This window comes from Leisingera sp. UBA4491, from assembly GCF_002388965.1.
Classification (GTDB): Bacteria; Pseudomonadota; Alphaproteobacteria; order Rhodobacterales; family Rhodobacteraceae; genus Leisingera; species Leisingera aquaemixtae.
Window position 1 is genome coordinate 1 of sequence record NZ_DGNN01000022.1, and the last position, 55,791, is coordinate 55,791.

The 55,791-nt window shown below is 65.3% G+C and carries 51 protein-coding genes and 2 pseudogenes (1 of these 53 only partly in view); 18 read left to right on the forward strand and 35 right to left on the reverse strand.

Annotated elements, in window-relative coordinates:
* Positions 1–460: 460 nt before the first annotated feature.
* Positions 461–1,258 carry a helix-turn-helix transcriptional regulator gene (locus tag B2P87_RS11855; RefSeq protein WP_286852572.1) on the reverse strand — a complete coding sequence of 266 codons (798 nt, stop codon included), beginning with the start codon at positions 1,256–1,258 and terminating at the stop codon, positions 461–463.
* 96 nt (positions 1,259–1,354) lie between these two features.
* Between B2P87_RS11855 and speB the strand changes: the two genes are divergently transcribed.
* A complete protein-coding gene (gene speB, locus B2P87_RS11860; RefSeq protein WP_141889161.1) occupies positions 1,355–2,326 on the forward strand; it encodes an agmatinase in 972 nt (323 codons plus the stop codon).
* A gap of 25 nt (positions 2,327–2,351) precedes the next feature.
* Positions 2,352–3,437: an extracellular solute-binding protein gene (locus B2P87_RS11865; protein WP_141889162.1), complete on the forward strand. Its 1,086-nt coding sequence runs from the start codon at positions 2,352–2,354 to the stop codon at positions 3,435–3,437.
* A gap of 73 nt (positions 3,438–3,510) precedes the next feature.
* Here the strand turns inward: B2P87_RS11865 and B2P87_RS11870 are convergent, their stop codons facing one another.
* On the reverse strand, positions 3,511–4,719 hold the full coding sequence (locus B2P87_RS11870) for a mandelate racemase/muconate lactonizing enzyme family protein (protein WP_141889163.1): 1,209 nt from the start codon (positions 4,717–4,719) through the stop codon (positions 3,511–3,513).
* Between the two features lie 13 nt (positions 4,720–4,732).
* The gene (locus B2P87_RS11875; protein WP_141889164.1) at positions 4,733–6,391 is read right to left on the reverse strand and encodes a GMC family oxidoreductase; all 1,659 of its coding nucleotides are present in this window, start codon (positions 6,389–6,391) and stop codon (positions 4,733–4,735) included.
* 104 nt (positions 6,392–6,495) lie between these two features.
* Here B2P87_RS11875 and B2P87_RS11880 point away from each other — a divergent pair, with 104 nt between their 5' ends.
* The gene (locus tag B2P87_RS11880; RefSeq protein WP_141889165.1) at positions 6,496–7,386 is read left to right on the forward strand and encodes a LysR substrate-binding domain-containing protein; all 891 of its coding nucleotides are present in this window, start codon (positions 6,496–6,498) and stop codon (positions 7,384–7,386) included.
* Between the two features lie 56 nt (positions 7,387–7,442).
* On the opposite strand, the gene B2P87_RS11885 is transcribed toward B2P87_RS11880, so the two are convergent.
* The 3 genes from B2P87_RS11885 to B2P87_RS11895 form a co-directional block, all read right to left on the reverse strand.
* Entirely contained in the window at positions 7,443–8,558 is a 1,116-nt protein-coding gene (locus B2P87_RS11885) for a cystathionine gamma-lyase (protein ID WP_141889166.1), read from the reverse strand.
* A 204-nt stretch (positions 8,559–8,762) separates the two neighbouring features.
* Positions 8,763–10,454 carry a thiamine pyrophosphate-binding protein gene (locus B2P87_RS11890; RefSeq protein WP_141889167.1) on the reverse strand — a complete coding sequence of 564 codons (1,692 nt, stop codon included), beginning with the start codon at positions 10,452–10,454 and terminating at the stop codon, positions 8,763–8,765.
* A gap of 199 nt (positions 10,455–10,653) precedes the next feature.
* Entirely contained in the window at positions 10,654–11,577 is a 924-nt protein-coding gene (locus B2P87_RS11895; protein WP_141889168.1) for a LysR family transcriptional regulator, read from the reverse strand.
* Positions 11,578–11,730: 153 nt separating this feature from the next.
* On the opposite strand from B2P87_RS11895, the gene B2P87_RS11900 reads away from it, so the two are divergent.
* The 6 genes from B2P87_RS11900 to B2P87_RS11925 all read left to right on the forward strand — a co-directional run bounded on the left by B2P87_RS11900 (position 11,731) and on the right by B2P87_RS11925 (position 21,332).
* A complete protein-coding gene (locus B2P87_RS11900) occupies positions 11,731–12,741 on the forward strand; it encodes a TAXI family TRAP transporter solute-binding subunit (protein WP_141889169.1) in 1,011 nt (336 codons plus the stop codon).
* Between the two features lie 249 nt (positions 12,742–12,990).
* Complete coding sequence (locus B2P87_RS11905) at positions 12,991–15,216, forward strand: TRAP transporter permease (protein ID WP_141889170.1); 2,226 nt, start codon at positions 12,991–12,993, stop codon at positions 15,214–15,216.
* Positions 15,213–16,478: an NAD(P)/FAD-dependent oxidoreductase gene (locus B2P87_RS11910; RefSeq protein ID WP_141889171.1), complete on the forward strand. Its 1,266-nt coding sequence runs from the start codon at positions 15,213–15,215 to the stop codon at positions 16,476–16,478. Before B2P87_RS11905 ends, B2P87_RS11910 begins: the two co-directional genes overlap by 4 nt.
* Positions 16,475–17,203, forward strand: coding sequence for an aspartate/glutamate racemase family protein (locus B2P87_RS11915; protein ID WP_141889172.1), 729 nt, complete (start codon positions 16,475–16,477; stop codon positions 17,201–17,203). Before B2P87_RS11910 ends, B2P87_RS11915 begins: the two co-directional genes overlap by 4 nt.
* 161 nt (positions 17,204–17,364) lie before the next feature.
* On the forward strand, positions 17,365–18,618 hold the full coding sequence (locus tag B2P87_RS11920; protein ID WP_141889173.1) for an aminotransferase class V-fold PLP-dependent enzyme: 1,254 nt from the start codon (positions 17,365–17,367) through the stop codon (positions 18,616–18,618).
* Between the two features lie 296 nt (positions 18,619–18,914).
* Positions 18,915–21,332 (forward strand): GcvT family protein, encoded by a 2,418-nt coding sequence (locus B2P87_RS11925; RefSeq protein ID WP_286852577.1) that lies wholly within the window; start codon positions 18,915–18,917, stop codon positions 21,330–21,332.
* Between the two features lie 156 nt (positions 21,333–21,488).
* On the opposite strand, the gene B2P87_RS11930 is transcribed toward B2P87_RS11925, so the two are convergent.
* The 3 genes from B2P87_RS11930 to B2P87_RS11940 all read right to left on the reverse strand — a co-directional run bounded on the left by B2P87_RS11930 (position 21,489) and on the right by B2P87_RS11940 (position 23,065).
* Positions 21,489–21,875, reverse strand: coding sequence for a type II toxin-antitoxin system death-on-curing family toxin (locus tag B2P87_RS11930; RefSeq protein WP_141889051.1), 387 nt, complete (start codon positions 21,873–21,875; stop codon positions 21,489–21,491).
* Positions 21,872–22,096 (reverse strand): AbrB/MazE/SpoVT family DNA-binding domain-containing protein, encoded by a 225-nt coding sequence (locus B2P87_RS11935; RefSeq protein ID WP_008558191.1) that lies wholly within the window; start codon positions 22,094–22,096, stop codon positions 21,872–21,874. The genes B2P87_RS11930 and B2P87_RS11935 overlap by 4 nt, the downstream gene beginning before the upstream one ends.
* A gap of 81 nt (positions 22,097–22,177) precedes the next feature.
* On the reverse strand, positions 22,178–23,065 hold the full coding sequence (locus B2P87_RS11940; protein ID WP_141889052.1) for a LysR substrate-binding domain-containing protein: 888 nt from the start codon (positions 23,063–23,065) through the stop codon (positions 22,178–22,180).
* Positions 23,066–23,274: 209 nt separating this feature from the next.
* Between B2P87_RS11940 and B2P87_RS11945 the strand changes: the two genes are divergently transcribed.
* Positions 23,275–24,627 (forward strand): MmgE/PrpD family protein, encoded by a 1,353-nt coding sequence (locus B2P87_RS11945; protein WP_141889053.1) that lies wholly within the window; start codon positions 23,275–23,277, stop codon positions 24,625–24,627.
* A 116-nt stretch (positions 24,628–24,743) separates the two neighbouring features.
* Here B2P87_RS11945 and B2P87_RS11950 read toward each other — a convergent pair whose 3' ends face one another.
* Positions 24,744–26,165 carry an aldehyde dehydrogenase family protein gene (locus B2P87_RS11950; RefSeq protein WP_141889054.1) on the reverse strand — a complete coding sequence of 474 codons (1,422 nt, stop codon included), beginning with the start codon at positions 26,163–26,165 and terminating at the stop codon, positions 24,744–24,746.
* Between the two features lie 388 nt (positions 26,166–26,553).
* Between B2P87_RS11950 and B2P87_RS11955 the strand changes: the two genes are divergently transcribed.
* Positions 26,554–27,981 (forward strand): efflux transporter outer membrane subunit, encoded by a 1,428-nt coding sequence (locus B2P87_RS11955; protein WP_167510209.1) that lies wholly within the window; start codon positions 26,554–26,556, stop codon positions 27,979–27,981.
* 83 nt (positions 27,982–28,064) lie between these two features.
* Here the strand turns inward: B2P87_RS11955 and nqrM are convergent, their stop codons facing one another.
* From nqrM to B2P87_RS11970, 3 genes are all read right to left on the reverse strand, one after another.
* A complete protein-coding gene (gene nqrM, locus B2P87_RS11960; RefSeq protein WP_008558301.1) occupies positions 28,065–28,304 on the reverse strand; it encodes a (Na+)-NQR maturation NqrM in 240 nt (79 codons plus the stop codon).
* A gap of 33 nt (positions 28,305–28,337) precedes the next feature.
* Complete coding sequence (locus B2P87_RS11965) at positions 28,338–29,372, reverse strand: FAD:protein FMN transferase (RefSeq protein ID WP_141889055.1); 1,035 nt, start codon at positions 29,370–29,372, stop codon at positions 28,338–28,340.
* 67 nt (positions 29,373–29,439) lie between these two features.
* Positions 29,440–29,628 (reverse strand): hypothetical protein, encoded by a 189-nt coding sequence (locus B2P87_RS11970; RefSeq protein ID WP_058284765.1) that lies wholly within the window; start codon positions 29,626–29,628, stop codon positions 29,440–29,442.
* Positions 29,629–29,737: 109 nt separating this feature from the next.
* Between B2P87_RS11970 and B2P87_RS11975 the strand changes: the two genes are divergently transcribed.
* Positions 29,738–30,262, forward strand: coding sequence for a CBS domain-containing protein (locus B2P87_RS11975; protein WP_058284766.1), 525 nt, complete (start codon positions 29,738–29,740; stop codon positions 30,260–30,262).
* Between the two features lie 180 nt (positions 30,263–30,442).
* Here the strand turns inward: B2P87_RS11975 and B2P87_RS11980 are convergent.
* The 5 genes and pseudogenes from B2P87_RS11980 to gstA form a co-directional block, all read right to left on the reverse strand.
* Positions 30,443–30,556, reverse strand: a pseudogene (locus B2P87_RS11980) (IS5/IS1182 family transposase); the annotation flags it as partial.
* A gap of 158 nt (positions 30,557–30,714) precedes the next feature.
* Positions 30,715–31,701, reverse strand: a complete 987-nt coding sequence (locus tag B2P87_RS11985) for an NAD(P)H-dependent flavin oxidoreductase (RefSeq protein WP_141889056.1) — start codon at positions 31,699–31,701, stop codon at positions 30,715–30,717.
* Entirely contained in the window at positions 31,698–31,919 is a 222-nt protein-coding gene (locus B2P87_RS11990; protein WP_141889057.1) for a tautomerase family protein, read from the reverse strand. The genes B2P87_RS11985 and B2P87_RS11990 overlap by 4 nt, the downstream gene beginning before the upstream one ends.
* A 3-nt stretch (positions 31,920–31,922) precedes the next feature.
* Positions 31,923–32,303 carry a nuclear transport factor 2 family protein gene (locus B2P87_RS11995; protein ID WP_141889058.1) on the reverse strand — a complete coding sequence of 127 codons (381 nt, stop codon included), beginning with the start codon at positions 32,301–32,303 and terminating at the stop codon, positions 31,923–31,925.
* A complete protein-coding gene (gene gstA, locus B2P87_RS12000; protein ID WP_141889059.1) occupies positions 32,300–32,911 on the reverse strand; it encodes a glutathione transferase GstA in 612 nt (203 codons plus the stop codon). The genes B2P87_RS11995 and gstA overlap by 4 nt, the downstream gene beginning before the upstream one ends.
* A gap of 108 nt (positions 32,912–33,019) precedes the next feature.
* On the opposite strand from gstA, the gene B2P87_RS12005 reads away from it, so the two are divergent.
* Positions 33,020–33,904 carry a LysR family transcriptional regulator gene (locus B2P87_RS12005; RefSeq protein WP_141889060.1) on the forward strand — a complete coding sequence of 295 codons (885 nt, stop codon included), beginning with the start codon at positions 33,020–33,022 and terminating at the stop codon, positions 33,902–33,904.
* Between the two features lie 95 nt (positions 33,905–33,999).
* Here the strand turns inward: B2P87_RS12005 and nqrF are convergent, their stop codons facing one another.
* From nqrF to B2P87_RS12075, 14 genes and pseudogenes are all read right to left on the reverse strand, one after another.
* Complete coding sequence (gene nqrF / locus B2P87_RS12010; protein ID WP_141889061.1) at positions 34,000–35,220, reverse strand: NADH:ubiquinone reductase (Na(+)-transporting) subunit F; 1,221 nt, start codon at positions 35,218–35,220, stop codon at positions 34,000–34,002.
* A gap of 15 nt (positions 35,221–35,235) precedes the next feature.
* The gene (gene nqrE / locus B2P87_RS12015; protein ID WP_058284773.1) at positions 35,236–35,844 is read right to left on the reverse strand and encodes an NADH:ubiquinone reductase (Na(+)-transporting) subunit E; all 609 of its coding nucleotides are present in this window, start codon (positions 35,842–35,844) and stop codon (positions 35,236–35,238) included.
* Positions 35,844–36,497: an NADH:ubiquinone reductase (Na(+)-transporting) subunit D gene (locus tag B2P87_RS12020; protein ID WP_058284774.1), complete on the reverse strand. Its 654-nt coding sequence runs from the start codon at positions 36,495–36,497 to the stop codon at positions 35,844–35,846. Before B2P87_RS12020 ends, nqrE begins: the two co-directional genes overlap by 1 nt.
* A complete protein-coding gene (locus B2P87_RS12025; protein WP_141889062.1) occupies positions 36,497–37,300 on the reverse strand; it encodes a Na(+)-translocating NADH-quinone reductase subunit C in 804 nt (267 codons plus the stop codon). Before B2P87_RS12025 ends, B2P87_RS12020 begins: the two co-directional genes overlap by 1 nt.
* Positions 37,293–38,501, reverse strand: a complete 1,209-nt coding sequence (locus tag B2P87_RS12030; protein WP_141889063.1) for an NADH:ubiquinone reductase (Na(+)-transporting) subunit B — start codon at positions 38,499–38,501, stop codon at positions 37,293–37,295. The genes B2P87_RS12025 and B2P87_RS12030 overlap by 8 nt, the downstream gene beginning before the upstream one ends.
* Positions 38,502–38,506: 5 nt before the next feature.
* The gene (locus tag B2P87_RS12035) at positions 38,507–39,850 is read right to left on the reverse strand and encodes a Na(+)-translocating NADH-quinone reductase subunit A (RefSeq protein WP_141889064.1); all 1,344 of its coding nucleotides are present in this window, start codon (positions 39,848–39,850) and stop codon (positions 38,507–38,509) included.
* Positions 39,851–40,206: 356 nt separating this feature from the next.
* A complete protein-coding gene (locus tag B2P87_RS12040) occupies positions 40,207–41,331 on the reverse strand; it encodes a mandelate racemase/muconate lactonizing enzyme family protein (RefSeq protein ID WP_141889065.1) in 1,125 nt (374 codons plus the stop codon).
* Entirely contained in the window at positions 41,328–42,422 is a 1,095-nt protein-coding gene (locus B2P87_RS12045; protein WP_141889066.1) for an alcohol dehydrogenase family protein, read from the reverse strand. Before B2P87_RS12045 ends, B2P87_RS12040 begins: the two co-directional genes overlap by 4 nt.
* Before the next feature lie 96 nt (positions 42,423–42,518).
* Positions 42,519–42,758 carry a hypothetical protein gene (locus B2P87_RS12050; RefSeq protein ID WP_141889067.1) on the reverse strand — a complete coding sequence of 80 codons (240 nt, stop codon included), beginning with the start codon at positions 42,756–42,758 and terminating at the stop codon, positions 42,519–42,521.
* Positions 42,759–42,761: 3 nt separating this feature from the next.
* A pseudogene (locus tag B2P87_RS12055) lies at positions 42,762–43,067 on the reverse strand (aldehyde dehydrogenase family protein); the annotation flags it as partial.
* A gap of 259 nt (positions 43,068–43,326) precedes the next feature.
* Positions 43,327–44,679: an NAD(P)/FAD-dependent oxidoreductase gene (locus tag B2P87_RS12060; protein ID WP_141892173.1), complete on the reverse strand. Its 1,353-nt coding sequence runs from the start codon at positions 44,677–44,679 to the stop codon at positions 43,327–43,329.
* Between the two features lie 26 nt (positions 44,680–44,705).
* A complete protein-coding gene (locus tag B2P87_RS12065; RefSeq protein WP_286852589.1) occupies positions 44,706–46,145 on the reverse strand; it encodes an aldehyde dehydrogenase family protein in 1,440 nt (479 codons plus the stop codon).
* A complete protein-coding gene (locus B2P87_RS12070) occupies positions 46,142–47,296 on the reverse strand; it encodes an aromatic ring-hydroxylating oxygenase subunit alpha (protein ID WP_058284782.1) in 1,155 nt (384 codons plus the stop codon). The genes B2P87_RS12065 and B2P87_RS12070 overlap by 4 nt, the downstream gene beginning before the upstream one ends.
* A 95-nt stretch (positions 47,297–47,391) precedes the next feature.
* Positions 47,392–48,306, reverse strand: a complete 915-nt coding sequence (locus tag B2P87_RS12075) for a LysR substrate-binding domain-containing protein (protein WP_141889069.1) — start codon at positions 48,304–48,306, stop codon at positions 47,392–47,394.
* Positions 48,307–48,371: 65 nt separating this feature from the next.
* On the opposite strand from B2P87_RS12075, the gene B2P87_RS12080 reads away from it, so the two are divergent.
* Entirely contained in the window at positions 48,372–48,509 is a 138-nt protein-coding gene (locus tag B2P87_RS12080; protein WP_167510210.1) for a hypothetical protein, read from the forward strand.
* Positions 48,510–48,542: 33 nt separating this feature from the next.
* Here the strand turns inward: B2P87_RS12080 and B2P87_RS12085 are convergent, their stop codons facing one another.
* Both B2P87_RS12085 and B2P87_RS12090 read right to left on the reverse strand, forming a co-directional pair.
* Complete coding sequence (locus B2P87_RS12085) at positions 48,543–49,964, reverse strand: homospermidine synthase (protein ID WP_141889070.1); 1,422 nt, start codon at positions 49,962–49,964, stop codon at positions 48,543–48,545.
* A 147-nt stretch (positions 49,965–50,111) separates the two neighbouring features.
* Positions 50,112–50,447, reverse strand: a complete 336-nt coding sequence (locus B2P87_RS12090; RefSeq protein ID WP_141889071.1) for a hypothetical protein — start codon at positions 50,445–50,447, stop codon at positions 50,112–50,114.
* Between the two features lie 111 nt (positions 50,448–50,558).
* Here B2P87_RS12090 and B2P87_RS12095 point away from each other — a divergent pair, with 111 nt between their 5' ends.
* Entirely contained in the window at positions 50,559–51,296 is a 738-nt protein-coding gene (locus B2P87_RS12095) for a hypothetical protein (protein WP_141889072.1), read from the forward strand.
* Here the strand turns inward: B2P87_RS12095 and B2P87_RS12100 are convergent.
* Positions 51,234–51,902 (reverse strand): hypothetical protein, encoded by a 669-nt coding sequence (locus B2P87_RS12100; protein WP_141889073.1) that lies wholly within the window; start codon positions 51,900–51,902, stop codon positions 51,234–51,236. The genes B2P87_RS12095 and B2P87_RS12100 overlap by 63 nt on opposite strands.
* Before the next feature lie 522 nt (positions 51,903–52,424).
* On the opposite strand from B2P87_RS12100, the gene repA reads away from it, so the two are divergent.
* The 3 genes from repA to repC all read left to right on the forward strand — a co-directional run.
* A complete protein-coding gene (gene repA, locus B2P87_RS12105) occupies positions 52,425–53,600 on the forward strand; it encodes a plasmid partitioning protein RepA (protein ID WP_058284788.1) in 1,176 nt (391 codons plus the stop codon).
* Positions 53,600–54,574: a plasmid partitioning protein RepB gene (gene repB / locus B2P87_RS12110; protein ID WP_141889074.1), complete on the forward strand. Its 975-nt coding sequence runs from the start codon at positions 53,600–53,602 to the stop codon at positions 54,572–54,574. The genes repA and repB overlap by 1 nt, the downstream gene beginning before the upstream one ends.
* A gap of 180 nt (positions 54,575–54,754) precedes the next feature.
* On the forward strand, positions 54,755–55,791 hold the 5' portion of the coding sequence (gene repC, locus B2P87_RS12115; RefSeq protein WP_141889075.1) for a plasmid replication protein RepC. Its footprint extends 103 nt past the window's final position; only the first 1,037 of its 1,140 coding nucleotides appear in the window; the start codon lies at positions 54,755–54,757; its stop codon lies off the right edge, out of view.

The window sequence follows — 55,791 nt, forward strand, 5'->3', positions numbered from 1 at the left end:
TCAGAAAGGTCAGGATCGCCATTACGTTACTCTTTGACCTGCGCCAGCAGTGCGGGTGGCGTTTCCGGCGGCCCGCGGGCAGCGCTCAGTGTGGTACGGGGACATCGGCATCGTTTTTGGCGCCCTTCTTGTGTTTTTCTGCCCGGTGAACCGCAGGGGGGAGGGCTGGGCTGCCTGCGGCGGCAAGGGTACCGGAGGCGGTGCCTGCACCGGGTTAATCCGCCGCCAGACCGCAGCAGCCCCGCGGGCGCTGGCCCTTCCTGCTTATCGGGCAGATTTCGCGAATCTGTGGGTTTGGTCAACAGGAAAATTGGAAACTGACCGGATGTGTGCTGATGGTTCCGCTAACCCGCACAGATTCCCGTCAAAACGTCAGACGTCCTGACCGGCTTTGAATGCGCGTATTGAAGCGTGCAACGCACCGTCTGCGGCCGCCGGCACAGCACCCCTTCCAAGGGCACTACCCTGCCGCCAGATGCCGGGTCGCCATCGAAAACAGTTCAGCCTGCGAGGAGATCCCCAGCTTGGAGTAGGCATGATGGCGGTGGACCTTGACCGTGCCCTCGGCGATGCCCAAGTAGGCCGCAGCCGAAGGGGTCGAGTGCCCTTGCAGGATCAGCTGCACAACCTCCTGCTCGCGCGGGCTGAGGACGCCGGCGCCAAAGGTCTGCATCCGGTCTTCCCAGCCGTCCTGCGGCCCCCCCTGCACCGCGGTCTCCGCCTGCCCCCACTGCCGCCGGACCGCGGCGGTGATCACCTTGAACACCGCGTTCAGCCGGTCCGTGTCCGCGGGTTCGAACCGCTGCTGGCGGGCAAAACGGGCCAGCGAGACGATGAACCAGCGCTCCGGCCCGTCCTGCACGAGAACGCCGATTTCGTCGCTGATATTTATCTTGCGGTAAAAGGCGCGGTAGTATTCCGAGCGGTAAAAGGCCTCTGGCGCCAGATCCAACAGCCGGTAGGCGCCCGGCGCGCAGCCATTGCGGCAGGCCTGATACAGCGGATCCAGCAGGTAGGGGCCGCTGGCGTAGAATTCCACCGTGATCGCCGCCTGCAGCTCATCCAGATCCTGATACAGCGACACCGGCGGCCGCGCGCCGTCATACCGCGAGATGATCATCGAGTCGAAACTGCAGCATTGGCCAAGGATCTGCCGCAGCGCGCCGGGAAAACGCTCGGTGCCGGCCGTCCCGGCCAGGGCGGCCATCGCATCCGCCCATGAAGAAGGCAGCGGCGGGTATCTGGTTTCTGTGCTCATCTACACCTAAGGATATACATCTATTGCTGAGTTTACCGGCATAAGCGCACAATTCAAACTGGGCTCACTCAGATTTTCAATGTGACGGAGCCTTAGATGTCCAATACCTCCAGCGTGAACCCCGTGCAGGGCGACCTGGCCTTTACCCGCGAGAGCGACCGCGGGGTGGTTGCCGAGGCCAGCTATGCCGGTGCGCTCAGCTTCATGCGCCGCCGCTATACCCGCGACCTCAGCGGCGCGGATGTTGCGGTGATGGGCGTGCCGTTTGACCTGTCGGTGTCCAGCCGCTCCGGCACCCGGCTGGGACCGCGGGCGGTGCGCTCGGGGTCCAGCCATATCGCCTGGTCGAAACCCTGGCCGTGGGAGGCCGACCCCTATGAGGCGCTGCGGGTGGTCGATTACGGCGATTGCGAGTTCGACTATGGCTATCCGCACAAGGTGCCTGCGCAGATCGCCCAGGCGGCGCGGGATGTGCTGGCCACGGATACCGCGCTGCTGTCGATCGGCGGCGACCACTTCATCACCTATCCGCTGCTCAAGGCGCACGCGGAGAAGCACGGGCCGCTGAGCCTGATCCAGTTCGACGCCCATTCCGACACCTGGGCGGACGAGGAAGGCCGCATCGACCACGGCACCATGCTGTGGCACGCGATCCGCGAGGGGCTGGTGGATCCGGCCCGGTCTGTCCAGGTCGGCATCCGCACCCACAACCCCGATCCGATGGGGATGAACATCATCGACGCCATCGAGGTGCAGAAGACAGGGCCGGAAGCGGTGGCGCAGAAGATCCGCGGCATTGTTGGCGCTCACAAGACCTATGTCACCTTCGACATCGACGCGCTGGAACCGGCCTCTGCCCCCGGCACCGGCACGCCTGTTATCGGCGGCCTCAGCCCCTATCAGGCGCAGGAGATCCTCCGCGGCCTGGCGGGCATTGATGTGGCGGGCATGGACGTGGTGGAGGTCGCCCCGGCCTATGACATCTCCGAAATCACCGCCATCGCGGCGGCCACCATCGCCAACGACCTGCTCTGCCTCTACGCTGCCGGACCTTCCGGCCAGCGCTGAGGCAGCGCGCAACAGGGAGGAAACAATGATCAATAACACTATCATGACTGCAACCTTGCTGGCCGCCGCCCTGGCGGCGCCAGCCTCTGCCGGCGATCTGGCGATCTACAACTGGGCGGACTATTTCGGCGAAACCACCATTTCCGGGTATGAGGCCGCCACCGGCGCCAAGGTGACGCTGGATTACTTCGACAGCAACGAGGTGCTGGAGACCAAGATGCTGGCAGGCGGCTCAGGTTATGACGTGGTCTTCCCTGCCGCCTCCAACGCCGAACGGCAGCTGCAGGCGGGGGCGCTGCATCCGATTGACCCCTCGCGGCTGGCAAACTACGGCAACCTGCGACCGGAGATCCTGGCCTCGCTCGATCAGGTGCCGGGCGGGCGCGAACTGGGCGTGCCGTACACCTGGGGCACCATCGGCCTTGCCTACAACGCGGCGCAGGCCGCTGACCGGCTGGGGGAGTTGCCTGCCGCCAGCTGGGACCTGCTGTTCAACCCGGACTATGCCTCCAAGCTGAAGGACTGCGGCATCGCTGTGCTCGATTCGCCGGTTGAGATGCTGGCGGTCACCCTGAACTATCTTGGCGCCGACCCCTATACCGAGGACAAGGCAGAGATCGCCCGGGCGCAGGACCTGCTTGCCGCGGCGGCGCAGAACATCAGCTATTTCAGCAACCAGAAGCCCGCCACCGATCTGCCGGTCGGCAACCTGTGCCTGGCGGTGATGTATTCCGGCGACGCAGGGCTTGCCCAGGCCCGCGCGATGGAGGCCGGAAACGGCGTCGAAATCCGCTACGCGATCCCCAAGGAGGGCACGCTGATGTGGATCGACCTGATGGCGATCCCGAAAGATGCCGCCAATCCGGATGCGGCCTATGCGTTCATCGACTACATGCTGCGGCCCGAGGTGATAGCCGAGGTGTCCAACACCGTTTTCTTTGCCAATGCCAACTCCGCAGCGGACGCGCATGTGCTGCCGGAGATCCTGTCCGATCCGGGGATCTACCCCGACGCGGCCACCCTGGCCCGCCTGTTCCCGGACAAAAGCCTGGGCGGCAAGGCTCTGCGCCAGCGCACCCGCGCCTGGACCAAGGTGAAATCCGGGATCTGAACCAGGCGGGGGCCGCCCGGCGGCCCTCCCTGTCCCGGTCCGGGCGCCGCGTGCAGCGGGACATGCGCCGCGCTTACGGAACCACCGGCTCCTGCGCCAGCTCCAGATGCAGCTTGCTGCCGGTATAGGGGCTGGCGGCGATGGCCGCGTCGTCCAGCTCCACCCCCAGGCCCGGTTCGCGGGAGGGGATCACATAACCGTCCTCCCAGGTGATCGCGGATTTGAGGCAGGACATATAGGGGCCTTCGAAGGTGCCGATGCTTTCGAGGATCAGGAAATTCGGGCTGCAGGTTGCGATCTGGATGTTCGCCGCCGCCACCACGGGCCCGCAATAAAGATGCGGCGCGATCTGAGCCTGCCGCGTCTCAGCCATGGAGGCGATCTTTTTGGCTTCCAAGAGGCCGCCGACCCGCCCCAGATCCATCTGCAGGATCGAGGCCGCCCCGGCCTCCAGCACGCGGGCGAACTCATGCTTGGTGCAAAGCCGCTCGCCGGTGGAGACCGGAATAGAGGTAAACCGCGCCACCTCCGCCATATCGGCGGGGTTCTCCGGCGGCACCGGTTCCTCGAACCACAACGGCTCATAGGGTTCCAGCCGCCGCGCCAGCCGCTTGGCACCGGAGACGGTGAACTGCCCATGGGTGCCGAACAAGAGGTCCGCGCGGGTGCCGACCGCCTCGCGGATGCGTTTGACGAACATCTCGCTGCGCTCCAGATCCTCCAGCCGCGGCTGGTGGCCGTCATAGATGGTATAGGGGCCTGCGGGATCGAACTTCACCGCGGTGAAACCTTTCTCCACTTGTATCAGGGCCGCCTCCGCCGCCAGATCGGGGTCGTTGTAGACGTTGGGCGTGTCCGGGTCCGGGTACACGTCGCCCTCAGCCGGGTACAAATAGGTGTAGCTGCGCAGCCGCTCATGCACCTGGCCGCCCATCAGCTCATAGACCGGTTTGCCCGCGGCCTTGCCGATGATGTCCCAGCAGGCCATTTCCAGACCGCTTAAGACCCCCATCACCGTCACGTCGGGCCGCATGGTATAGCCCGCGCCATAGGATTTGCGCCACAGCTTCTCGATATGGTGCGGATCGCAGCCTTCAAACTGGCGGGCAAACATCTCCTCAGCCATCGCGCAGCACAAGTCCGGGCCGAAGGTCGCGTTATAAATCTCTCCCACGCCGGTGATGCCGCAGGCGGTGGTCAGGCGCACAAAGATGAAATAGCGCCCGCCGTGGCGCGGCGGCGGGTTGCCGAACACAAAGGTTTCGATGGTGTCGAGTTTCATCTGTGCATCCCTGTCATTCAGCCGCCAAGGCCCTGTCTTCATTGTCGTCCAGCACCATCTGCGCCCCGCGCGCGGCCAGCATCATCGCGGGCGCGTTGGTGTTGCCGGAGGTCACATTCGGAAAGGCCGAGGCGTCAATCACCCGCAGCCCCGCCATCCCATGCACCCTGAGCCGCGCATCCAGCACCGAATCCGCCGCAGTATGCCCCATCCGGCAGGTGCAGGAGGCATGAAACACGCTGCCTGCGTGCTCGCGGAAGTTTTCCAGCAGCGCCGCATCATCCATGTGCAGGATATCCGGATCGCGCCGCTCCCGCGTCACCCGTTCGATGGCGGGGGTGGCGGCCAGCGCCTGCAGAAGGCGGCTGGCACGCACCGCTGTGACCTTGTCCTCCTCCGCCGACAGCGAATTCGGCTCGATCAGCGGCGCCTGCGCAGGGTCAGCGGAGCGGATAGTGATCTGCCCGCGGCTGACCGGGCGGCTTGGCTGCACGCACAGAAGGAAGCCGTTGTCCCGGTCGATCTGCGGCTTGCCGTTTGCCTGCGTCGAATAAGACGCCGGGTTGCAGTAGACCTGAACATCCGGCAGCGCCGCGCCCGCGGTGCGGACAAAGCCGCTGCACTGGTTGACCGGCACGCTCAGCGGGCCCTTGCGGGTCAGCACGTATTGCAGCCCGGCCTTCACCTGCCCGGCGAAACTGCCGAGCCTGCTGTTCAGCGTCGCGGTATTGGCCCAGAAGTAATGCGACACCGCCAGATGGTCCTGCAGCCCCTGCCCCACCTGCGGCAGGTCATGCTTCACCGCGATCCCATGCCGCTGCAGCAGCGCCGCCGGTCCGATCCCCGACAGCTGCAGCAGCTGCGGAGAGTTCACCGCGCCCGCGCTCAGGATCACCTCCCGCGCTGCCGCGGCCAGCTGCGTCTGGCCCTTCACCCGGTAGGCCACGCCAGTGGCGCGCCCGCCCGCGGTCAGCACCTTTTCCACCAGCGCGCCGCTGACCACCGTCAGGTTGCCGCGCTTCATCGCGGGCCGCAGGAACGCATCCGCCGAGGACCAGCGCCGCCCGGCCTTCACCGTGCTGCGGACATACCCCAGGCCCTCGCCGGACAGGGTGTTGGCCCCGGCATCCGCCGCGGCGTTCATGTCCTGAAGAACCGGCCAGCCCATGTCCTGCCCGGCGGCGAGGAAGTTGCGGGCAAAGGGATGCATCCGCTCGCTGAGGTCGGTGACCCGCACCGGCCCCGTCCCGCGCAGCCGGCGGCGGCCCGCGTGCCACTCGTCGGTGCTCTCCAGCGCGTCATAGCTGGCGCGCACAGCCTCCCAGCCCCAGCCCGCGGCGCCCGCAGCCTCCCAATCGTCGAAATCATGCGGCAGCCCGCGCACATAGGCCATCGCGTTGATGGAGCTGGAGCCGCCCAGCACCTTGCCCCGCGGCCAATACGCCGCGCGCCCGTTCAGCCCTGGATCCGCCGCAGCCGAATAGCGCCAGTTCACCTTGGGATCCGAGAAGGTAAATCCGTACCCCACCGGGATCCTGATCCAGACCCGCCGGTCGGTGCCGCCCGCCTCGATCAGCAGCACCTTGTGGCGGCCGCCGGCCGTCAGCCTGTCCGCCAGCACACAGCCTGCCGAGCCGGCCCCGACGATGATGAAGTCAAATGTTCGCGCCATGGCCAGCCCGCATTCTGTGTCGTGCAAAGACCTTGCACAGCGCCTCAGGCGCAAATCAAACAATGTGTTTTGCCCCTAAGGGGTAATTCTGCTTAAAGGTATGCATGATCACCCTGCCCCATGTCACCTGGCTCAAAGCCTTTGAGGCCGCCGCGCGGCTCAGCAGTTTTTCCGCCGCGGCGGCAGAGCTGGGGCTGACCCCCGCCGCCGTCAGCCAGCAGATCCGGCTCTTGGAACAGCACCTGAACACCCGGCTGTTCAAACGCCTGCCCCGCGGCGTCGCGCTGACCGACACCGGCCAGGCCTATGCCCAGCCGATCCGCAAATCCTTTGACGATATGCAGCGCGCCACCACCGGCCTGTTCAGCAGCAAGCGCAAGCGCGTGGTGCGGCTGCGCGCGACGATCTCTTGCGCCGCCCTGGTGATCGCGCCGCAGCTGGCCCGGTTTCGGGCCGAACACCCGGACATCTTCGTGCAGCTCTCCACCACGGTCTGGGCCAGCCGCTTTGACGAGGAGGCGCTGGACATCGACATCCGCTATGGCTCCGGCGACTGGCAGGAGGCGCAGATCCTGCATCTGGGCCACGAAAGCGCCATTCCGGTGTGCAGCCCGGCCTATGCCGCCGCCCTTGGCGGCGCGCCGTCCATTGAGGATCTGGCCCGCGCCGATGTGGTGCAGATCATCGGCTCCGAAACCGACTGGGGCCGCCTGGCGGATCTGCACGGGCTGACGCTGCAGGTCACCACTGACTGGCTCAAGGCCGATTCCTCGCTGCTGGCGCTGCAGACGGTGGCGGCAGGCCATGGGGTGACGATGGTGCTGGAAAGCTTTGCCAAGCAGTATCTGGACCAGGGGCTGGTCATCGCCCCCGCCGCCTTCAAGCTGCCGAAACGCCGCTCGCACTACTTGGTGATCAACGACCGCGCGGGCCAGCGGGAGGAGGTGAAGGCGGCCGCCAGCTGGCTGATGTCGCTGTATCAGGCGCTGACCTAAGACTGTTTTCCGCGCCTGTCCCCCAGCAGGGACAGCGGCGGGAAACTCTTGCGGCCCTAGCCCTGCAACGCCTCCAGCGAAGCTGCCATGGCGCTCCACAACTCCTCCGCCGGTTCGGTGCCGACGGAAATCCGCACAAACCCCGGCGCCACGGCATCGCCCCAGCGGGCGCGGCGCTCCGCCGAGGTGTGGACGCCGCCGAACGACGTAGCGGAGCGGATCAGCGGGCAGCTGTTGATGAAGGCATCGGCCTGGTCCGCGCTGCCCAGCGTGATCGACATCAGGAAGCCGAACCGCGCCATCTGCTGTTTCGCCAGCGCGTGCGATGGATCGGATTTCAGCCCCGGAAAGCGGATCTTTTGCACCCGCGGATGCGCGGCCAGCCGTTCGGCCAGCAGCTCGGCGGTGCTGCACATCCGGTCGAACCGCACGTCCAGCGTCTCCAGCCCGCGGTGCGCCAGCCAAGCCTCCTGCGGGCCGGGGATGCCGCCGCCGAACAGCCGCCACTCCCGCGCCGCCTGCAGCACGTCCTGGTTGCGCGTCGCCAGATGGCCCATCAGCACATCCGAATGGCCGCCCGGCGCCTTGGTGTCGGAGGCCACCACCACATCCGCGCCCAGCTCCAGCGGGCGCTGGCCCAGCGGGGTCATAGTGGTGTTGTCCACGATCAGCAGCCCGCCCGCCGCATGAACCGCCTCCGAAACCGCGCGCAGATCGCAGAGGTCCAGCCCGGGGTTGGACGGGGTTTCCGCAAAAACAACGTCAAACCCCTCAAATCCCCCTTCGGCGAAGCTGGCCGTCGGGCGCTGCTCCACCGCAACCCCCAAAGGCTGCAGGAAGCGTTCGCTGAGACGCCGGGTCACGTAATAGCCGTCCGACGGGATCAGGATCCGGGAGCCGGCCTTGACCGTTGCAAACAGCGATGCCGAGATCGCCGCCATGCCGGAGGGGAAGGCCAGCGCCGGCGCATCCTCCAGATACCCCAGCACGTGCTCCAGATGCTCCCAGGTGGCGTTGTCCGCGCGGCCATAGCTGGGGCCGCCGTTCCAGTCGCCCGGCAGGTGGTACATCGAGCTTTGCGTCAGCGGCAGCGCCACCGGATCGCCCTCGGACAGCGTATTGCCGCGCAGGTGCAGCATGGCTCCGGGTTTGGGGGCGGTGGGGTTTTCCATGTGCGGGCGCCTTTCCTGATATCGGGTTTCAGGATTGATAACCAGCCAGCAGGGAAAAGCAAATCGGGAGCAGCGGAACGGGGGAGTGAAACCCGGATAAGAGGGCAGCGTCCGTCCGCGGGCGGAAGCGAAGCGCCCGCCCATGGGGGCGGACGGGCGCTGCCCGGCGGTGCCGCCGGGCGGCAGGCAGGGTCTTGCAGAGGATCATCCCATCCAGCGGCGCACTGGCGCGGCGGCCTCTTCCAGCGCCTGGCAGGCCACGTCGATCAGGGTTGGGCCGTCATGGGCAAAGGCCTCCTGCACGGCTTGCTCCAGATCCTCCGGCGTCTCCACCCGCCAGGCCTTGACCCCGAATGCCTCGGCCACCGCCGCGTGGCTGGTGCGGTTGAAGTCCACATTATAGTAGCGCTTGCCGCAATCATCGCGCTGGCTGGCCTTGATCCAGCCGAAGCTGGCGTTGGAAAACACAACATAGGTGATCGGCGCGTTGCAGCGCACCACGGTTTCCAGCTCGCCGCAGGTGAAGTTGAAGGACCCGTCGCCCATCAGCCCCACGACCTTGCTGTCAGGCCGCCCGAACCAGGCGCCCAGAGACGCGGACAGCGCATACCCCAGCGCCCCATGGGCGCGGTTGGTGATATAGTGCCGGCCCGGGTGCTTTTGCTGCGAGTAGGCGTTGTAATACGGGCAGCTGGTGCCGGGGTCCGAGACTACGATGGCATTATCAGGCAGGTTGTGGTTCAGCGCGCGGATGATCTGCTCCGGCAGGACCTGTTCGGTCTGGCTGGCCGCCAGCGCCTCGAACCTGGCGAACTTGCGCTGTTTGATATCTGCGATTCTGGCAGCCGCACCAAACGCCGGCAGATCGCCCGGGCGCCCGTCCAGGTAGGCATTTATCGCCGCCAGCGCCAGCCTCAGGTCGGCCGCCACGCCCACCTCGGTGCGGTAGTTGGCGCCGATCACCATCGGGTCGTTGTCGATATGCACAATGCGGCAGCCAGGCTTCGGCGCCTCCCAGCGCGATGTGGTGGTGGAGCCCGCCCGGCAGCCCAGAAACACCACCAGATCGGCAGCCTCCATCATCTCCCAGGTTTCATCGGTGCCGCCGTTGGAGCCGACAACGCCCAGCGATTGCGGGTGGGTGTCGGCCAGCGACCCCTTGCCGGAAATCGAGGTGCCCACCGCGATGTCGAGACGGGACGCGAGCCGGCCCAGTTCCGCCATCGCGCCCGAAATCACCACGCCGCCGCCGCAGACAATCAGCGGCGATTTGGCGGAAAGGATCGCCTCGGCGGCGGCCTCTGCCGCGCCCGGTTCCGGCGCGGCGCGGTAGGCGGGGTAGCTTTGGTGCCTGGGATCGCCCCAGATATCACCGGCCGGAACCTCGTCGTGCTGAATGTCATACGGCAGCCCCAGATGCGCGGCACCGGAGCGGCCGGTGGTCATTGCCCGGAACGCCTGGCGCACCATGCGCGGAATATGGTCGGCGCGCTTGATCACCGTGTTGAACTTAGTCAGCGGCGCCATCAAAGCCTCCTGGTTCACCTCGGTCAGCGGGTATTTCCCGTAGGAGCCGACGGAAATATCGGTGGTGATTGCCAGCACCGCGTAAGAGCTTTCGTTGGCCTCTATCAGCCCCGGCAGGATGTAGGTGGCGCCGCCGCCGGACGGCCCCTCGCAAACGCCCACCCGCCCGGTCACGCGGGAAAACCCGTCGGCCATATAGGCCGCGCTGCGCTCATCACGGGTCAGCACGTGGGTGATGCCATGCTCCAGCCGGTTCATCGCATCGTAGAAAGGCAGCGTGGTGTCGCCGCACAGGCCAAAGATATGGGTGACGCCATGCGCCTCAAGCGCGCGCACCATCGCCTCGGCGCCAGTCATAGTGGTTGTCATGGGGGGCCTCCCAAAGCCTGCATAAAACCTGCTCCGGGCCGCAGCCCAGGATTCGCACTCATAACTGTATACAATTCTGTAGATAGAAGTGAAGGTTAAACTTCTATTAGAAAATAAGCCTCTAAGTTCTATGCACTAAGCGCCCGCCGTCATGACGCGTGCGGTTGGGACGGGAGCCAGGATTCTCCCAAAAATCCGCCTACCTTGCGGAGGCCGCCAGGATTTCCGTCACATATTCGCGCCAGGCCGCGGCAAAGCTGGCGGCCAGCTGCGACAGCGGCCGCTCGCTGGGGGTCAGGATCGAATAGCCAAAGGGGATCTGCGGCTCAAACGGCAGGAAGCGGATCCGCGCTTCGCCCGCGTGGCTTCGGCGGTAGCTTTCGGCGCTGAGCACATCGACCACCGCACAGGCCTGCCCGGCGGCGATAAAGTGGAACAGCGGCAGGAAATACTGCGCGTCATAGCGCAGGTTGAATTCGGCGCCCGCGGCCTGAAACGCCTGCGAGGTGGCCTGATAGGTGGTGTGGTCCGGCTGCAGCGCGCCCATCGGCTGGCCGCTGAGCTGGGCCGCGTTGATCACCTCCTGCTGCGCCAGCGGATGGCCGGCCGGCACGGCGCAGAGGCAATTGCTGGGCAGTTCCTCCGCCGCATAGAGTTTGCGGTCGCCGCGGAACCGGGTCATGTCGCAGAACCCGATGTCAAAGCTGTTGGCGGCAACCAGGCTGCGCACCTGCGGCGAGGACCGGGTGGCCAGCGTCACCCGCACCTCGGGCTTGCCGGCCACGAACCGGCTGATGAATTCCGGCAGCAGATAGGTCGACGGCCCCGGCATCGCCACGATGCGGATCGACCCCTGCACCCGGTCGCGCATGTTGGCCAGGTTCTGCTGTGCGGTCTCCATCCGCGACAGGATCTCGGTCGCCTCCGCCATCAGATACTGCGCTTCGGGCACCGGCACCAGGCGGCGGCCTTCGCGCAGGAACAGGGGCAGCCCCAGCTCCTCCTCCAGCGTTTTGATGGCGGCGCTGATGGCGGGCTGGGTGCGGTGCAGGTTGCGCGCCGCCTGGCTGACCGAACCGGTCTTCATGACCTCATGAAAGACCGCTAGCTGGTGAGAGTTCATGTTCCGGCCCCCTTGGCGCAAACCCATCATCAATCCGATCTATACATACAGTATAATTTTAAATTTGTACTTATGAGTTTCCTTACTCATGATGCAAAAATCGGAGGAGAGAGCTGCCGGGCAACGCGGCAGCCAAAACCAAGGGAAGAGACAATGGGATTTATCAAGACACTGACCGGGGCCGCGCTGGCCTGCACCATGCTGACCGGAACTGCTGTGGCGCAGGACATGACCTTTTTCCGCATCGGCACCGGCGGCGCGGGCGGCACCTATTTCCCGATCGGCGGCATCATCGCCAACGCGATTTCCAACCCGCCCGGCTCGCGCGCCTGTGACGAGGGCGGCAACTGCGGCGTGCCCGGCCTGGTGGCGATGGCGCAGTCGACCAACGCCTCTGCCCATAACGTGAACGCCATTCAGGCAGGCCAGATGGAGGCAGGATTGTCCGGCGCCGCGACCCTGCATTTCGCCTACCACGGCAAGGGCAAGTTCGAAGGCAACGCCAAGCCCGACCTGCGGGTGATCGCCAACCTGTTTCCGGAGGATCTGCACCTGGTGCTGCCCGAGGGCCACACGCTGGACAGCCTCGCGGATCTTAAGGGCAAGCGCGTGGGCATCGCCCAGGCCGGTTCCGGCACCCAGATCGCGGTGGAGCTGATCCTGGCCGACCACGGCGTCAATCGCGATAACATCGACGAGGCCGAGCTGAACAACGCCCAGTCCGCCGAACGCATCGCCGACGGCCAGCTGGACGCCTATTTCTATGCCGCGGGGACGCCGGTTGCGGCGATGATCCAGCTCGACAACACCAAGGGGATGGAGCTGCACAACTGGTCCGAGGAAGAGGTCAAGATGGCCAATACCACGGTGCCCTATTACATCCCCTCGACCATTCCGGCGGGCACCTATCCGGGTGTGGATTATGACGTGAACACCGTCGCCGTCTCCGGCATGCTGGTCACCAATGCCGGCATGGATGAAGAGCTGATTTACCAGATCACCAAGGCGATGTGGTCCGACACCGCCCGCAAGCTCTTGGACAACGGCCACCCCAAGGGCAAGGCGATCACGCTGGAAACCGCGCTGGACGGCGTTGAGGGCATCGGCGTGCCGCTGCATCCGGGGGCTGAGCGCTTCTACCGCGAAGCCGGAATGCTGAAGTAACGCTTTTCCACGGCATCTCAATACTTAATAACCGCCCGGCGGCACCGCCGGGCAGCGCCCGCCCCTCCCCACGGGAGGGCGCTTCACGCCCGCCCAGGGTCAGGCGCTGCCCTCAGTGTCACAAAGCAACCTGGCCCTCTGTTTCAAAGAATTACCGGAAAGCTTAAACACCTGCTGCAAGGAGATCCTCGCTGCTGCTTTCCGTTTCCCGGCACCCTGCCGGTGAAGCCCCGGAACTGGAGTTTCCCGATGTCCCTGGACACCCATCTCGACACCAAGGCGCTGGAGGAGCTGGAGAAGCAGTATGACTCCGCTCTGAACACGCGCGACAACGGACCCAAGCTGACGGGGTTCATCTATTGGGCCAGCATCGTCTTTGCCCTCTATCACCTGTGGACGGCCGGATTCGGCACGCCGGTGGACCATGTGCATATGGGCATTCACCTGGCGGGCCTGTTCCTGTTCATTTTCGTGGGCTTTCCCATGATCCGGACCGCGCGCAGCCTGGACTGGCGCGGATCCAATCCGCTGCGCCCCGGCAATGTGCCGCTCTATGACTGGGCGCTGACCGGCCTCAGCATCGCGGCGGCGCTGTTTCTCTGGGTCAGCTGGCGCGGCTTCGGCATGTTCGGCTTCGACATTGCCGAACAGGCGCTGCGGCAGGGCAACCCGTCCAGCCTGGATGTGTTCTTCGGCTCGGTGCTGATCCTGACGGTGCTGGAGATCGCGCGCCGCACCATCGGCTTTGTGCTGCCGCTGATCATCCTGGTGTTCATGGTCTATGCGCTGTTCGGCCCCTACATGCCCGCGCAGATCCTGAAGCACCCCGGCGTCAACTGGCAGCAGTTCGTCAACAACATGTATTTCCCGTCCGAAGGCATCTTTGGCGTGACGCTGTGGGTGGTTTCCACCGTGGTGTTCCACTTTGTGCTGTTCGGCGTGGTGGCGCAGCGGATGGGGCTTGGGCAGTTCTTTGTCGACAACGCCATGCTGCTCGCTGGCCGTTATACCGGCGGGCCGGCCAAGGTGTCGGTGGTGTCCTCGGCCTTTTTCGGCACCATCTCCGGCTCGTCGATTGCCAACACGGTCTCCACCGGCTCTCTGACCATCCCCAACATGAAGAAAATGGGCTACCCCGGCCATTTCGCAGGCGGGGTTGAGGCCGCGGCCTCGGCAGGCGGGCAGATCACCCCGCCGATCATGGGCGCGGCCTCCTTCCTGATGGCTGAATATCTGGAGGTGCCCTATACCACCATCGTGATCGCGGCGATCGTGCCGGCGCTGATGCACTATATCGGGGTGATCTCGATCGTGCATTTCACCGCCAAGAAGCTGGGCCTCACGGCCTATCCCAAGGAACAGCTGCCCAAGTTCCTGCAGGTCTGGAAGGACGGCTGGTACACCATTATTCCGCTGATCGCGCTCCTCCTGGTGCTGTTCTCGGGCTATTCGCCGAACATGGCGGCCTTCGTCGGCCTGAGCCTGTGCATCGTCGTCGGCTTCTGCGCCTTTGACAAACCGGCCACGCTGCTGGTGCCGCTGGCGCTGCTCGCCTTCATTTTCTGGAAGGCCTCGCCCTATTCCGGCGAGGGGTATACGCCGGTAATGGCCGGGATGCTGGCGGCGCTGACCGTCATCGGCTGCCTGCACCGCAATGAGCGGCAGAGCTTCCGCGACCTGTTCGACAGCTTCCATGTCGGGGTGCAATACGCGCTGGCCGTGGGCGCTGCCTCTGCCGCGGTGGGTATCGTGGTCGGTGTGATCAACACCACCGGCGTCGGCTTCCGTCTCGGCTTCATGGTCACCGGCGGGGCGGCGGATATGGCGGCAGCGATTGCGCCGTTCCTGGACTGGACCTCGATCGAGGCGTTCAGCCAGCCCTCGATCCAGCAGTTCCTGTCGCTGGTGCTGATCGCCATGGCCTGTATCCTGATGGGGGCCGGCCTGCCGACCACCGCGCTTTACATCATGCTTGTGGCGGTTGCGACGCCTGCCCTCAGCCAGCTGGGCGTGCCGCCGCTCGCCACCCATATGTTCGTGCTCTACTACGGTGTGATTTCCGAGATCACCCCGCCGGTCTGCGCCTCGGCCTATGCGGCGGCGGGGATTGCGGGCTCCAACCCATTCCGCACCGGGCTCAACGCCTTTACCCTGGGGCTGGGCAAGCTGATGGTGCCGATGGTGTTTGTCTACGCGCCCACCATGCTGATCGTTCTGCCGGAGCATTTCACGCTGCTGAGCTTCACCCAGGTCACCCTGACCTGCGCGGCGGGTGTCTTTGCCATCGCCACCGCTGTCTCGGCTTATTTCCTGGCGCCGCTTGGCGGTATCTGGCGGCTGCTGATGGCGGTCGGGGGCCTGCTGCTGGTGGCACCCTCCGGCGGCTCCGACATCGCGGCGCTTGCGGTGATGGCGCCGGTGCTGCTGCAGCAGCTGGGCCAGCAGCGCAAGCTTCAGGCGGGGGCGGCGCAATGAGCGCCCCCGTCTCCCCCGATGTGACGGTTCTGGGCGCCGGGATCGTCGGCATCTGCTCGGCCCTTTCGTTGGCAGAAAGGGGCCTCCGTGTCCGCCTGATCGACCGGGACGCACCGGGCCAGGCGACGTCCTACGGCAATGCCGGCATCATCTCGCCCTGGTCGGTGGTGCCGCAATCCATGCCGGGCCTGTGGAAGAAGGTGCCGGGCTGGCTGCTGGACCCGCTGGGGCCGGTGACGGTAAAGCCAAGCTACCTGCCCAAGGTCGCGCCCTGGGGCCTGCGGTTCCTGTCGGAAGGGCGCGAAGGGCGGGTTCAGCAGATCTCCGGCGCGATGGACACGCTGAACCGCAACTGCGTCGAGCTGTACCGCCAGCATCTGGCCGGCACCGGGCATGAGGATCTGGTGCAGGACAGCTATTACGTCCACGCCTTCCGCAACGCGGACGCGGCGGATCTGACCTCCGTCGACTACCGGATGCGCGGCGACCGCGGCGCAGACATGGAACGGATCGGCGCGGCAGCGCTGCGCGATCTGGAACCGGCGCTGACGCCGGAGTTTCAGGCCGCGATCCTGATCAAGGGCCAGGCGCGGGCGACCTCACCGGGGCGCATCTGCACCGTCTTGGCCGGGAAACTCCTGTCGATGGGCGGGGAAATCCTGCAGCAAACCGTGCGGGGCATCCAGCCTGCCCAAAGCGGCGGCTGGACCTATACCACCGAGGCAGGGCAGGAATGGACGCCCAAGCTGGTGCTGGCGATGGGCGTCTGGTCCGGCGAGCTGCTGAAACCCTTGGGCATCAGGATCCCGATGGAATCCGAGCGCGGCTACCACGTGTCATTCAAGAATCCGGGCGTCGCGCTGAACAATTCGATCATGGATATGGACATGAAATTCGTGGCCTCCTCGATGGAGGAAGGGCTGCGGGTGGCAGGCACCGCCGAATTTGCGGGCCTCGATCAGCCGCTGAACCGGAAACGGCTGGACGGGCTGGCGAGGCTGGCCCGCGCGCTGCTGCCGGACCTGCGGGCGGAGGATATGGACACCTGGTCCGGCCAGCGCCCCAGCCTGCCCGACAGCCTGCCCTGCATTGGCGAGGTCGAGGGCTTCCCCGATCTGATCGCCGCCTTCGGCCACAGCCACTATGGCCTGATGATGGCCCCGAAAACCGGGCGGCTGGTGGCGGATATCGTCAGCGGCACGCCGGTGAACGAAGACCTCTCGCCGTTCCGCGCGCGGCGCTATGAAAGGATCAAGGCATGACCATCCACCCCGGCGGGCAGAACATCTGCGGCGTCTCCATCGGCGTTCTGGCGCTGGAGAGCTATTTCCCCAAACCCCCCGGCCACATCAAGAACCCCTCCAGCCTGCCCTTCACCACGCTTTACGAGATGCTGGACGGGATCACGGTGCCGAAACTGCTGGCCAACCCCACGGGCGAGATGAAGGACCGGCTGATCGAAGCCGCCAAGCGGCTGGAGGCCAAGGGCGTGCGGGCGATCACCGGCTCCTGCGGGTTTCTGGCGGTTTTCCAGAAGGAGATCGCCGCAGCGGTGAATGTGCCGGTGTTTGTCTCCTCGCTGATCCAGGTGCCGCTGGCGCATCAGATGACAGGACGCAAGGTGGGGGTGATCACCGCCTCCGCCGCCAGCCTGACGGAGGCGCATTTGCGGGGCGTTGGCGCTGAAAACACGCCGGTGGCGGTGCAGGGGCTGGATGACGCGGAGGAATTCTCCACCGTGATCCTGCGCAATGAACGCACCGCGATGGATCTGGCCAAGGTCGAGACCGAACTGCTGGCCGCCGCCAGGGGCATGATCGCCCGCAACCCGGAGATCGGCCCGATCGTGCTGGAATGCACCGACCTGCCGCCCTATGCCCACGCGCTGCAGGCCGCGCTGAACCGGCCGGTGTTCGACATCATCACACTCTCTGAGATGGTCCACCGGGCCGCCCTGCGCATGCCGTTTCAGGGGTTTATCACCTGAAAGCCGGAATTTCGTCCAAAAACTGAAACGCCCGGCGGCAACGCCAGGCAGCAGGCAGCCGCAAAGAAGTCCGCCCCTCAGCCCCGGACTTTTTCGGATGCCCCCGCCCGGCAACCGCCTTACTGTGCCGGCAAATCAAACGCCTTTCGGTTGGACTTGCCATGCCCCAGATCACTGACCCTCTCCTTGACCAAATCCGCGCACGTTTCGCCCAGGTGGACGAATGCCCCCAGCAGGGGCCGCGCGTGTTTTTCGAAAACGCCGGCGGCGCGCTGACGCTGAATGCGGTGGTGGAGACCTCCGCCCGCTACGCCGCGATCCCCGACAACCAGGGCCGCGACAACCCCGGCAGCCATGAGCTGGTGCGGGTGATCGCCAGGGCCAAGGACGACATGCGCGTGATGATGAACGCGCCGGGCGGCCAGTTCTTCGCGGGCGAAAGCGGCACCGAGCTGTTGTTCCGCCTGATCATGAACGCTTGCCTCGGCACCGCCGCGGGCGGCACCGTTCTGGGCTCCACGCTGGAGCATCCCGCGACCCGTTCCGCCTGCGCCCGCTGGGCCGGGGTGGCGCGGCAGACACACGTGCTGATCCCGCATAACGACGCCACCGGCACGATCACGGCGGAGGCTTATGCCCGTGCGGTCACGCCGGATACCGTGGTGGCAACCATCGTCCATACCTCTCCGGTCACGGGCATGGGCGTCGATCTGGCCGCCTGCGCCGCTTCCATCCGCGCGGTGGCACCGGAGTGTTTTATCATCGTCGACGGTATCCAGCATGCGGCCCACGGCCGTATCGACCTGACCGCCTATGGCGTCGATGGCTATGTGATCTCGCCCTACAAGATGTTCTCGCGTCACGGCTATGGCCTCGCCTGGATCTCGGACCGGCTGACCGCCCTGCCGCATAACGCGCTGATCGGCGGGCCGGAAGACAACTGGGAAATGGGCACCCGCGACACCGGCAGCTATGCGACGCTGTCGGATGTAGCGGAATACCTGGAATGGCTCGGCGGCGAGGTGAGCGATGCCACGGACCGGCGCGCTAAATTCGTGGCGGCGGGGGAGGCGATCCATGCCCATGAAAAGGCGCTGACCGATGCGATGATCCATGGCACCGGCAACCTGCCGGGACTGGCCGAGATGGCGGGCGTCACCATTCTGGGCGGTGCAGACAACCCCGCGCGCGAAGGGCTGGTCTCGCTGACGGTCGCCGGCGTGCCCTCGGTGGAGGTCGTCAAACGCCTGAACGACCAGAGCATCCGCACCCATCTGCGCAAGGCGGACCATTACTCCGGCAATATCCTGACGCCGCTTGGCATGGACAGCTGCGTCCGCGTCTCCATGTGCCACTACAACAGCGTCGGCGAAGTGGCGAAGTTCCTCGGCGTGATGAAAGAGATCACAGTTTAAGGTCGCTCAATCTGGCAGCAAGTTGGCGCTGAGGGCAGCGCCCGGCCCTGGGTGGGTGCGTAAGCGCCCTCCCGTGGGGAGGGTCGGGCGCTGCCCGGCCTGTCGGCCAGGCGGTACCTTTAGAAGCAGGGTGTTCCGTCCGCCTACCAATGACCCCTCGAATCCGGGGCCATTGGGTCTGAATTCTTCACGGGTCATCCCGCGCCGCCGCCGCTAGGGTTGCCCGGAAGGATTTGGCGGCCCGCCCCGGCCTGCAGGGCGCGCTGTTACAGGCACGCAGGCAAGGGAAAACACGCATGAAAACCCATGCACAGGCAGTTGTCATCGGCGGCGGGCTGGTCGGCTGCTCGATCCTCTACCATCTGGCGAAACTCGGCTGGAACGACGTGGTGCTGCTGGAACGCGATGAGCTGACCGCAGGCTCCACCTGGCACGCGGCGGCCAATATCCACGGGCTGCACGACAACAACAACGTGACCCGCATCCAGCACTACACGATGAACCTGTATAAAGAGCTGGAGAAGGAAACCGGCCAGGGCTGCGGCGTGTTCCAGCCCGGCTCCCTGTATCTGGCCAAGACCGAGGAGCGCGAGCACCAGCTGCGCCTGCAGGAGGCCAAGGCGAAATACTACGGCCTGAACTTCCATGAGGTCAGCCGCGAGCAGGCCAAGGAGCTGCACCCGCTGGCGCAATTCGACGACATCCGCTGCATCATGTTCGAACCTGATGGCGGTAACGTCGATCCTTCCGGCGTGACCATGGCCTATGCGGCCGGCGCCCGCGCCATGGGCGCCCAGATCGAACGCTTCTGCCCGGTCATTGGCACCGAGCAGCAGCCCGACGGCAGCTGGATCGTGAAAACCGAAAAGGGCGACATTCACACTCAGTGGGTGGTCAACGCAGGCGGCCTGTGGGGCCGCGAGGTTGCGGCGATGGCAGACCTCACCCTGCCCTTGCAGCCGACTGAGCACCAGTATTTCGTGACGGAGTCCATCGACGCGGTCGCCAAGCTGGGCCGCCGCCTGCCCTCGATCGCCGACCGCGACGGCGAGTATTATTTCCGGCAGGAGGGCAACGGCTTCCTGATCGGCGCCTATGAGAAGGACATGCGGTTCTGGGCTGAGGAGGGCACCCCGCTGGACTTCGCGCATGAGCTGTTCCCCGACGATCTGGACCGGATCATGGAAAACGTGATCCGCGCCACCGAGCGGGTGCCCTGCGCCGAAACCGCAGGCGTCAAGCGGGTGATCAACGGCCCGATGATCTGGTCGCCGGATTCCAACGCCCTCTGGGGCCCGGTGCCGGAGCTGAAAAACTACTTCTGCTGCACCGGCATTATCCCCGGCTTTTCCCAGTCCGGCGGATTAGGCCTCTTGGCGGCGCAATGGATGATCGAAGGCGAGCCGCAGTACGACATGTTCGCCTGGGACCTGGCGCGCTTTGGCGACTGGGCCGATAAGAAATTCACCAAGGCCCGCGTCGAGGACCAGTACGCCCACCGCTTTGCCATCCACTTCCCGAACGAGGAACGCAGCGCCGGCCGCCCGGCCCGGGTGCGCCCGGCTTATGAGATGCAAAAGGAAATGGGCTGCGTCTTTGGCCTCAACTGCGGCTGGGAGCATCCGCTGTGGTTTGCGGACGCGCCCGGTGTCAAGGAAACCAACAGCTTCACCCGCCAGAACTGGTGGGAGCCGGTGGGCCGCGAGGTGAACATGCTGCGGGAAAACGTCGGCGTGATCGACATCTCGAACTTCGCCAACTACGTGATCAAGGGGCCGGGTGCGTTTGAGTGGCTGGACAAGCTGGTCGCCAACAAGGTGCCCACCGAGGTTGGCCGCTCCTGCCTGACCCCGCTGATTTCCGTGCGTGGCGGCGTGGCCGGTGATTTCACCATCACCAAGGTGGCGGATGATGAATACATGATGGTCGGCTCCGGCATGGCGGAACGCTATCACCAGCGGTTCTTCAACATGGTCGAACTGCCGGAAGGCACCACCTTTGAGGTCGCCACCAACCGCATCGCCGGTTTCAACGTGGCCGGTCCGAAATCGCGCGATATGCTGCAGCGGCTGACCAATGCCGACTTGTCGAACGAAGCCTTCCGCTTCATGCGCTCCCGCACCATCGACGTGGCCGGCGTGGAATGCCTGGCGATCCGCGTCTCCTTCACCGGCGATCTGGGCTGGGAGCTGCACTGCGCCGAAGGCGATCAGGTCAAGCTGTACTCTGCTCTGCTGACAGCGGCGGCAGACTTCGGCGGCGGCCCGGTTGGCGGCCGCGCCCTCGGCTCCCTGCGGATCGAGAAGGGCTATGGCTCATGGGGCCGCGAGTACAGCCAGGAATACTGGCCGCAGGAGGTTGGCCTCGCCGGTCTCATCAAGCTGGACAAGGACTTCCTCAACAAGGACGCCTATCTGAAGGTCAAGGGCAACGCCCCGCGCGAAGTGCTCTCGGCCTTTGAAATTGACGCGGTGAACGATGCCGATGCGTCGGGCGGCGAGCCTATTTTCACCCCGGACGGCAAACCGGTGGGCCGGGTGACGTCTGGCGCCTATGGCTACTCCGCCGGCAAGTCGCTGGCGCTGGGATATGCCAACCCGGCGGTCGCGGGGCCGGGGGATGCGGTTGAGGTGTTCATCCTCGGCAAGCCGCACAAGGCGCGCATTCTGGAAGCGGCAGCCTTTGATCCTTCGGGTTCACGGCTGCGGGCCTGAGGCACTGCGACAAGAAAACGGGCCGCTTGAGGTGGCGGCCCGAATAAATACGCAATGGGCAGTGCCCGACCGCGGGCGGAAGCGAAGCGCCCGCCCATGGGGGCGGTCGGGCGCTGCCCGGCCTTCAGCCGGGCGGGTCATAACAGTTGGCAAAAGCTATACAGGCACCATCCCTGCCGTCAGCCACTCCGCAAATGCGGCCTCGTCCACATCACCGGTGGCGAGATCTTCCATCATCCGCACCCCCTCCACCGGCGCCGGGCGGAACTGGTAGCCATTGAGGCGAAGAAAGGTGACAGCGGTCACAAACGCCGTGCGCTTGTTGCCATCGACAAATGCGTGCGCTTTGGCGATCCCGAAGGCATAGGCCGCGGCAACCTCCGCCACGCCTGCATCCGAATAGGCCGCCAGGTTCATCGCCCGCGCGCAGCCCATCTCCAGCAGCGCCCTGTCACGCATCCCCGCTGCACCGCCGTGGCGGGCGATCTGCCGGTCGTGAATGACAGTAACGGCTGCCAGCGGCACCCATTTATAAGTGCTCACGCAAGCGCCTGAAGCAGATCGCGGTTCTCATCCATCACGATCTCAGCCGCCGCCAGCGCCTCCGCCACCGAGGGGTCATGCGCCATCACCTTGAGGCTGCCGTCATCGCCGCGCACCACAAACAGCGTGTCGCCTTCCTTGGCGTCCAGCATCGTCAGCATCTCCGTCGTCAGGGTGATGACAGCGGAGTTTCCGACTTTTCTGATCTTGGTCTCAATCATTGGCAGGCCCTTTGTATATATACCCGTATATACGCGAAGCGCCGCCGGAATTCAATGTCCGCGGCACACGGCGGCCGACCGCTACAGCTCCATCTCCGCCGCGGCCTGCAGCAGCCAGGTCTTGAAATGCTTGACCGAGGGCGTGGCCGCCTTGTCCTTGAAGGTGGCGAAATAGGTCCAGGGGCAGTCGAGGTCAAACGCGAACGGCTCCACCAGCCGCCCGCTGGCCACCTGCTGGCGCACCAGCGATTTCGGCAGCACGACGCATCCCAGCGCATTGGCCGCAAACTCCAGCCCCATGTTGGAGGAGTTGGTCTGCAACCCGCCCCTCAGCTCGATGCCGGTCAGGCCGAAGTGCTTGGCAATCCTCTCCCAATAGACCGGGCGGCCTAGGATGTGGATCAGCTTGGCCTCGGCCAGCTGTTCGGGCCGGGTCAGAACCTCGCCGCCGACCCGGTAATCCGGCGCGCAGACCAGCGCCAGCTTCTCGTCCCACAGCTTCACCGCCGGGCCCATCACATCATCCACGTGGTTGATGGTGATCGAGATATCGGAGACGTTGGTCTCCACATCCACCCAGATCGTGCTGTGAATGGTCAGGTCGATGTCCGGGTGCGCCTTGGTGAACCCGTCGACCACACCGATCAGCCATTTCTCCGCCAGGCTGACCGGGCAGGAGATCACCACCTCCCGCTTGTGGCTTTGCGAAATCAGCAGCTGAGTGGCTGAATCAATCTCCTGCAGCGCATGGCGGACCGAGGGCAGATAGGCCTCGCCCACATCGGTCAGCGACAGCGAGCGCGGATGGCGCACGAACAGCGGCCGGCCGATGAATTCCTCCAGGCTGCGCACGTGGTTGGAGACAGCGGACTGGGTGCAATTCAGCTCATCCGCCGCCGAGGTGAAGCTGAGGTAGCGCGCGGCGGCCTCGAACGAGCGCAGGAATGTCAGATGGGGGAGATTCTTCATCAGGCGGTCCGCTGGCGGTTTCGGGGCCATGTTCACATGCTTTGGAATGCGCCGCAATTCCCAAGGGTTAGCGGCCCGCGATGGCCGGAAAGCGACGTTTGGTGCGCATTTCACGAAATATCCCGGCCCTAAGACCCCGGTTTCTTTGCGGGTCAGCGGATCCCGGACAGCCTAGCCTGACGCGGGAAACGCCCTGCGAAAGATCCGCCATGACCGACGCCTTCGACCGTGCTGCCGATTTCATCTTCGGGCTCACCCCCGCCGCCCTGCCGGAAACCACCCGCCAGGCGGCGGCGCTGATGTTCTTGGACACCATTGGCATCACCATCGGCGCCACCCCGATGGAGGCCGGCCGCATCGCCCGCGACACCGCCGTGGCGCTTTACGGCTGCGGCGAGGAGGGGCTGGGCGCCCGCCTGATGTTCGACGGCCGCCGGGTCAGCGCCGCAGGCGCCGCCTATGCCGCCGCCACCGCCACCGACAATCTGGACGGCCATGACGGCTATGCTCCGACCAAGGGCCACATCGGCGTGGCGGTGATCCCGGCCATCGCAGCGCTGGCCGAAACCGTGCCGGACTTCTCCGGTCCTGAGGCACTGGCGATCACCACCGTCGGCTATGAGCTGGCAGGCCGCGCCGCGCTGTCGCTGCATGCCACCGTCAGCGATTACCACACCTCCGGCGCCTGGAACGCGCTCGGGGTGGCGGCGGTGGCGGCGCGGATGCGCGGGCTGTCCCGCGCCCAGCTGCGCGAGGCGCTGGGGATTGCCGAATTCCACGGCCCCCGCAGCCAGATGATGCGCGAGATCGCCAGCCCCACGATGCTGCATGACGGCTCCGGCTGGGGCGCGCTGGCCGGGATGTCGGCAGCGGTTCTGGCCGGGAAAGGCTTTACCGGCGCCCCCGCGATCACCATCGAGGAAGACCGGGTGGCGGAGCACTGGCAGGACCTCGGCAGCTTCTGGCAGATGGAGCATCAGTATGTGAAGCCCTACCCGGTCTGCCGCTGGGCCCATGCCCCGGTCGACGCGCTGCGGCAGGTGATGCTGGAGCACGGTCTGTCGCATGACCAGCTGGCCAGAATCCGCATCAGCACCTTCCACGAAAGCGCTTGCCTCTACCCCGGCATCCCCGTCACCACCAGCCAGGCGCAGTACTCGCTGGGCTTTGCCGTGGCGGTGCAGGCGGCATATGGCCGGATCGGGGTCGAGCATATCTCCGGCGCGGGCCTTTCCGACCCGCTGGTTGCCTCGATCCACGAGCGGATTTCGGTCGCGGAGGCCGCGCGCCATTCGGTCCGCTTCCCGGCCTGCCGGGTTGCGGATGTGGTGGTGACGCTGACTGACGGGCGGGTGATCGAGTCCGGCGATGTCCACGCCCGCGGCGGCCCCGAAGCACCGTTTTCCCGACAGGACGTTGAGCGCAAGTTCATGGAATTCGCCGCCCCCGTGCTGGGCGCGGCCCGCGCCAGCGCAATCCGCGATGCGGTTCTGGGGTTCACCCGAGACGGCAGCAAGTTCTCGGATCTGAGCCGCCTGATCTATGGCGCGCCCGCCGTCTGAGCAGAAGGATAACGGCCTGGCAGGCGCAGGCGTGCGGTGAGAGAGAGGGAGCGAGGGGCCGGCCCCTCGCGCTCCCCGGAGTATTTCGGGAAAGATGAAAGCCCTGAGGCGCGGCCTCAGCCGAAATGCAGGGTTTTCACTTCCTGATAATCCTCCAGCCCCATCATCCCGCCTTCGCGGCCATTGCCGGACTGCTTGTAGCCGCCAAAGGGCGAGCCGTAATTGAAGCCGCCGCCGTTGATATGCACAGCCCCCGCGCGCAGCCGGGCGGCCACCCGTTCGGCGCGGTCCGGATCACCGGTCTGCAGATAGGCCGCCAGGCCGTAAGGCGTATCATTGGCGATGCGGATCGCGTCCTCCTCGTCCTCGAAGGGGATGATCACCAGCACCGGGCCGAAGATCTCCTGCCGGGCGATGGCCATGTCATTGGTCACATCGGCAAAGATGGTGGGGCGCACATACCACCCCGCGTCCAGCCCGCCGGGCCGGCCCAGGCCGCCGGCCAGCACGGTGGCGCCCTCGTCGATGCCGGTCTGGATCATGCTCTGCACCCGGTCGAACTGGATCTGGTCGAACATCGGGCCGATGTGATCGCCCTCCTGTTCCGGGTCGCCGACGGCCTGGCCCTGTGCTGCGGCCCTGGCGATGTCCAGCACCTCATCATAGCAGCTTTGCTCCACCAGCATCCGGGTCGGCGCGTCGCAGCTTTGCCCCGTGTTGTAAAAGCACTCCAGCACCGAGGCGGTGACCCGTTCCTCCAGGTCGGCATCGGCAAACACCAGGTTCGGGGATTTGCCGCCCAGTTCCAGCGTCACCCGCTTGACGGTATCGGCGGCGTCCTTGGAAACCGCGATGCCCGCCCGGGTCGAGCCGGTGAAGGACATCATGTCGATACCGGGATGCCGCGACAGGCCTGCGCCAACAGCCGGGCCGTCGCCGTGGATCAGGTTGAACACCCCCGCCGGAAAGCCCGCGTCATGGATCATCTGGGCGTAAACGGCGGCTGACATCGGCGTATGCTCCGACGGTTTCAGCACGCAGGTGCAGCCTGTGGCCAGCGCCGGCAGCACCTTCAATGCGATCTGGTTCACCGGCCAGTTCCACGGCGTGATCAGGCCGCAGACCCCGATCGGCTCGCGCACCAGGATGTCGCCGTTGGGCAGCGTCTCGCGCAGCTCCTGGGCTTTCAGCGCGTCCAGGATGGCTTCCAGGTGCCCGATCCCCGAATCGGCCTGGGCCTCGCGCGCCATCGTGATCGGCGCGCCCATTTCGGCGCGCATCGCCTGCGCCAGCACTTCGCGCCGCTCCTTGCTGAGTTCCAGCAGCTTCTCCAGCAGCGCGATCCGCTCCTCCCGCGAGGTCCGGGAGTAGCTGGCGAACGCCTCCCTGGCGGCCGCGACAGCCGCGTCCACATCCATTTCATCGCCGAGGATGATCGTGCCGATCCGCTCCTCCGTTGCCGGGTTCATCACCGGGAATTCCCGGGTCGAATGCGGCGTCACCCAGGCGCCGCCGATATAGAATTTTTGCAGGTCCATCAGGTTGTTCTCACTTTCACGTCGCAATTGCGGTTCAGCTGTCCCAAGGGGCTGCCGGCGGCGGCGCCGCGGCTGTGGTTCAGCCCGCGCGCCGGCAAACAGTGGACCCGCCCTGTGCATGCGTCAAGCGCAGGCGCAGGCGGGCGGGCCGTCTCCTGTCTGGCACGGCGCGCTGCTGACTGGGCTGGCAGGATGACCCGCCCCGGCCGGGCCGGAGGGGGCAAAAACGCCAGACTGGCCCGGATTTGCGCACCCTCCAGCCTGTGGGCCGCACGCATCAGTTCCGGACAAAGCCGCAGCGGGCGGCAGGAAGAGCTTCGCGGCGCCGTCCGGTGCTGCCTATGATTCCGGGAACGCCCGCATCAGACAGGGCGCCCAGAGGCAAGCCATGAGCAGATCCAATTGGACAGCCCGTTCCGTGCTGCTGGCCGGAACTCTCCTGTGCAGCTGCACCGCCGCGGGCCGGGATTACCAGCGTCCCGCCTTCGCGGTGCCGGCCGGCTATTACCAGACCCGCAGCTTTGCCACCGCGCAGGGCGCGGCTGAGACCTGGTGGCATGGGCTGAACGATGCCGCCCTGGACCGGCTGGTGGCGGCCGGGCTGGCGCAGAACCTGGATATCAAATCCGCCCGCCAGCGCCTCAAGGCGGCTGAGGCGGTGCGCCGCGCCAGCGGCCGTCCGGAACAGGTGCGCGGCGATCTTGAGGGCAGTTCGGTCTTTTCGCGCCGGGACTCGCAGGACGGCTCAACAAGCCTGGACTCCGCCGAAATCGGCGCCACCTATGTGTTCGACCTGTTCGGCGGCTTCCAGCGCCGCTCCGAACGGGCCGTTGCCGACCGCGACGCGCAGTTCTACCAGATGGCCACCACCCGGCTGGCGATCATCGACGCGATCACCCGCACCTATATCGAGGCGCGGTTTTTCCAGCGCGGTGCCGCCGTTACCCGCAAGACGATCGGGCTGCGCCAGCAGATCCTGGCCACGGTGGAGGAGCTGGAGGCCGCCCGCGCCGTCCTCGCCCTGGATCTGGAGCGCACCAAGCTGCAGGTCGCCAGCGCCAAGGCGGATCTGCCGGGCTTCATCTCCGGTTATGAGGCGTCCGTTTTTGCCCTGGCCACGCTTCTGGACCGCGACGCCTCCGAGGTATTCGCGATGATGCAGAACAGTTCCGGCCAGCCCCATCCCTCAACCCAGCCCGAACTGGGCGTGCCTGCCAGCCTGCTGCGCAACCGCCCCGATGTGCTGCTGGCCGAAGCCCAGCTGCGCAGCGCCACCGCCGGTATCGGCGTCACCGAGGCGGAGCTTTACCCGTCGCTCGAAGTCACCGGCTCCATCGAGGCGTTCCGCGGCCTGCCCGATCTCTACCAGATCGGCCCGTCGCTGCGGTTGCCGCTGTTCAACCGCCCGGTTCTGCGCGCCTTCCACGAGCGCGCCATCGCCGAGGCCAAAGCCACCGAATACGATTACCGCGCAGCGGTGCGCGGCGCGGTGGAAGAGGTGCAGGCGCAGCAAAGCGCGCTGAAGGCCGCCCGCGAGCGCACCGCAGCTCAGGCGCGGGCGGTCGGACTGGGCGGCAAGGTTGCCGATCTTGCGCGCGAAACCTTCCGGGCCAATGAAATCACCCTGTTCGACCTTCTGAACACCGAGGAAGCCTTGCGCGACAACGAGCTGGGCCTGATCGCCGCCCGCCGCGACCTGGCGCTGGCCTGGTCCCGGCTGCAGATCGCCTTGGGCAAGGGCTGGGCACCCGATCACCCCCCGGCCAGCGCGGTCGCGGCCTTGGAGGCGGCAGAGTCAGACCCTGAGAGAGAGTAAGGTGAAACCGTGTTGCGTACGCCGCGGACCGGCCTGCCCCTTGGCGGCGCGGACGCTGCCCGCGCCGTGCCGCAGCCCTGGCCTCAGGCCTGTTCTTCCTGCATCTGCTCCACCATCCGGCGGGCGCGCTTGCACTGCAGCTTGTCGCGCAGCGGGCTGTCGGGGTCGATGTCCTTGGAGCAGACGACGCATTTGTCGGCACCGGAAATCGCGTTCAGCCCGCCGCAGCTGCCCTTGATCTTCTTGCCCATCAGCATCACCCCCAGCGACATGCCCAGGGTCACGATCAGAAGCAGGATAAAGGCCAAAAGAAAGGTGCTCATTGGGGTCCCTCGCGATGTCGCTCAGTACGCGGCTCAGTTTCCGGTCAGCGCCTCGAAAGCGCTGCTTGCAGAGGTAATATAGGCATCTTCGCCGGCTTGCACGTCCCGATCGATGAAAAACACGGCAAGTTTATGCTGCTCCGCCAGCTTCAGCCCGTCCGCGCTGCCCAGAACCAGCATCGCGGTCGCCCAGGCATCCGCCAGCATCGCGTTCTCCGCGATCACCGTGACCGAGGCGGTGCGGTGCGTCACCGGCCGCCCCGCCACCGGGTCCAGGATGTGGGAATAGCGCTGGCCCTCATGCTCGAAATAATTGCGGTAATCGCCGGAGGTCGCCAGTCCCAGGTTGCTGACCGGCACGATCAGCTGCACCGTCTGCGCCGCCGCATCCGGTTTCTCGATGCCGATGCGCCAGGCCTCGCCCTTGGCGTTTTGCCCCTTGGTCACCAGATCGCCGCCGATTTCCACCATGTAGTTCTCAACGCCAAAGCCCTGCAGCGTCTGCGCCACCGCGTCGACGCCATAGCCCTTGGCAATCGCCGACAGGTTGATGCCGGTCTGCGGCGCGGATTTCTTCAGGGTGCCGGCACCTGCATCCAGCGTCAGCAGCCGCGCCTGCCCGACGCCCTCCAGCGCTTTGGCAATGGCTGCATCCGACGGCACCGGGTCCTCCGGCTTGCGCGGGCCGAAGCCCCACAGCTCGATCAGCGGGCCAAGCGTCACGTCGAACTTGCCGCCGGTCTTTTCATGCACGTCATTGGCCGCCGCCAGCACATGGGCAAATTCCGGCGACACCCGCACCGGCGCGGTGCTGCGCGCGGCGGAAAAGGTGGACACTTCCGAGGCCGGATCCCAGTTCGACATCTTGGCGTTGACCGCCGCCAGGGTGGCCTCCACCTCCGCGGCCAGCCGCTCTTGGTCCAGATCCGCACCGATGGCGATCACGCTGTAGGTGGTGCCCATGGTCTGGCCCGACAGGCGGACCTCCTCCGGCTCGCTGCCGAACCAGCAGCCGGACGCCAGCAGCACCGCGGGCAGGATCAGGGCAAGCAGGAACCTTCTGGGCATCGGTCAACCTCCGGGGATAAAACTGGCGCTGCTATGCCCCTGCCCCGCGCCAGAGTCAAATGCCGCCTCAGAACTTCAGCGGCACAAAGGCCAGCGCCAGAAGGCCAACCGCGGCGGGCACCCCGAACAGCCAGGCCCTCAGCCGCGCATCGGGCGGCTGGGTCTTCCAGTTCTGCCGGTACAGATGGCCGCAGACCACCACCACGAACACGGTCAGCGCGCCGGTGACGGGGGTCAGATAGAGGGATTCGAACATGTTGTTTTCCGGCCTTTGTTAGCGCTCGCGTCATTTCGCCTCTTCCCGGACAGCAATCCGCCGTTAAGATGGGGGCATGACCTGATGCAGGATAGGAGGAGACCCGCGCATGGCACCGTTCTCATACCAGCCTCCGACCCGGGGCGACAAGGCCGGGCAGCAAAGCCACAGCCAGTCGCCCGAGTCGAATTTGTCGCACGGCCAGTCGACCGTTGCGAAGCTTCTGGAGGCCAAGGGCGACGCGATTTTTGCGATCCGCCCGAACGACACCGTCGGCCATGCGGTGGAGGCGCTGCGCGACAAGCGCATCGGCGCGCTGGTGGTGACCGACCAGAACGGCGCGCTGCAGGGCATCCTGTCGGAGCGCGACATCGTGCGGCGGCTGGCGGAAACGCCGGGCCACACCCTGCCGCAGCTGGTCGAGGACATCATGACCCGCGAGGTCAAGACCTGCAAACCGGACGACCTGCTGATCGACGTCGCCAAAGTGATGAACGAGGGCCGCTTCCGCCACCTGCCAGTGGTCAAGGACGACCGTCTTTGCGGGATGATCACGGTGGGCGACGTGGTGAACTTCCGCCTGCAGGAGCTGGAGTATGAGGCCCTGCGCATGAAACAGATGATCGTCGGCTAGGCCGCTTGGCCTTTCCGGCACAGGCGCCGGCCCGGACACCCTGCGGTGCTCCGGGCTGATTCTGCTGGCGGACGACAGCAAACCCGATGCCCGCAGAGGAAAGCCAAGGCGGCTTTTGTGCGGGACGGCTCTGTTGCACAAATCTGCTGACAGCCGAGCTTCCCCTGTCCGCGGACAAACTTATCCCAGGATCTCTGTGACGGGTATGCCGAGCGCGGTGTAGCCGTTCATGACGGCGATGCGGACATGGAGCTCCGCGACTTGGCGATCGAAGTCCCGTGCCATAAGGCGCTGATGCGCCGGGGCACACAGGCAAATTCGTTCTGGATCATTGCTGCTGAGACCCGGCAAAAATGAAACCGGCGGGAGCGTCTCCGCCCCCGCCCGTTCCGGTGCATGAGTATCCGCCGCCCCGGCCGCGCCGCGCCCTCCCGGACGTGGGGCGCAGGCGGTCAGGTCACGGCGCTTGTGCGCCCGGCGGCGGACGCAGCCCTGGCAAGGCACTGGCGCGCGTCCGTCATGAGGTGCGCCAGAATATCCCCCGCAGGCGGCGCCGAGCGGATCATGCCGATGCCTTCGCCCGCAAAGGCGGTTGCGATTTCCGGATCCCCCGCCTCCTGAGCCGCCGCCCATTTGGCCGCTTCAGCGCCCGCTTCCAGCTGCAAGGCGTCCTCTGCCCCGTGCCACTTCTGAATGAAAGGGTTGCGCAGAACCCGGACGTTGTAGCGGCCGGGCCAGTCCAGACCGCGGACCACGTCCACGACCCGGGTGCGGATGGTGTCATCCCCCGTTGCCGCCAGCGCGCGGTCCAGAATGCGCGGATGCACCAGCGCCTCGCGCGAGGCCCAGAACCGGGTGCCGATCACCGCGCCGTCCGCGCCAAGCATCAGGGCCGCTGCAAGGCCGCGCCCGTCCGTGATACCGCCTGCGGCGCACAGCAGCGCCTGGCTGTTCTGGCGCGCGATCTCGTCCGCGATCTCGGGCACCAGGGCAAAGGTGCCGCGGGCCTCGCCATGGCCGCCGGCATCCGCCCCTTGGGCGACGATGATGTCCGCTCCGCAGTCCAGCGCCTGCTGCGCATCGCGCAGGGTCTGGACCTGGCAGATCAGCGGCACGCCGGCCTGCCGGATCGCCGGCGCAAACGGCGCCGGGTCGCCGAAGGACAGGAAAACCGCCGCCGGGTCCTGCGCCAGCACCCGCTCCAGCAGGTGCGGCTGTTCCGCCAGCTTCCAGGTGATCAGCCCGCAGCCCGCGCGGGTGCCCGCGGCGAGGGCGTACTGCTGTTCGATCCACCCGGCATCTCCGTAACCGCCCCCGATCATGCCCAGCCCGCCGGCATTGGAGACAGCGCTGGCCAGCGCGCCGCCCGCCGCAAAGGCCATCGGCGCCTGGATCACCGGACAGGTGATCCCCAGCGCCTCTGTCAGCCGCGTCCTCATTGCGCCTGCTTCCGGTACTCCTGCACCGGCAGGCCGCCAACGCCCCAGTCCTCCAGCGGGACCTCATCGATCACCACAAATGTGGTCGCCGGGTTCTTACCCAGAACGTCCTGCAACAGATCAGTAACCCCGGTGATCAGCTGGGCCTTTTGCTCTGCGCTGGGGCCGGTGCCATCGGGGCCGCCTTCGCGGGTCACTTTGATATTCACATAAGGCATCGTTCAGTCCTTTCGCGGAACATATGAGAACACTTTTGCCACGATGCGCCATTCGGCGCCGTAGCGGACAAGGGTCAGCAGGTCGTGAAAATCCCGCCCCATCATGGTCATCCGGGCGCTAACGCGGGCCAGCCGGCCGCTGGCAAAGGCAATCTCCAAAATCTCCTCCTCGCGCGCCTCACCACGTTTGGCCGGCGGCTCACGGCTATCGACGCGGGCCATGTAGGTTTCAAGATCCAAATACAGTTCGTCGCCTTCGGTGGCGCAGACATAAGCCAGCCGCGGGTGGAAAACCTTGCGCAGCAGGGCGCTGTCGGCCTGATGGAGGCCCTCGAAATAGGCCTCCATCAGTGCGCCGACCTGTTTGTGGCCGGCAGGCGTCATTGGATCAGCCCCTCTGCGCGCATTGCGGCCTGGGCCGACGGGCGGGCAGCACTGCGGCTGACAAAGGCGGCCAGATTGGGCCAGCGGGCCAGATCGATGCCGGTGAAGTTCGCCCAGTTCGAAACCACGAACAGATAGGCATCGGCCACCGAGAACCGGTTTTCGACCAGCCACTCGCGGCCATCCTCCAGCTGCGCCTCGATCAGGTCGAATTTGCCCGCAACCGCGGTGCGCGCGTCGTGCTTGCCGGCCTCGGGCGTGCCCTCGCGGAACAGCGGGCTAAAGGCCTTGTGCAGTTCGGTCCCGATCCAGTTGAGCTGTTCCTGCATCCGCGCCCGGGCCAAGGTTCCCGCCGCCGGCGCCAGCCCTGCCTCCGGGTGGCTGTCCGCGATGTACTGGAGAACAGCCGCCCCTTCAGTCAGGATGCTGCCGTCGTCCAGGCCCAGGGCCGGAACATAGCCTTTGGGATTGATCGCACGGTAATCCGCGCCGCTTTCGGTCCGCCCCGCCGCGGTGTCGACCGCTTCGATATCAAACGGGCGGCCGGTTTCATACAGGGCAATATGGCTGGCCAGCGGGCAGGCACCGGGTTTGTAGTAGAGTTTCATGACAGTCTCCTGTGGTGGTGATGCCCTCTAACTACCTCCTGATATGATTGATTGATAATATTGTGTTTTCAGCATAACGATTAGGTAATCTGATCATGTTGGAAGCCGATGAAACACGACCAGCTCCTGGCCCTGGAGGCGATTGTCTCCACCGGAACCTTCCGCGGCGCGGCAGAGCGCCTGAACAAGTCGCAGTCCGCCATCAGCCACACAATCCGCCAGCTGGAGGAGGAGCTGGAGCTGGAGCTGTTCAGCCGCGAGGCCTACCGCCCCGCGCTCACCCCGGCAGGCGAGATATTTTACCGCGAGGCGTCGCGGGTGCTGCGGCAGATGCAGGGGCTTCGTTCCACCGCCGCCCGGCTGCGCGCCCGCGAAGAGCCGGAGCTGACACTTGCCGTCAGTGCCACCATGGACCTGGACCCTTTGCTGCCGGCGCTTGCGGACACCGGACGGCGCCACCCGGCGACCCACCTTCGGCTGCGCATGGAAATGATGGGCGGCCCGATTGCCCGGCTGATGGAGGGCAAGGCGGATATCGCGATCGCCTCCCTCGACGGGGTGCCGCTGGACGACGTGGAGGCAGAGCCGGTTGCCGAGGTCACGATCCGGCCGGTGGCCAGCCCCGCCTTGAACCTGCCCGCCGGACCCCGCGCCTTGTCGGCATCCGAAATGCAAAGCCATGTGCAGGTGGTCGCCGCCGGCACTGGCGGTGCTGCGCATGAACAAAGCCGCGATCTGTTGCCCGGGGGCTTGAAATGGACGGTTTCCGATCTCGCGGCCAAGAAAAAGGTGATCCTCGCCGGTCTCGGCTGGGGCGGCCTGCCGGATCACATGACAGAGGAGGAACGGCGGTCCGGGGCTTTGCTTCCCCTGAACCTGGAGGGGTTTCCGCTGCGCCGGACGATGATTTTCAAGATGCGGCGCAGGGATCAGGCAATAGGTGTCGTTGCCGATGAGCTTTGGAACAGGATCGGGACTGCCATGCCGGCCTAGAGCAGGACCTGCCCCACGGCGGCCGGTCCGCTCCAAACGGCAAAGCCCCGGATGTCTCCATCCGGGGCTTTTGGTCTTCCGCTTCGGGGTCCGGCTCAGCCGCCGAAATCGTCGAGCATGATGTCCTCGCGGTCCACGCCCAGGTCCAGCAGCATGTTGATCACCGACTGGTTCATGATCGGCGGGCCGCACATGTAGAATTCGCAGTCTTCCGGCGCCGGGTGGTTCTTGAGGTATTCCTCATACAGAACATTGTGGATAAAGCCGGTGTAGCCGTCCCAGTCATCGTCCGGCTGCGGGTCCGACAGGGCCACGTGCCATTCAAAGTTCGGGTTTTCCGCCGCCAGCTGGTCGAAGTCCTCGACAAAGAACATCTCTTTCTTCGACCGCGCGCCGTACCAGAAGCTGATCTTGCGGTTGGTCTTCAGGCGCTTCAGCTGGTCGAAGATGTGGCTGCGCATCGGCGCCATGCCGGCGCCGCCGCCGATGAACACCATCTCCTTTTCGGTGTCGCGGGCGAAAAACTCGCCGAACGGGCCGGAAATGGTGACCTCATCCCCCGGTTTCAGGTTGAAGATGTAGGACGACATCTTGCCCGCCGGAATGTCGCTGCTGCCCGGCGGCGGCGATGCGACGCGGACGTTCAGCATGATCATGCCCTTCTCGTCCGGGTAGTTCGCCATCGAATAGGCGCGCTCGACCGGCTCATCCACCACGGATTTGTACTGCCACAGATTGAAGCGGTCCCAATCCTCGCGGTACTCGTCCTGGATGTCGAAGTCGGTATAGGCCAGCTGGTGCTCCGGCGCTTCGATCTGGATGTAGCCGCCGGCGCGGAAATTCACGTCCTCGCCTTCGGGCAGCTCCAGCACCAGCGCCTTGATGAAGGTCGCCACGTTCTCGTTGGAGCGCACCTTGCAGCGCCATTTCTTGACGCCGAAGACCTCTTCGGGGACTTCGATATCCATGTCCTGCTTGACCGCAACCTGACAGGACAGGCGGTCGCCGCAGGCGGCTTCGCGCTTGGTGATGTGGCTTTCCTCGGTCGGCAGGATCGAGCCGCCGCCGGAATGCACCCGCACCCGGCACTGCGCACAGGTGCCGCCGCCGCCGCATGCGGAGGGGACGAACAGTTTCTCTGCCGCCAGCGTTTGCAGCAGCTTGCCGCCCGCGGGCACCGAGATGGTTTTTTCACCGTTGATGGTGATGTTGACGTTGCCGGTGGAGACCAGGCGGGAGCGGGCGGCCAGAATGACAGCCACCAGCGCCAGCACGATCACCGTGAACAGGACAACGCCGAGCGTGAAAGTTTCCATGTTTCCGCGCTCTCCTTACAGTTTGACGCCGCTGAAGGACATGAAGGCCATCGCCATCAGACCTGCGGTGATAAAGGTGATGCCCAGGCCCTGCAGGCCGTCCGGCACGTCGGAATACTTCAGCTTCTCACGCACGCCCGCCATCGCGGTGATCGCCAGCGCCCAGCCGAAGCCGGAGGAGAGGCCGTAAGTGGTTGCCTCGGCAAAGTTGTAGTCGCGCTCCACCATGAACAGCGAGCCGCCCAGGATCGCGCAGTTCACCGTGATCAGCGGCAGGAAGATCCCCAGCGCGTTGTAGAGCGGCGGGAAATACTTATCGAGGATCATCTCCAGGATCTGCACCATCGCCGCGATCACCCCGATATAGGAGATCAGGCCGAGGAAGGTGAGGTCCACATCCGGGAACCCCGCCCAGGCCAGCGCGCCCGGCTTCAGGAGGTAGGTCAGCAGCAGGTTGTTGGCAGGCACGGTGATGGCCTGCACCACCATCACCGAAATCCCCAGACCCAGCGCGGTGGAGATCTTCTTGGACACCGCGATGAAGGTGCACATGCCCAGGAAGAAGGACAGCGCGAGGTTTTCGACAAAGATGGCCTTGACGGCGAGTGAAATCAGCCCTTCCATCAGTGCGCCTCCACGGTTTGGATTTTGTATTCACGCTCTTCCACCTGGTTCGGCTTCCAGGTGCGGAAGGCCCAGATGATCAGGCCGATGATAAAGAACGCCGAGGGCGGCAGCAGCAGCATGCCGTTGGGCACATACCAGCCGCCGTTGTTCACGGTTTCCAGCAGGGTGATGCCGAACAGCGAGCCGGAGCCGAACAGCTCACGGATGAAACCGACCAGCATCAGGATCAGGCCGTATCCAAGGCCGTTGCCCACGCCGTCGATGAAGGACGCGACCGGCGGGTTCTTCATCGCAAACGCCTCGGCGCGGCCCATCACGATGCAGTTGGTGATGATCAGGCCGACGAAGACCGACAGGGTTTTCGAAATCTCAAAGGCATAGGCCTTCAGCACCTGGTCCACCAGGATCACCAGCGAGGCGATGATCACCATCTGCACGATGATCCGGATCGAGCCCGGGATCTGGTTCCTGAGGATCGAGATGAACATCGACGAGAACGCGGTCACGAAGGTCACCGCCAGGGTCATCACAAAGGCCACCTGCAGCGACGAGGTCACCGCCAGCGCCGAGCAGATGCCCAGCACCTGCAGGGTGATCGGGTTGTTGTCGACCAGCGGGTCGATCAGCATGTCTTTCTTGCTCTGGGACATCAGAACTCTCCCGCTTGCAGTGACTTGAGGAACGGCCCGTAGCCTTCTTCGCCCATCCAGAACCGCACCAGGTTGTCGACCCCGGCAGAGGTCAGCGTGGCACCGGCAAGGGCGTCGATGTAATGCTCGCGGCCGGCGGCCGGCACGGTCTTGGACACGGTGATCTCCAGATCGCCGTCTTCATCGCGCAGCTTCTTGCCATGCCACAGCGCTTTCCAGCGCGGGTTGTCCACCTCGGCGCCAAGGCCCGGGGTTTCGCCGTGCTGATAGAACTGCAGGCCAAAGATGTCGTTGCCGTTCTCCTCCACCGCGATGAAGCCATAGAGGGTGGACCACAGGCCATAGCCGTGGATCGGCAGGATCACCTTGTCCAGATCGCCGTTTTCCTCGCGCAGCAGGTACACGGTCTTGTAGCGCGACTGGCGGCCGATGCCGGCCGGGTCGTTCTCCAGCTCGCGGCTCAGCTCCGGATCCTGCGCGGCAGCCAGCCCGTCAAAGGTGGCGGCGTCGAACTGGCCGGTGAAGGTGCTGGTTTCCAGATCCAGCACCTGAGGCTCAAACGCGGCAAAGGCTTCGGCCACATTCTGGCCCGGCTCATAAAGGCCGGCCACCTGCAGAACGTTCAGCTGCTTGTCGCGCTTCTTGTTGGTTTCCTGCACCGGGCGCAGGGACACGGCGGCGGTGGACACGATCATCGAGGCCACCAGGCAGACGGCGACGGCGATGAACACGGTCTTGCCAACCGAATCCGGCGATGCGGCGAGGAAGCGGCCAATCAGGCCCTTGCTTTGGGTATCAGCCATGGCGGCGCGCCCTCCGTTTGATGTTTGCCTGCACCACGAAGTAGTCGATCAGCGGCGCAAAGACGTTGCCGAACAGGATCGCCAGCATCATGCCTTCCGGGAAGGCCGGGTTCAGCACCCGGATCAGCACCACCATCACGCCGATAAGCGCACCGTAGATGTAGCGTCCCGCGTTGGTGTGGCTGGCCGAAACGGGTTCGGTCACCATGAACACCAGGCCAAAGGCATAGCCGCCCAGCACCAGGTGCCAGTACCACGGCATCGCAAACATCGGGTTGGTGTCGGACCCGATAAGGTTCAGCAGCACCGAGAAGGCGATCATGCCGCCCAAACAGCCCGCGATCAGGCGCCAGTTGGCGATCTTGGTGGCCAGCAGGAAGACCAGGCCGATGGCACAGGCCAGTGTCGAGGTCTCGCCGAAGCTGCCCTGGATGGTGCCGAAGAACGCATCCGACCATTCGATGCCCTTGGCGGCCAGCGCCTGCACGCCGTCAGCGGCCGTGACACCCAGCGCGGTCGCGCCGGAGAAGCCGTCAACCGGGGTCCAGACACTGTCGCCCGACATATTGGCGGGATAGGCGAAATACAGGAACGCACGGCCCGTCAGCGCCGGGTTCAGGAAGTTCTTGCCGGTGCCGCCAAAGACTTCCTTGCCGATCACCACGCCGAAGATGATGCCAAGCGCCACCTGCCACAGCGGCGTCGAGGCCGGCAGGATCAGCGTGTACAGCATCGAGGTCACCAGGAAGCCCTCGTTCACCTCATGGCCGCGCACGGTGGCAAAGATCACCTCGAAGATGCCGCCCGCAACCAGCGTCACGATATATAGCGGCAGGAAGTACAGGAACCCATGTGCGATATTGGCCAGCGGGTTCGACGCATCCAGCGAAATCCCCAGCGCCTGCAGCACCGCAACGCGCCAGCCGGTGGCCGCATCCGCGCCCAGCATCGCAATCGCGGAGTTGGTCTGGAAGCCGGTGTTGTACATGCCCCACAGGATGCAGGGGATGGTGGCGATCACCACATAGGTCATGATCCGCTTCATATCGATGTAGGAGCGGGCATGCGGCGCCACGGCGGTGACGGTTTTCGGGGTATAAAGGAAGGACTCCACCATCTCGTAGACGGGGAAGAGCTTTTCGTACTTGCCCCCCTTCTCGAAATGCGGCTCGATCCTGTCAAAGAAGCTGCGCAATCCCATCCGGCTCAGCCCTCCTTTTCAATCTTGGTCAGGCAGTCGCGCAGCGCCAGCCCGTATTCGTACTTGGCCGGGCAGGCAAAGCCGACGAGGCCCAGGTCCTCTTCGTCGAGCTCCAGCGCACCCAGCTCCTGAGCGGAGTCGGTGTCCATCACCAGCAGCGCGCGCAGCAGCTGCGTCGGAAGGTAGTCCTGCGGCATCAGCCGCTCGAAGGTGCCGGTGGGCACCATCGCCCGGCGGCCGCCATTCAGGTTGCTGGTCAGGTTGAACAGCTTGCGGCTGAGGGCAGAGCCCAGCACCGGCTGCACGGCGTATTTGCCGGGCATCGGGCGGATCCAGCCCATCGGGATCTGCGCGCGGTCTTCCTCGATGATCGCGACCTGGCGGGCAAAGCGGCCCAGATAGGCCAGCGGGCCTGCCGCGTGGCGGCCCGACAGGATCGAGCCGGAAATCACCCGCACCGGGCCGTCCGATGCGATCTCGCCGCGGGTCAGCTCCTCGGTGGAGGCGCCCGCCACGGTGCGGACCAGACGCGGCGCGCGCGCAGCGGGACCGGCCAGCGCTACCACGACAGAGGGGTCCAGATGACCGGTTATCAGCAGGCGGCCGATGGCGATCACGTCCGGATAGGACACGGTCCAGACCTGATCGTCCGCGCGCACCGGATGCAGGAAGTGGATGTGGGTGCCGGCCAGACCGGACGGGTGCGGCCCGTCGAAGGCCGCGGCTTCCACACCGGCGAGACCGGCGCCGGGAATGCTGTCGCCTGCCTTCTGGCACAGGAAGGTCGTGCCCTCGGTCAGCAGGGTCACGGCCTTCAGGCCCGCCTCGAACGCCTCGGCAGCGTCATTGATGATCACTGCGGCATCGGCGGCCAGCGGCTCGCTGTCCATCGCGGTCACGAAGATCGCTTCGGGCTTGGACCCCGGCACCGGCATCTTGGAGTAGGGACGGGTGCGGAACGCGGACCACAGGCCGGCCGCGCACAGCTTGGCGGTCAGGCCCTCGGCGGTGTTTGCATCGCCAACGGCGGAGAAATCGATGCCCTTGTCCGCGGCATCGGAAATCTCGATCACCACGCTTTGCAGCACCCGCCGCGCACCGCGGTTGACCGCAACGACCTTGCCGGACATCGGCGCCACCATCACGGCTTCCTCCGCGTCCTTGTGGCAGAACAGCGGCGTGCCGCGCTGGACGGCATCGCCTTCCTGCACCAGCATGCGGGGTTTCAGACCCAGGTAGTCGGGGCCCAGCACGGCCACCGAGGTGATGGCGGGGCCTTGATGGATTGTCTGTTCCGGCGCGCCTGTCACCGGCAGATCCAGCCCCTTTCTCAAGTTAAATGTCTTCATATTTGCGCTACGTCCCTCCAAGGCCGAATCCCGAGGCGGTTCTTACCCCGTTCCGGCAGCGGCGGCAAAGAAAAGGCACAAAATGCCGTTTTCCGCACACCTGCACAGCCTGTCCTGATTTCCGCGCACTCGAATCAAATTCGGCACCGAATGGCAAGTCTGTCCCCCGGCCTGTTCCCCAATTTCCTGTGCATACCGCGCTTTTATCAGCCTGTTGGCGCTCACGGGCTTCGGGAAACCGTCAAAGCGGGCAGGCGGAAACGGCAACACTGTCCCCGCAGGCATCGTCCGGACGGTCCTGCGGGCCTGCCAGTCTCAACAGGCTGTAGAAACTGATTCTACCAAATACTGCGTAGTCAGGCGTCCCAAACCGCCTGCGGTTGCCCCATCAGGTCCCGGTTGACGGTGATCCCCAGCCCCGGCGCATCCGGCACCAGCACGCCGCCGTCCTGAACAGGCGCATCGAAGCCCGCCGTTTTCAGCGTTACCATATCGCGGCAGTCCAGAATACAGCGAAGCGCCCGCTCCGGCACCGTGGCGCCCAGATGGGCGATGGCAGAAAACGCCACCACAGACCCCACGGTGTCCTGCACGCTGACCGTGGCACCCGCAGCCAGGCACATGTCCCGGTGCCGCCGCCCATGGGTCAGCCCCCCGGCCTTGGAGATCTTGAGGCCGATCCCGTCCGCCGCATCCTCCGCCAGCATAAGGGCAACGTCCTCATCCTGCTGCACCAGCTCATCCAGGATGATCGGCACGGCGCAGCGCTTGCGCAGCGACAGGGTCTCGCGCCAGGTTTTGCAGGGGGCTTCCAGAACGAAATCCAGCCCCTCGGGCAGCATCCGCAGCATGCGCAGCGCGGTTTCCGGCGTCAGCCCGCCGTTGGCATCGACCAGAAAGAACTCCCCCGGCTGCCGGTCGGCCAGCGACGCGCGGATGCGCTCGGCATCCAGCGCCGGTCCGCCCTCGCTGTCCAGCGCGCCGATCTTAACGGAATGGCCCAGGTACCCCATCTCGCGGTGCTGCGCGACGCGGGCGCGCATGTCCTCGGGGGAACCTGCATAGATCGAGGAGATCACCGGCAGGCGCTTGCCTGTCGAGCCGCCCAGCAGTTCGCAGACCGGCATATTCACCGACTTGCCGAACAGGTCCCAGCACGCAAGGTCAATCGCGGATTTGGCGTGGTTGTGGCCCAGCAGCGCCTCGTCCATTGCCTCATTGATACGGTCCATCTGCCGCGGGTCGCGGTCCAGAAGATAGGGCGCAATCTCGGCGATACCGGCCCGCGTGCCCAAAGCGTGCGCCGCGATATAGGTGGAGCCGAACGGCGTGCTTTCGCCCCAGCCCTCCAGCCCGGTGTCGGTGGTGATCCGCACAAAGGACGCATCAAAGCTGCGGTACTCCCGCCCGCCAGACAGCCTGTAGACGCCGCCGGAATACGGCAGGTCCAGCTGATACAGCTCGATCTTCCTGATCTTCACGCTTTGACCTCCGGGATCATCAGCACCAGTTTGCCGGTATGCGTTTTGCTCAGGAAGTCCTCCTGTGCGGCGGCAATCTCGCTGAGGGGGTAGGTCCTGGCGACCAGCGGGTGGATTTCGCCGGCCTCAATGTAGGAAATAAGGTTGGCGAACACCTCATCCTCCTGAAAGGTGCAGCCCATCAGGGTCAGATCCTTGAGGTAGAGCGTGCGCACGTCGATCTCGCTGATCGGCCCGGCAATGGCGCCGGCGGTCGCGTAACACCCGCCGCGGCGCAAAACGTCCATAAACGCGGGCCATTGCGGTCCGGCGACCAGATCGACAACCACGTCGATGGAGCCTTCGCCCAGCTCGCTGCGCAAATCGGCGTTGCGGTCCACCACCCGGTCGGCTCCCAGCGCCAGCACATCCTCCGCCTTGGCGGCAGAGGACAGCGCGATCACGGTAGCGCCCCGGCGTTTCGCCAGCTGCACGGCCGCAGAGCCGACCCCGCCGGAGGCGCCGGAGATCAGCACGGTTTCCGCGCCCAGGCCCACCCGGTGCAGCATGTTCTCCGCCGTCGAATAGGCGCAGGGGATCGAGGCCAGCTCGGCATCCGACCAATCGCAGTTCACCGCATGGGTTTCGCGCGCAGGCGCCACCGCAAACTGCGCAAAGCCGCCGTCGCATTCACTGCCGAAGGTCCAGCATTCATAGGGGCGGTAATCAACGTAGGTCCGCAGCATGTTACGCACCAGCACCCGCTCACCGATGCGGGAGGCGTCAACCCCCTCCCCCACCGCTGCGATGCGGCCGCAGGCGTCGGCGCCCTGGATACGCGGAAACTCCAGCGGCGCGCCGGACCAGCTGGCGTCAACGTCGTTGACGCTGTCGAACCCCGTGGCGCCGCCCGCATTTGTGCCGGCCTCCACCGCCTTGGAGTACCAGCCGATGCGGGTGTTGATATCGGTGTTGTTGATGCCAGCCGCCGCCACCCGGATCAGCACCTCGCCGGGTCCGGGCTGCGGCACCGGCACGTCGGTGCGGTACTGCAGCTTCTCAATGCCGCCGTGGCCGGTCAGCAGGACCGCCGCCATTTTGCTGGGGATCATGCCTTCACCTCCCTTGACCTGAGATTCTTTGGCCGGCCCTCCCCTGCCGGCCAAACAGACCGCTGCCCCCGCAGGCACAGCGGCCTGAAACCTGTCTTACAGCTCCAGCGGATGCGCCCGGTCCCGCGCCGCCAGGCGGCGGTTCAGCGCCTTCGCCTCCGGCATCCCGGCCTCCAGCGCAAAGACAAAGGCGTGCGTCAGGTAAAAGCAGGCGGCGTCGATATTGCCCGCATCCTCCGCCTGATCCCCGGCCAGCGTATACAGCCGGACCAGCGCGGCGCTGTTCTTGTCCGCATGCGCCTGCAGCAGCGCGTGGTCGAGCTCTGCGCGCTCCATCCCTCAGCCCTTCAGCGAGATCGCGATGTTCTTGGTGCGCACATAGTTATAGAGCGCCTCCAAGCCCTTTTCGCGGCCAAAGCCTGATTTGCCGACCCCGCCGAACGGGGTGGAGATGCCGCCCGCGAACCATTCGTTCACAAACACCTGCCCGGCCCGCAAGCGATGCGCCACCCGGTGCGCCCGCGCCAGATCGCGGGTGAAGACGCCGGCCACCAGCCCGAACTCGGTGCCGTTCGCCATGGCGATTGCCTCGGCTTCGGTGTCAAACGGCGTGAAGCAGGTGACGGGGCCGAAAATCTCCTCCTGCGNNCGCAAACACACCATGTCATTCGCTGAAATCGCAAATGCACTGGTGGACAGCTGTCTGAGCGGACATTCGTAATAAGCAATGGTTGCGATGCTCTGTGCGGTCAACAATTCATGCAGCTCTCCGCACCGCCGCTCCTGAAGCCAGTGTTCGACAGACTTAACAATTTGAGGCGAAACAAGAACTGAGCGCCGGTTTTACTTGGCTCGTTGCCTCAAGGGTTGGGGAGCATTGTCAATTGAGGGAAACTGAAACCTCCTAATGCAGATCCATGACACCGTAGCAGGTGTACGCTAGGGGCAGGCAATGGCGGCGCAACCTTGGGATGGGGAAGGCTGCAGGTTTGTCCTGCATAAGCTGAGGCATGGGGGAGCTGCAGGGCCTACCGGCCGCAAGCCCTGCCAGCAACCGCCCGGTATAGGTTGCCAGGGCCACTCCTCCGCCGTGATAGCCGAACCCGGTCCAGGCGCGCTGCCAGTCTCCGATCTGACCGGCATAAGGCGTCAGGCCGCGGGTCAGGCAGACCAGACCGCTCCAGTGATGCGCGGTTTCCGCATGTGCCAGAGCCGGGAACATCGTCTCAAAGTTGCGGCGGATCTGGCGCTGCATCCGCTGCGTGGAGCCGGGGGTGATGTTGCTGGTGCCGCGCATCCCGAACAGCACCCGGTTGTCCGGCAGCAGGCGGAAGTAGTGCAGCAAGTTGCGGGTGTCATAGGCGATGCGGCGGGTGGTCCAGCCCTGGGCCTGTTTCTCTACCTCCGTCAGCGGCCGAGTCACCATGATATGCGAGACCACCGGCAAATAGCGCCCGCGCAGCCAGTCCGGCAGGTTGTCGCTGCTGTAGCCATTGCTGGCGATGATCAGCCGGTCCGCTGTGATGCGGCCCGACGGTGTTTCAATGATATAGGTGCCGCCGGGCTGCTCCTGCACCGACAGCGCCGGGGTATGGCCGTGGATCACGGCGCCGGCCTGCTGTGCCAGGCGGGCCAGGCCGGCCGCGTATTTGCCCGGGTTCAGGCCAAAGCCTAGGGGCAGCAGAAACCCGCCGTGGAACCTGCCGCTATTCAGGCCCGCCTGGCGCATTTCCTCAGCTGAAAGCACCTGGCAGTTCACCCCGGCATAGCGGCCGAGACCTGCCGCCATCTCCGGCAGGGCGCGGGCCGCGCGGGCATTGTGGGCAAGGCAGTATTCGCCGTCTTCCTGCACATCGGCCGCGATGCCGCCGGTGGAAGTCAGATCGCGAACCAGTGCGATGGCCTCTTTCTGGGCGCTGTAGAAGGCTCGCAGATCCTCCTCGCCGAAACGGCCGATGATGGCGCTGTCGCCCAGCTTGGCGCCGCCGAAACCGCAAAAGCCGGCATTGCGCCCCGAGGCGCCCCAGCCGGGCTGGGCGGCGTCGATCACCAGCGGCGCCTCGCCATGGTCACGGGCCAGATGCAGCGCGGCACTGAGGCCGGTGTAGCCCGCGCCGATGATGGCCACGCCCGTGCGCCGGTCGCCGTCCAGCGCCGGATAGGCAGGGGCAGCGGGCAGCGTGGCGTTCCAGTAGCTGCCCACGGGGGCCTTGGTGTCATAGGCGTGGGCGTTGTAGATGCGGCGGAGGGTTTTCATGGCGCTGGTCCGTTCCGGCAGCCCCGTCAGGGTGCTGCAATCACCTTGGTTTCGAGGAATTCGAGAATGCCTTCGCGGCCGCCCTCGCGCCCGATCCCCGACATCTTGACCCCACCGAAGGGGGAGCCCGCAGCAAGGAAGGCGCCATTCACATTGACCATGCCGGATTGCAACGCACGGGCAACCCGCGCCGCACGGGCGCTGTCGCCGGTCTGCACGTAGGCTGACAGGCCGTAGGGTGTGTCATTGGCGATCGCGATGGCCTCCTCTTCGCTGTCGAAGGGGATCATCACCAGCACCGGGCCGAAAATCTCCTCCTGCGCCACGCGGGCTGCCGGGTCCACATCCGCCAGGATGGTCGGCGCCATGAAGTACCCCTCCCGCTCCAGCCGGGCACCGCCCGAAGCTGCGCGCGCACCGCTTTGGCGGGCGGTGGCGGTCAGGGTTTCGATCCCGTCCAGCTGCCGCGCCGAGATCACCGGGGTGAGGCCCGGGTTTTCCAAGCCATGCCCGACGCTCAGGCCGTTTGCCAGCGCGGCGGCGCGCTCCACCGCCTCGCCGTAGATCGACCGGTGCACCAGCACCCGCGACATGGCAGAGCAGACCTGACCCGCGTTATAGAAGATGCCGCTTTGCAGGGAGGACATCAGCGTGTCCAGATTGGCATCCTCAAACGCCACCGCAGCGGACTTGCCGCCCAGCTCCATCAGCGCGGGCGTCACCGGGTTGGCGGCGGCGCGCAGGATCGCTTGCCCAGTCGGGACCGAGCCGGTGAAGACGATCTGATCCACCGCCGGGCTTTCCACCAGCCGCGCGCCCAGCTCCGCACCGATGCCGTTCAGGATCGACACCGCCCCCGCCGGAACCCCGGCGCGCTCCAGCGCCACGCCCAGCATGGCCAGCGCCATCGGGTCCAGTTCCGGCGACTTGATGATCACCGAATTGCCCGCCGCCATCGCAGGCGCCAGCGACCGCGCCGCAATCGACACCGGGAAGTTCCACGGCACGATCTGGGCAGAAACACCGTAAGGCTCATAAACCGTGTAGTCGGCGTAATCGGGGCCAAGCGGGATCGACTTGCCCTCGATCTTGTCGGCCATGCCGCCGTAATATTCGAAATACTGCGCGGCTTCTTCGAATTCGTCATGCGCCGCGCTCAGGCTCTTGCCGCTTTCCCGGCACAAGAGCTCCGCGCCCTCATCCGCAATGCCCCGGATCTCCGCCGCGATGCGCTGCATCAGCTGACCGCGCCTGGCGGGCTTCATCGCACTCAGGTCGCCGCGCTCGAAACTCGCCCGCGCCGCCTCCAGTGCTTTGGCCAGGGTTTCCTCCCCCGCCAGCGCGCAGTCGCCCACGTGCTGGCCGTTGCCGGGATCCTCAACGGCGATGCGCGCACCGCCGTCGCCCTCCACCCAGGCACCGGCCAGGTAATTCCTGGCCAGCCCGTCTTTCAGAAAGGCACTCATGCCTCGCGGCCTTTGGTCACCTGATCCGCCACCCAGGCGTGGAAATTGTGGGTCGGCCCGTCCATCGCAGGCGAGAACCGGCCGCCGTCAAACAGCTCGCCGTGGCGGCCCTTCTGCATGCCCTCGACGACAAAGACGTCCTCCTCAAACACGGTCTTCCACAGCTTCGCATTCTCGGTGCGCAGGTCTTCCAGCTCTGGTGTGTCCTCGTTGGACTTCGCGTAATACAGCTCAATGTGCTCGACGGTGTTTTCAGTGTCGACCGGCTCCAGGATGATCGCAAAGGCATGATCGCGCTGCACACCCAGCAGGACGTTGGGATAAACCGCGGTATATTCGCCGCCCTCGTCCCATTTGCTGCTGAGACCCTCGAAATCCGGGAACACCTCGCCGTTCTCACCCTTCATCTGGCGGTAGACCAGGGTGCCCTGACCGGAATACTTGCCCGGCACCTCGATGTTGTAGTGGTCTTCCAAGCGGGAATAGCTGTTGAGGCCCGGATGCACCCACGGCAGGTGATAGCTCTCGCAGTAGTTCTCCACCGCCAGCTTCCAATTGGTCTTCACCTCCAGCTTGAAGCCGGAGTCCGCGCCGCCGTGATGCACCGGGGTCTCGAATTCCTTCCAGCGCTCCAGCAGGTCGGCGTGGGCCTCCTCGAACTCCGGCGCGGAGCCGTCGACGTTCACAAACACCACGTCGCGCCAGACATAAGAGCGGATGCGCACCAGGCCCAGCTCGTCCAGCTTGATGTCTTCATGCTTGTTGTTGCCGGGGCCGCCCACATGCGGGGTGGAGACCAGGCGGCCATCAAGGCCATAGCACCAGCTGTGATAAGCGCAGCGGATGGCACCGCGGATCTTGCCGGGTTTCTCGACCAGGATCATACCCCGGTGGCGGCAGGTGTTCTGGAACACGCCGACCTCGCCATCCTTGTCGCGCACGATCAGCAGCGGCATCCCAAGGAAATCCACCGGCTTCGCATACCCCGGTTCCGGCACATCCTTGCCAAAGCCGATGCCCGACCAGTTCTTGAACAGCACCGAACGCTTCTCTTCGGCAAAGACGGCGGGGTCGATGTAATGGGCGTTCGGCAGGCCGTTTGCGACGTTGACCGGAGCCATCACCGGGGCAAGCGAGTCATGCTTGTTCATCTGGGTCTCTCCAAGGCAGGAAAAAGATGTGCGCGTTTTGCGCCATTGAAGGGAGAGAGCGGATTCACTCAATAGCAGGAATTTTCGCGCTGGGATTAGCTCAGCTCACCTGACCCCTGATGTATCTCGTCAATGATCCAATTGCGCAGCAAACGGGCGGATTCCGACAATTCCGCGTCGGGGCGGCCCACCAAATGGAACCCGTGCGGCGCCGCCAGCACGTGCGGGCCGATCGGCACCAGCTGGCCAGTGGCCAGCAACGGGTTCAGCAGCCGCTGCCAGCCCAGCACCAGCCCCACCCCGTCCTGCGCCGCCTGCAGCGCCACCGCGTAGTTGTTCACCCGCACGCCGGGCGCAATGGGGCCGCTGTAGCCCAGCTGCTGGAACCAGTCGGCCCAGGTGGTCCAGCTCTTGTCATCGGACTCCAGATGCAAGAGCCGCTGCTGCGCCAGCTCCTCCAGCGGGCAGCCGGAGAGTTTCTCCGCCAGCTCCGCATTGCCGACCGGCACCAGATGGTCGCGGTACAGCTCGGTTTGCTCCACACGGCTATCCCGTTCACGCCCGTAACGAATATAGAAATCCACGTCCGGCATGCCGCGCAGGGGCCGGTCGTTGACGATCTGGTTGACGTTCACATCCGGATGCCTGCGCCAGAACCGCACCACCGAGGGCGACAGCCACAGCGATGCCACGGCGGAGGTAGAGCCGATGGTCACGGTATCGCCGGTCTGCCGGTCGCGGATGGTCTTGAGGCTCAGCGAGATCTTGGAAAAGGACGAGGCCAGGGTTTCAAACAGCGCCTCCCCCTCCTCCGTCAGCTCCACGCCCCGGTGCTTGCGCTGAAACAGCGGCGCCTGCAGCTCCGCTTCCAGCGCCTTCACCTGATGGCTGACCGCGCCGGGCGTCACCGACAACTCCTGCGCCGCGTTCTTGAAGCTCAGATGCCGGGCAGCGGCCTCGAACGCGGCCAGGGTGGTGAGCGGCGGCAGGTTGTAATGGCGGCGCGACATCTGCGGCTCCTGGCAAGTGGCTCGGATGAGCGGTCCTCATTTCAATATGAGGAAAACACCTTTGAATGCCAGACCGGATCTCGCTGGCGCGCGCCAGCTTGGCCGCACACCCAAAACTCCCGCACCGCACCGGCGCCATGATGGACAAGGCCTTTCTGGACCCTATCGGCCACAGCCCCGGTTTCTGCGCCATCAAGGAATAGCCGGCGGCGCGCCCCAGGCGCGCCGCCGCTGGGTCAGCTCGCCAGCACGTTCCGGAACAGCCAGGGATCGCTTTCGTCTATATCCTCCGGGAACTGCGCCCAGCGGTCCTGCAGCGGTGTCCAGCTGGTGTAATGCGCCTCCACCGGGCCCAGATACGGGCGCTGCACCTCAAGACAGCGGGCATGGTCCATCTCATCCGTCTCGACGATCCCCGCTTCGGGGTTTTCCAAAGCCCAGACCATGCCTGCCAGCACCGCCGAGGTGACCTGCAGCCCGGTCGCGTTCTGATAGGGCGCCAGGTCGCGGGCCTCCTCGTTCGACAGCCGGGAGCCGAACCAGAGTGCGTTCTTTTCATGGCCGTAGAGCAGCACGCCCAGCTCGTCGATGCCCTCGATGATCTCATCCTCCGTCAGGATGTGGTGCCGCTCCTGCTGCTGGCCGGAACCGAACAGCTCATGCAGGCTCAGCACCGCGTCGTCGCAGGGGTGATAGGCGTAGTGGCAGGTCGGGCGGTATTCCGGATCGGCGCCTGCCCCGACGGTATAATAGTCCGAAATCGAGATCGCCTCGTTATGGGTGACCAGAAAGCCGAACTGCGGCCCCGGCGTCGGGCACCAGGTATGCACCCGGGTGATCGCGCCCGGACGCTCCAGCCAGATGGCGGCCTGGCAGCCGCTGTCCTGGCGGTGGCCGTTCTCCGGGAACCAGGTTTCATGGGTGCCCCAGCCCAGCTCGGCAGGCTGGAAGCCCTCGGCGATGAAGCCCTCGACCGACCAGGTGTTGACGAAGGTGCCGCGGGCGCGCGGCACCCGGCGGGCCTGGGTATCCCGTTCGGCGATGTGAACGCCCTTGACGCCCAGCGACTGCATCAGCCGCGCCCAGCCCTCGCGGCTGGCGGGGGTCTCAACCTTGCGGCCGGTGTCGCGGGCCAGCGTCAGCAGCGCCTCCTTGACGAACCAGCTGACCATGCCGGGATTGGCGCCGCAGCAGCTGACAGCGGTGGTGCCGCCGGGGTTGCGCGCCTTTTCATTCCGGACCGCCTGGCGCAGCGCGTAATTGGTGCGGGCAGCATTGTCGGTTGTGCCGAAATAATAGCCCGCCCAGGGCTCCACCACCGTGTCGATGTACAGGACGCCCAGCTCCCGCATGAAGGTCATAAGCTCAAGCGACGAGGTGTCCACCGACAGGTTCACGCAAAAGCCCTTGCCCTCGGCAAACAGGCCGCCCAGCACCTCCCTGTAGTTATCCGGCGTCAGCGCGACCTGCAGGTGGTTGATACTGTGCTGGCGCAGGAAATTCGCCTTGGCGGCATCGGGTTCGATCACCGTCAGCTTGGCGGCATCGAATTCAAAATGGCGTTCGATCAGGGGCAGCGTGCCCTTGCCGATAGAGCCGAAGCCGATGATCACGATGGGGCCGTCGATCCGGCCGTAAATGGGATGCTCCTGAGCCATAGGCTTCTCCATGCAGATTCGTTCGCCCCGGCCAGTATGAGCCAGCGAAAGAACTTTGGTGCGCAAATATTGAGCCCGGTCAAGGGGTATGGCGGGAAACGGCCGGATCTTAGTGCAGTGCAGCCCCCCGGGAGGCCCCGGCGCGGCCTAGTTCAGCCGCCCCTTGCGCAGGTCGATAAGCCCGCGCAGCGCCCGCAGAAACACCCCGCGGTCGCGGTGGCCGACCTGGGACAGCATGGCAAGCACCTCGCGCTGGTCCTGCGCCAGCGTGTCCGGCACGGCAGAGCCGTCCGGCGAAACCATATGGGCCCGCGACACCAGCAGGGCAATCGACCTCTGGTCCAGCCCTTCGGTCAGATCGGACCAGAAGCCAAGGCTTCTCCCCGACGCCTCGCTTGCCTTTCTCAGCAGCTCAAGCTCGCGCCGGGACACGTCCCGTCCGCGTCCCCCGGCCTGATGCGCTTTTTCGTTCGTCCACTCCACAGGTAACTCGCCCGATGATAACCCCTATACACGCATTGATTGTTGATGCTTTGGCTGATAGGTGTCAACTATTGGTTTAATAATTCACATATGTAAACTTTTGAGGTGCATATGATTGCCGACCGCATTGATGCCGCCTGCAAGATCGCAGGCGTCAGACTGAAGACAGCCTGCTCAATCTCCGGGGTCAACTACGGCACTCTGCGAAGCCAGATGCGGAACAACCGCGAAATTCCGGCGTCCTCGCTGGCGCTGCTGTCGGCCGGCCTGTGCATCCCCATTCAGTTCTTCTTCGAACTGCCGGGCGGCAGCCAGGCCTCCGCAGCCCGGCTCAACCGCTGGCGCGCGGCCGAGGCCGCCAATACGGAACTTGCAGCGTGCTCCAGGGCGGGGTTCAACGTGACCACGGACCACATTCTGGACTGGTTCCACCAGGAGGCAGGGCAGCTGCGGAACTGGGAATGGTTCGAGGACCAGGTCGATCTTTACGAGCCGCTTGAGGCCACCGACCGGATCATGCACCCGATCCAGATCGGCAAGCGCAGCGCCGCCGCGGAGCGGCTGATGCTGGCCGGCAACCGGGATTTTTACCGCATCGTCGGATCCTTCGAGGAAACCATCATCGCGCGCGCGATGCAGTCGCACAGGATGCTGAGCGAAGTTCCGTATATCGTCACCGACGAGGAGCTGGACGTGATCATCAAGGGGCTGCGGGTGCGCGGCGGCTACCGCAAGGTGACAATGCGGGTGACCGGCCCCCAAGGGGAGCCGGTCACGGCCGTTTTCTCAAAGATTACCTGGCTCGACACTGCTGACAATATGCGAGAAGTGGACTGCGTTGAGGCCTAGGATCATCTGATCGTTCGCCAGGCCTTCGGGCACCGGATCCGCCCAGGAAATCGCGTTGCGGTATTTGCCGTTAAAGCCGTAATCATCGGCCAGGCGGCGGTGCTTGTAGGCAATGATCGTGTACATCCAATCGAAATCCCACCGCGTGGCGGCCAGCAGTTTCACATACTGGGCGAAATCGCCAAGCCGCCGGATGCCGCCCCGTTCGTCCGGCGCAACCTCGATCCCGCCGAAATAGATCAGCCGGCCCCGCATCTCATCGACCAGCGGCTGCGAAACGCTCTCCACCACCCCGTCGCGGCCGCTGTAGCGGGAGGCCGCAAGTCCGCGGAAGTAATTCCCGAAGTCCTTGCTGCCAAGATCCACGCTTTTGGCCGAGATACAGGTGATGCACCGGTCCTGCCGCTTCAGGAACAGCCAGAACGCCCGGCCCGACTGCAGGTCCTCATCGCTGACTTCGGACATCGGGTGAACCCGCTCCTTTCCCACATCCGCCAAAAGGGCCGGCAGCTCTTCAGGGTTTGTGCACACGTAAAGCGTCAGGCCCTCGGCGTTGAACCTGCCTTCAATGGCCTGCATATGTGTGAAGATGCTGTCACGTTCCATTTTCTTCTCCTTCAAATCATGGAATTCTGCACGCGCAGGGCGAGTGCAGATCAAGAATTCCCTTATTTTTAGTTGTGGAAAACGCCTTTCACGCGAAACCGGCTGCTGTTTTCAGCCAGACAGCGGATTTCCGGCCAGCAGCAGAACGGTCAGGCGCGGCGGCGCACCGAAATGGAGCGCCATCCGCGAAAAACAGACCCTAATCACAGCCGTTTGCCGCAGACTCAACCGGGCGCCCCTTGTCCGGTGCGACTCGGCCCGGGCAGGCGTTTCGGATTCTGCACAGTGCCGCAGGGACCGTCCGCCCTCCCCTGCCCCGGCGCGGCGGCAGGCAGTCTTTTTCTTTATTTTCAGGGCATTAAGCCGAAACTTGCCGCGCGCTCCGCAATCCGGCAGAAATCCGGAAAACACGTCTGCAACCTGTAAATGAAGGAATCTATTGCAAAACGCTGTTCGCATTGCGTATAGAAACGATAAATAAGGCGCTGACGCAAAACAGCGTTACTACCGAGAGGGCAGCAGTTGGCAGTAGCACTCCACATCAATCAGCGAATCCGCGAAAACGCGGAGAACCTCAGTGCGGCCCTCAACAGCCACATGCTGGCGAGTTTTGCACCGGATGCAAGGAAGGAACTGCGGCTGTTCAGCGCCGGGGAAGCGGCGGAGATGCTGGGCATTTCCTCCAGTTTCCTGCGCAAGCTGCATTTTGACGGAAAACTTCCCGAGGTTCACACCACACCGGGCGGGCGGCGCCATTATTCCGCCGCCGATCTGCTGGAGATGCGTAAGATCCTGGATGCCTCGGCCAAGACGCCGGGCACCTACCTGCGCGGCCGCCGCGCGGGCGACAAGGTGCAGGTGCTGTCCTTCCTGAACTTCAAGGGCGGCTCGGGCAAGACCACCTCGTCCATTCACACCGCGCAGCGGCTGGCGCTCAAGGGCTACCGGGTGCTGGCGGTGGATATCGACCCGCAGGCGTCGCTGACGACGCTTTTCGGCTACCGGCCAGAGGTCGATTTCCTTGAAACAGGGACGATTTACGACGCAATCCGCTATGATGACCCCCTGCCCCTGCGCCAGATCATCCAGCAGACCTATTTCACCGGCCTGGACCTGGCGCCGGGCGGGCTGATCCTGCAGGAATTCGAGCATGAGACGCCGCAGGCGCTGATCCACAATGTGCAGCCCGCGTTCTTTTCGCGCATGGCCGCAGCGCTGGAGGAGGTCGAGGCCGATTACGACGTGATCATCTTCGACTGCCCGCCGCAGCTCGGCTATCTTACCATGTCGGCGCTCTGCGCCTCGACCGGCGTGATCATCACCGTGGTGCCGAACATGCTCGACATCGCCTCGATGTCGCAGTTCCTGCAAATGTCCGCCGAACTGCTGGACGTGGTGTCCAACGCAGGCGCGGCGCTGGAATTCGATTTCCTGCGCTTTCTGATCAACCGGTACGAGCCGAACGACGGCCCGCAGCAACAGGTGGTTGCATTCTTGCGGCAATTGTTCGGCGAGGAGGTCATGGTGGCCCCGATGCTGAAATCCACCGCGATTTCCGACGCGGGCCTGACCCAGCAGACGGTCTATGAGGTCGAAAGATCCCAGTTTCACAGGTCAACCTATGACCGTGCGGTCGATTCACTGAATCAAGTTAACGATGAAATAGAATCGCTCCTTCAACAAGCATGGAGGCGTTGATGGCACGCAAAGGCATTCTCAGCACGGCACTCAGCAGCCCGGCAGCATCCGCTGGCGGGCCAAAACCCAAGATGATGCCGCGCGGCGCGGTCGGGGCGCTGCAATCCTCGCTCAGCAAGCTGCAGGAAAGCGCGGTGCAGGAAATCGACACCGCGCTGATCGACGACGCCGGTTACGAGGACCGCCTGGGCATGGACGGGGCCGCCTTCAACCAGCTGAAGGACAGCCTGCAGACCTACGGCCAGCAGGTGCCGGTGCTGCTGCGGCCGCACCCCGCCACGCCGGGGCGGTTCGAAATCGTTTACGGCCGCCGCCGCCTCAAGGCGCTGCGCGAGCTGGGCCTGCCGGTCAAGGCGATGGTGCGGCAGCTGGACGACCACGCGCTGGTGATGGCCCAGGGCCAGGAAAACACCTCGCGCCAGGACCTCAGCTTCATCGAAAAGGCCGCCTTTGCGGCGCAGCTGCAGGCGGATGGCTATGGACGGCAGACAATTGCCGCTGCGCTGTCCATCGACCTGCCGATGGTGTCGCGGATGCTCAAGGTCGGCACCGCCTTTGACCTGCCCTTCCTGCGCACGATCGGCTCCGCCCCCGGCATTGGCCGCGACCGCTGGATGATGCTGGTCAAACTGTTCGCCGATCCGGCAGCCCGCTCCCGGGCGATCACCAGGACAAACCGGCCAGACTTCACCACCTATGACTCCGACGGGCGGTTCGAGGCCGTTCTGAAACATGCCCGGAACGCGCCGCAGGAGGTGAAACCGGCCCCTGCCCCGCCGAAAACCCGCGCCCTGCCCGGCAGCACCGGCGCCGAGGTCGCGGGCATCAAAACCACCGCCAAGGGTATCACCCTGACGATCGCCGCCAAGGACGCGCCGGGCTTTGACGCCTGGTTCGACGCCAACGCGGAAGAGATCATGGCAGAGCTTCACGGCCGCTGGCAGCAAGACCAGCCCGAGCAGCCGGAAGACTGAGCAAGAGCAGAGAAAACAGGACAGGAGGCACGTAGCAGGCAAAAGAAAAGCCCCCCAGGACATTACATCCCAGAAGGCCGTTCTCAGATTTAGCACCTTTGGAATAGCCCTTCAGACTCGTCAGTGTCAACTCTGTGCGCCGCACAGGGGCGGGTATTTTTTGTCTTTCGTGAAAAAATCATGGAAAAGGCGTCCCAAATCGCATTTGGGCGGCAGGATCCGTGCGGCCGGCTGGCAGGTGACCACGACAAGTGGGACCTTCTGGCTGCGCTGACGCACGCCGCCGCGGAATTCGACCTCAGCCACCGCACCCTTGGGGTGCTGAAGGCCCTGCTCACCTTCTTCCCGGAGCGGGCGCTGCCTGCGGAGCCGGACAGCGCCATCGTGTTCCCCTCGAACCGCAAGCTGATTGAGCGCTTGAACGGGATGCCCGAAAGCACCCTGCGCCGCCATCTGGCCGCCCTCACCCGCATTGGCATTGTCAGCCGGAAGAACAGCCCCAACCGCAAGCGCTATGCCCGCCGCAGCGGCGAGGACACGGCGCTGGCCTTCGGGTTTGATCTGTCCCCCCTCGCCCGCCACGCTGGTCAGATCTTCGACGCCGCGCTGGCGGCCAAGGCCCGCGCCGGGCATCTGGCGGTGCTGCGCGACCGGGTGGCTGTGCTGCGCCAGAAGCTGTCGGAGCTGGCTGACGGCGCTGCGGAGCTGCTGGAGGCCGCCCGCAGGCTGCTGCGGCGCAAACCCTGCGAGACGGAGCTGGCCCGGATGGCCGAAACCCTGCGCGAAGAAATTGCCAGCCGGACAGCGGATCAGGCCCCGCAGCCCTCCCGCCTGCCGTCACGCGAAATGAGCGGCAGCACCAGCCAGAATGAGCGGCACATACAGCATTCACTAAAAAAAGATTCTGACTCTGAAGCGGCGCAGCCCGCAGCGCCCTGTTCCCCGCCTGATCGTCCAGACGCAGCGGGGGAAGAGGCTGAGAATGGCAATGGCCTGTCCACCGTCCTGCGCGCCTGCCCCGAAGTGCAAAGCTATTACCCTGGCGGGCTGCGCAGCTGGCAGGATGCCGACCGGATTGCCGAGAAGCTGTCACCGATGATGGGGATCGCGATGCCCGTTCTCAGCGATGCACGCGCCGCCATGGGCCGCCGGGACGCGGCAACAGCGGTGATGTGCATACTGGAAAAGCTGGGCACCATCCGCAGCCCCGGCGCCTA

What these genes read in the sequence shown, in the direction of transcription:
- B2P87_RS11965 (WP_141889055.1), bottom strand. Translation starts at nt 29,372, where the DNA reads ATGCCCAGAAGGTTCCTGCTTGCCCTGATCCTGCCCGCGGTGCTGCTG.
- B2P87_RS12065 (WP_286852589.1), bottom strand. Translation starts at nt 46,145, where the DNA reads ATGAGTGCCTTTCTGAAAGACGGGCTGGCCAGGAATTACCTGGCCGGT.
- B2P87_RS11920 (WP_141889173.1), top strand. Translation starts at nt 17,365, where the DNA reads ATGCCCCAGATCACTGACCCTCTCCTTGACCAAATCCGCGCACGTTTC.
- B2P87_RS12005 (WP_141889060.1), top strand. Translation starts at nt 33,020, where the DNA reads ATGAAACACGACCAGCTCCTGGCCCTGGAGGCGATTGTCTCCACCGGA.
- B2P87_RS11950 (WP_141889054.1), bottom strand. Translation starts at nt 26,165, where the DNA reads ATGGACCTGCAAAAATTCTATATCGGCGGCGCCTGGGTGACGCCGCAT.
- B2P87_RS12095 (WP_141889072.1), top strand. Translation starts at nt 50,559, where the DNA reads ATGATTGCCGACCGCATTGATGCCGCCTGCAAGATCGCAGGCGTCAGA.
- B2P87_RS11880 (WP_141889165.1), top strand. Translation starts at nt 6,496, where the DNA reads ATGATCACCCTGCCCCATGTCACCTGGCTCAAAGCCTTTGAGGCCGCC.
- B2P87_RS11925 (WP_286852577.1), top strand. Translation starts at nt 18,915, where the DNA reads ATGAAAACCCATGCACAGGCAGTTGTCATCGGCGGCGGGCTGGTCGGC.
- B2P87_RS11870 (WP_141889163.1), bottom strand. Translation starts at nt 4,719, where the DNA reads ATGAAACTCGACACCATCGAAACCTTTGTGTTCGGCAACCCGCCGCCG.
- B2P87_RS11995 (WP_141889058.1), bottom strand. Translation starts at nt 32,303, where the DNA reads ATGACGCCTGCCGGCCACAAACAGGTCGGCGCACTGATGGAGGCCTAT.
- B2P87_RS12020 (WP_058284774.1), bottom strand. Translation starts at nt 36,497, where the DNA reads ATGTCCCAGAGCAAGAAAGACATGCTGATCGACCCGCTGGTCGACAAC.
- B2P87_RS11865 (WP_141889162.1), top strand. Translation starts at nt 2,352, where the DNA reads ATGATCAATAACACTATCATGACTGCAACCTTGCTGGCCGCCGCCCTG.
- B2P87_RS12075 (WP_141889069.1), bottom strand. Translation starts at nt 48,306, where the DNA reads ATGTCGCGCCGCCATTACAACCTGCCGCCGCTCACCACCCTGGCCGCG.
- speB (WP_141889161.1), top strand. Translation starts at nt 1,355, where the DNA reads ATGTCCAATACCTCCAGCGTGAACCCCGTGCAGGGCGACCTGGCCTTT.
- B2P87_RS12050 (WP_141889067.1), bottom strand. Translation starts at nt 42,758, where the DNA reads ATGGAGCGCGCAGAGCTCGACCACGCGCTGCTGCAGGCGCATGCGGAC.
- B2P87_RS12060 (WP_141892173.1), bottom strand. Translation starts at nt 44,679, where the DNA reads ATGAAAACCCTCCGCCGCATCTACAACGCCCACGCCTATGACACCAAG.
- B2P87_RS11945 (WP_141889053.1), top strand. Translation starts at nt 23,275, where the DNA reads ATGACCGACGCCTTCGACCGTGCTGCCGATTTCATCTTCGGGCTCACC.
- repB (WP_141889074.1), top strand. Translation starts at nt 53,600, where the DNA reads ATGGCACGCAAAGGCATTCTCAGCACGGCACTCAGCAGCCCGGCAGCA.
- B2P87_RS12100 (WP_141889073.1), bottom strand. Translation starts at nt 51,902, where the DNA reads ATGGAACGTGACAGCATCTTCACACATATGCAGGCCATTGAAGGCAGG.
- gstA (WP_141889059.1), bottom strand. Translation starts at nt 32,911, where the DNA reads ATGAAACTCTACTACAAACCCGGTGCCTGCCCGCTGGCCAGCCATATT.
- nqrE (WP_058284773.1), bottom strand. Translation starts at nt 35,844, where the DNA reads ATGGAAGGGCTGATTTCACTCGCCGTCAAGGCCATCTTTGTCGAAAAC.
- B2P87_RS11970 (WP_058284765.1), bottom strand. Translation starts at nt 29,628, where the DNA reads ATGTTCGAATCCCTCTATCTGACCCCCGTCACCGGCGCGCTGACCGTG.
- B2P87_RS11975 (WP_058284766.1), top strand. Translation starts at nt 29,738, where the DNA reads ATGGCACCGTTCTCATACCAGCCTCCGACCCGGGGCGACAAGGCCGGG.
- nqrM (WP_008558301.1), bottom strand. Translation starts at nt 28,304, where the DNA reads ATGAGCACCTTTCTTTTGGCCTTTATCCTGCTTCTGATCGTGACCCTG.
- B2P87_RS11900 (WP_141889169.1), top strand. Translation starts at nt 11,731, where the DNA reads ATGGGATTTATCAAGACACTGACCGGGGCCGCGCTGGCCTGCACCATG.
- B2P87_RS12035 (WP_141889064.1), bottom strand. Translation starts at nt 39,850, where the DNA reads ATGAAGACATTTAACTTGAGAAAGGGGCTGGATCTGCCGGTGACAGGC.
- B2P87_RS11935 (WP_008558191.1), bottom strand. Translation starts at nt 22,096, where the DNA reads ATGATTGAGACCAAGATCAGAAAAGTCGGAAACTCCGCTGTCATCACC.
- B2P87_RS12085 (WP_141889070.1), bottom strand. Translation starts at nt 49,964, where the DNA reads ATGGCTCAGGAGCATCCCATTTACGGCCGGATCGACGGCCCCATCGTG.
- B2P87_RS11985 (WP_141889056.1), bottom strand. Translation starts at nt 31,701, where the DNA reads ATGAGGACGCGGCTGACAGAGGCGCTGGGGATCACCTGTCCGGTGATC.
- B2P87_RS11905 (WP_141889170.1), top strand. Translation starts at nt 12,991, where the DNA reads ATGTCCCTGGACACCCATCTCGACACCAAGGCGCTGGAGGAGCTGGAG.
- B2P87_RS11910 (WP_141889171.1), top strand. Translation starts at nt 15,213, where the DNA reads ATGAGCGCCCCCGTCTCCCCCGATGTGACGGTTCTGGGCGCCGGGATC.
- B2P87_RS12080 (WP_167510210.1), top strand. Translation starts at nt 48,372, where the DNA reads ATGCCAGACCGGATCTCGCTGGCGCGCGCCAGCTTGGCCGCACACCCA.
- B2P87_RS11855 (WP_286852572.1), bottom strand. Translation starts at nt 1,258, where the DNA reads ATGAGCACAGAAACCAGATACCCGCCGCTGCCTTCTTCATGGGCGGAT.
- B2P87_RS12045 (WP_141889066.1), bottom strand. Translation starts at nt 42,422, where the DNA reads ATGATCCCCAGCAAAATGGCGGCGGTCCTGCTGACCGGCCACGGCGGC.
- B2P87_RS11990 (WP_141889057.1), bottom strand. Translation starts at nt 31,919, where the DNA reads ATGCCTTATGTGAATATCAAAGTGACCCGCGAAGGCGGCCCCGATGGC.
- B2P87_RS12030 (WP_141889063.1), bottom strand. Translation starts at nt 38,501, where the DNA reads ATGGGATTGCGCAGCTTCTTTGACAGGATCGAGCCGCATTTCGAGAAG.
- B2P87_RS11895 (WP_141889168.1), bottom strand. Translation starts at nt 11,577, where the DNA reads ATGAACTCTCACCAGCTAGCGGTCTTTCATGAGGTCATGAAGACCGGT.
- B2P87_RS11955 (WP_167510209.1), top strand. Translation starts at nt 26,554, where the DNA reads ATGAGCAGATCCAATTGGACAGCCCGTTCCGTGCTGCTGGCCGGAACT.
- B2P87_RS11885 (WP_141889166.1), bottom strand. Translation starts at nt 8,558, where the DNA reads ATGGAAAACCCCACCGCCCCCAAACCCGGAGCCATGCTGCACCTGCGC.
- B2P87_RS11940 (WP_141889052.1), bottom strand. Translation starts at nt 23,065, where the DNA reads ATGAAGAATCTCCCCCATCTGACATTCCTGCGCTCGTTCGAGGCCGCC.
- nqrF (WP_141889061.1), bottom strand. Translation starts at nt 35,220, where the DNA reads ATGGAAACTTTCACGCTCGGCGTTGTCCTGTTCACGGTGATCGTGCTG.
- B2P87_RS12070 (WP_058284782.1), bottom strand. Translation starts at nt 47,296, where the DNA reads ATGAACAAGCATGACTCGCTTGCCCCGGTGATGGCTCCGGTCAACGTC.
- B2P87_RS11915 (WP_141889172.1), top strand. Translation starts at nt 16,475, where the DNA reads ATGACCATCCACCCCGGCGGGCAGAACATCTGCGGCGTCTCCATCGGC.
- B2P87_RS11875 (WP_141889164.1), bottom strand. Translation starts at nt 6,391, where the DNA reads ATGGCGCGAACATTTGACTTCATCATCGTCGGGGCCGGCTCGGCAGGC.
- B2P87_RS11890 (WP_141889167.1), bottom strand. Translation starts at nt 10,454, where the DNA reads ATGACAACCACTATGACTGGCGCCGAGGCGATGGTGCGCGCGCTTGAG.
- B2P87_RS12025 (WP_141889062.1), bottom strand. Translation starts at nt 37,300, where the DNA reads ATGGCTGATACCCAAAGCAAGGGCCTGATTGGCCGCTTCCTCGCCGCA.